Genomic DNA, 56,711 nt, shown 5'->3' with positions numbered 1-56,711 from the left:
TGTGCTGCGTGGTGCCCAAGAGGGATTCCACGCCCGGCAGCTGCGTCAGGTCCGGGACAGAGGTCGACTCGTCCACGGCCAGCTTGATCTCCACCTCGAGGTGGCGCTCGGCTTTGGCTTTCTCACCCATAGTTACCCTCCTAATTCGTTGGTTCACCACAACCATAGTCACGGCTGGGTTATGTAGCTGCTGCTTCGCCAGTCGACGCCGCGGGTCGGGCGGCGGTGAGTCGCTTCGGTGAGTGGGGGAGGAAGTTTGAGCGAGCGCTCGTGCATCTCGACGATGCGGCGCACGCACTCTTCCTCGTCGGTCTTGATGAGGTGCGTGGTCAGGCGCACCACCTCGTAGTTCTGCGAGCGAAGCCAGTTCTCGCGCTCAAGCTGGTCAATCGCAGTTTGTTTTGGGTTGTCGTCGAGTTTGACCTGGCCGTCGATCTCTATGATGACCTGGCCCCAGAGTAGGTCGGCGCGCGCAAACTGGCCTATCCACATCTGCTCCTGGACGACGATGTCGCGCTCCTGGAGGAAGAGGCGCACAAGCGTTTCGTACGGCGACTCGGAAAGGGTGGAGCTCCACTCCAGCGCTTGGCGAGCGTCATCGATCCCCATCTTCCCGCTCATCCTGTCAATGGTTGTCTCGAGCTTTGCCTTGATTTGGTTGCGCTCCTTTTTGGTTTGCGCGGTGGTGAAGAGCGAATCCATGGCGACGACGCCAGCGCGCACCCCGTGTAGCCGCGCGATATCGACGGCCGTTCGCACGGTAGTGGTGAGACGCAGCGTGTCCTCGGTGCCTTTGGGATTGAACTCGTACAGGTCTATCTCTGGGATGCTCATCCGCACATACTCGACACCGGTTGGCCAGGACTTTTTGCCCCGTGGACGGCTCTTCGGGTTCGCAAGATAGACCGGTGTTTCCGCCGCCCCTGAGACTGGCATCGTCCACATGTTGTGCACCGCCGCGGCCGAGCGCAGTACTAGCGCGGATGTGGGGGAGCCTGCGCCCATCGCGTACGCGCGGAGAAACTCCGCTTCGTGGCGCTTCAGCGCCTCCCAGTCAGATAGGGCGATGAATTTGTTTCTGGAAAGTTTCTTGCACGGTTGCTTATCAGCGTCGCCAGGGCGGACCAACAGGTTGATCAGCGCAGCCTTGTCCATATTTCCCATTTCCCATTTCCCCCGAAATAGTTCCCCACTTGTGTTTCCCCGAGTGTGTTCCCCCGAGTGCGTTCCCCTGCGAGGTCGATGCGTATCGGCTCTCTCCGGTGGCAGATTAACCCACTTGCGGGCTGGGCGCTCGGCAATGGGCGGGTTTGAGCGTCTAGGGGGCGTTTGACGGAGGGCGTCCGGCGGATGGCGTCTAGCGGATGGCGTCCGGCGGATGGCGGATATGCCCCTTTTTGGCCGTACTTCCGCCATCCTTCATCCGCCCCCCTGGGATGGAAGCGGGTGGCGGGGCAGCCGGAGTCGACGCCGGAGCCAGCTGAAGCCGCTGCCCATGTCCCCGGAGCCGCGTGGCGAAATCGCTTGGGGCCGGTCTTCACCGTGCAGGGGGGCGTCTGGAGGAGGGCGTCTAGCGGATGGCGGATATGCCCCTTCTTGGCGGTACTTCCGCCATCCTTCATCCGCCCCCCTGGGATGGAAGCGGGTGGCGGGGCAGCCGGAGCCGACGCCCGAGCCAGCTGAAGCCGCTGCCCATGTCCCCGGAGCCGCGTGGCGAAATCGCTTGGGGCCGGTCTTCACCGTGCAAGGGGGCGTCTAGCGGAGGGCGTCCGGCGGATGGCGGATATGCCCCTTCTTGGCCGTACTTCCGCCATCCTTCATCCGCCCCCCGCGCCAGCGCGCCAGAAGCGGGCAAAGCGACCCGCTCGAAAGCTAAACTGCCCCCTATGAGCTCTCAGACCGATAACGTGCTGCGACTGGTGGAACAGCAGGACATTGCGTTCATCCGACTCTGGTTCACGGACATCTTCGGAAGTCTGAAAACAGTGATGATGTCGCCGGCGGAACTGGAGAGCGCCTTCGAGGAGGGCGTGGGGTTCGACGGTAGCTCGATTGAGGGCTTCTCCCGCATCTCAGAGTCGGACACGCTGCTGCGGCCGGACCCGAGTACGTACCAGCCGCTGCCGTTCGATGAGAACGCCGGCCTGCAAACGGCCCGTATGTTTTGCGACATCACGATGCCGGACGGCGACCCGCTGTACGCGGACCCGCGGCAAGTGCTGCGCCGCCAGATGAACGCCGCCCGCGAGATGGGCTTCGAGTTCTTCGCCAGCCCCGAAATTGAGTTCTACGTGGTCAAACCTGACGGTGAGGGGATCACACCCGCGGACAAAGGTGGGTACTTTGACCAGGCGAAGCGTAATGAGGCGCCGAAGTTGCGTCGTCAAGCAATTTCTGCCCTTGAATACATGGGTATCACCACGGAGTTCTCCCACCACGAGGCCAGCCCGGGGCAGCAGGAGATCGACCTGCGGCACACGGACGCGCTGACAATGGCGGACAACATCGTGACGTTTAAGTACATCGTGAAGACGGTGGCGGAGTCGAACGGCGTGCACGCGACGTTCATGCCGAAGCCGTTCCCGGACCTGGACGGCTCAGCGATGCACACGCACTTTTCCCTGTTCGAGGGGGAGACGAACGCGTTCCACGACCCGGACGATGAGATCAGCATGTCCAAGGTGGGCCGCCAGTTCATCGCCGGCATCATCGAGCACGCGAACGAGATCTCCGCGGTGACCAACCAGTGGGTGAACTCGTACAAGCGCCTGCAGTTCGGCTCCGAGGCGCCGACGGCCGCGACGTGGGGCATTTCCAACCGTTCCGCGATGGTGCGCGTGCCCACGTACCGCCTGCACAAGGCGGAGTCGCGGCGCATTGAGGTGCGGTCCTTGGACTCCGCGTGCAACCCGTACCTGGCGTTCGCGGCCGTGCTCGCCGCGGGGCTGAAGGGCATCGAAAACGGCTACGAGCTGGACGAACCGGCCCGCGACGACGTGTTCGCGCTGACCCGGCGCGAGCGCCGCGCGATGGGCTACCGCGACCTGCCGAACTCGCTCGACCAGGCGCTGCGGCACCTGGAGAAGTCCGAGTTCATGGCCGAGGTGCTCGGCGAGCAGGTCTTCGAGTTCTTCCTCCGCTCGAAGTGGGACGAATGGCACGACTACACCTCCCAGATCACGCCGTGGGAGATCGACTCCGGGCTGGACCTGTGATCAGCCCCGCAAAGCTCGGCCTCACCAGCCCCCGCGCCGCCGAGGACCTCGAAGAGCTCGGCTTTGACAGCGATGAGCTGCTGTGGACCCTCGCCGGCTCCAGCGACCCGGACTTGGCGCTGAACAACACGCACCGGTTCATGCAGGCGTGCGGCAGCTGGCCGGCCGTGAAGCAGTTGCTTATCGACGACCCCTTATACCGCACCCGCTTTTTCGCCCTGATGGGCGGATCGACGGCGCTGGCGGATCACCTCATCGCCAACCCCGACATCGCCCCCGCGCTGGCGCAGCCGGTGCCGAGCGCGGAGGAGTCGCTCGTGTTCATGCGCGCGGCCGCGAGCGCGGACGGCGCCGACGAGGCCAGCCTGAAAAGCGCCTACCGCACTCTGATCACGCGGGTGGCGGCCGCCGACTTGGCCGGCACGTTTGCCAAGGTGAAAGGCCACGGCGAGGGCGAACACTTGGGCTACCTCGCGGTGACGGAGACGCTGACTTCAATCGCGGACGCGGCGCTGACTGCAGCCCTCGACATGGCGCTCGCGCGCGTCTACGGCGACGAGGAGCCGGACAGCCGTCTCGCGGTGATCGCGATGGGCAAGTGCGGCGCCCGCGAGCTGAACTACATCTCCGACGTCGACGTCATCTTCGTCGCCGAACCCGTCACGCCGAAGATCACGCGCGCGGCCGCCGAGTTCATGAAAGTCGGCTCCGCCGCGTTCTTCGAAGTCGACGCCAACCTGCGCCCCGAAGGCAAGTCCGGGGCGCTGGTGCGCACCGTCGATTCCCACCGCGCGTACTACAAACGATGGGCCGAGACCTGGGAGTTCCAGGCGCTGCTGAAGGCCCGCCCGATGGCCGGCGACATGGAGCTCGGCGAGGCGTACCTCGAGGCGGTGTCGCCGATGGTGTGGGAGGCGTCGCAACGCGAAAGCTTCGTCGAGGACGTCCAAGCGATGCGTCGGCGCGTGCTGGCGAATGTGCCGAAAGATGAGCGCGCCCGCGAGCTCAAACTGGGCAACGGGGGGCTGCGGGATGTGGAGTTCGCCGTCCAGCTCCTCCAGCTCGTGCACGGTCGTATCGATGAAACGCTGCGCACCCCGAACACCATCGACGCGCTCGAGGCGCTCAAAGACGGCGGTTACGTCGGCCGCGACGACGCCAGCCAGCTCATCGAGGCCTACGAGTTCCTCCGCCTGCTCGAGCACCGGCTCCAGCTGCAGCGCTTCCGCCGCACCCACCAGCTGCCGGCGGACGACGACGAGAAGCGCAAGCGGTGGCTCGCGCGCGCGAGCGGGTTCACCCCCAGCAAGGCGAAGACCTCAATCGACGAGATGGAAGCAGAGCTCAAGCGGGTGCGCGGCACCGTCTCGACGCTGCACGAGCGCCTCTTCTACCGCCCGCTGCTTGGCGCCGTTGTGGATCTGAGCGTCGGCGAAGCGGAGCTCAGCGCCGACGCCGTGAAGGCGCGCCTGGCGGCGCTGGGCTACCGCCACCCGGCCCGCGCGTACGACCACCTGACCGCGCTGGTCAAGGGCACCTCTCGCAAAGCGAAGCTGCAAGCAATCTTGCTGCCCACGCTGATGACGTGGCTTGCCGGCACCGCCGACCCCGGCGCGGGCCTTCTGAACTACCGCAAGCTGTCCGAGGCAGCCGAGGACAAGAGCTGGTTTTTGCGCATGCTTCGCGACGAAGGCGTTGTCGGCATGCGGCTCATGAAAATCCTGGGCAACTCGCCGTACACATCCGACCTGATCATCGCCGCGCCGGAAGTGGTGAAGCTGCTCGGAGACGGTTCTAACGGACCGCGCTTGCTCGAGCCAGCGCCGGACCAGGTGTCGAAGGCGATCATCTCCGCGTCGAAGCGCTACCAGGACGACGCGGACAAGGCTGTCAGTGTTGCGCGTTCGCTTCGGCGCGCGGAACTGGCCCGAATCGCCTCCGCCGATCTTTTGCAGATGATGGACGTGCGCCAGGTCTGCTTGGAGCTGACCATCGTGTGGGAGGCGGTGCTGCAGGCGGCGCTGGTCGCCGAGATCCGCTCCGACCTTCAAGAGCGCGGCGTTGACGACGCGCCGGCGCGCATCGCGATCATCGGCATGGGCCGCCTCGGCGGGGCGGAGCTGGGCTACGGCTCCGATGCAGACGTGATGGTCGTCGCCGAGCCGGTCGCTGGCGAGGACGAGTCGGAGGCGCTCGCGTGGGCGTCGCGAATCGTCGACCAGATGCGCACCCGCCTGTCCAAGCCGTCCGGCGACCCGCCGCTCGAGGTCGACCTGGGCCTTCGGCCGGAGGGGCGCTCCGGGGCGGTGGTGCGCACCACCGCCTCCTACGAGCGCTACTACCGCGAGTGGGGCGAAGTCTGGGAAAAGCAGGCGCTGCTGCGCGCCACCACCGTCGCCGGCGACGAGGAGGTGGGGCTGAAGTTCCTCCACATGATCGACGAGTTCCGCTACCCGGCCGGCGGCGCGAACAAGAGCGATGTGCGCGAGATCCGCCGCATCAAGGCGCGCGTGGACAACGAGCGCCTGCCGCGCGGGGCTGACCGCTCCGTGCACACCAAGCTGGGCCGCGGCGCGCTCGCGGACGTGGAGTGGACCGTCCAGCTTTTAACCATGATGCACGCCCACGAGCACGCCGAGCTGCACACCACGTCCACCCTGGCCGCGCTGGACTACCTCGCCGAGTTAGACGATCCGGACGTGATCAGCGGTTCCGACGCGCGCGTTCTGCGCAGCGCGTGGCTCACCGCCACCCGCGCGCGCAACGCGCTCGTGCTCGTCGCCGGCAAGCGCACCGACCAGCTGCCCGCGCCGGGCCCGCACCTGGCCCAGGTTGCCGGCTCCGCCGGCTACGACCCGGACAACCAGCAGGAGTTTCTCGAGGACTACCTGCGCATCACTCGCCGGGCCCACGGCGTGGTGGAGGGAGTGTTCTGGGGTGAGGCGCCTTCGCTTGAGTTCGAGTAGAAGTGGGGTATGGCAGTGAACATGAGTATTGACCTCGACAACGCGACCTTCGCCGACCTCGTGGCGCTTGTGGACGCGGCGCGCGTTGCCGGCGTGGCCGACGCCGCGCCGGTGAAACTCGACGGCGCGGCGCTTTCGATCGAGGTAGACACCTCGGCGCGCGCAAGCCAGGCCAAGCCGGCGCGCACCAGCGCCCCCGCGGAGTCCGCGGACACGTCCCACCGCCCGCTGCCGCAGTTGGGCGACGCGGCGATTCGCTCGGTGGTGGATATCCTCACGGGGAGGCAGGAACCGCCGCGTCGGTAAGCAGTGCCAAGGTAAGCTAGACACCCGTGGATTACATCTCGACGCGCGATACGCAGGCGACTAGGCAGACCTTCACCGACATCCTGCTGGGTGGCTTAAGCCCCGACGGCGGGCTTTACATGCCTGCTGTGTACCCGCAGATCACGGATGAGACGCTCACGCAGTGGCGCGAGCTGCTGGCGTCGTCTGGCTACGCTGCGCTGGCCGCCGAGGTGGTCAAGCTTTTTGCCGACGACATCCCGCCGGCGAAGGTCGAGGAGCTCACGGCGAACGCCTACACCACCGAGGGCGGCAAGTTCGCCGATGAAGAGATCGTGCCGGTGACCAAGCTGGGCGACGAGCTCTACATCGCGCACCTCTCCGAGGGCCCCACCGCCGCGTTCAAGGATATGGCGATGCAGCTTTTGGGCGAGCTGTTCGAGTTCGAGCTCGGCCGCCGCGGCGAAGAGATCAACATCTTGGGCGCCACCTCCGGCGACACCGGTTCCTCAGCCGAGTACGCGATGCGCGGTCGCGACAACATCCGCGTTTTCATGCTCACCCCGGCGGGCCGCATGACGCCGTTCCAGCAGGCGCAGATGTTCGGTCTCGACGACCCGAACATCTTCAACATCGCGCTCGACGGCGTCTTCGACGACTGCCAGGACGTGGTCAAGGAGGTCAGCGCTGACGCCGGCTTCAAGTCGAAGTACTCCATCGGCGCGGTGAACTCCATCAACTGGGCGCGCCTGATGGCCCAGATCGTCTACTACATTTCGAGTTACCTCAAGGTCACGGAGTCGAACGACGAGAAGGTGAGCTTCTGCGTGCCCACCGGCAACTTCGGCGACGTGTGCGCGGGCCACATTGCCAAGCAAATGGGCCTGCCGATTGACAAGCTCATCGTCGCAACCAACGAGAACGACGTGCTGCACGAGTTTTTCCAAACGGGCCAGTACCGCCCGCGCTCCGCGGCGGAGACGCACGCGACCTCCTCGCCGTCGATGGACATCTCCAAGGCGAGCAACTTCGAGCGGATGCTTTTCGACGCAACGTTGCGCGACCCCAGCCTCACCGCCGAGTACTTCGGCACCAAGGTCAAAGAGGGCGGATTCGACGTGAGTGAGGAGGTCCTCGAGCGCATCCGAAACGAATACGGGTTCCTCTCCGGCACGTCGACGCACGCGGACCGACTCGCCACGATCAAGGCAGTGAAGGACGAGTACGGGGTGCTGGTGGATCCGCATACGGCGGATGGGGTGGGCGTCGCTAAGCAACATGCCCTTGACACGCCAATCATTGTTCTTGAGACCGCCCTGCCGGTGAAGTTCGCCGACACGATCGTGGAGGCGGTCGGGGCCGCACCCGAGGTCCCGGAGCGGTTTGCGGAGATTATGAACGCGGGCCGGCACGTGGCTGACCTGCCGAACGACGTGGACGCGGTGAAGCAGTTCATCGCAGACGCGATCGAGAACACCGAGGTCTAAGGAGCGAAAGCCGTGGCGCAGGAGCAATTTGCCGGACCGGATTACTTCACCGAGTTCGACCCCGAGAAGTTCATCCGCGACTTGAAGATCCAGGCCGCGGAGACCGACGCCGCCGCCTCGGACAAGGCGGCGGACGAGGCGGGCGAGTAGCACGTACTCGAACGAGCCGAACGGCTACGACGCGGCGAAGAAGTACCAAACCGCGGACGGGCCGCAGTGGACGTATCCGGACAAGACGTGGCCCGAAGCCGCGCCCGCCGGTGCGCCGCCGACGCGCCGCAAAGGCCTGGGCGCATTCTGGGTTTTCGCCGTCGTCGCGGTGTTGATGCTGGTCGCCGCTGTGACCTGGATGGGGGTCACCATGTCGCAGGCGCCGACCGGCACAGTGGCTGAGCGTCAAGCGCAAGAAGAGGTGCGCACCCCGCCAAGCGAGGCGCCGGCAGGTGCGCCAGCGGGTGCGCCTGCGGGTGATGCGGTGCCGGGCAACCGGATCCTCGTTCCCGAGTACGCGCTGTGGGCGCCGGGAACAAAGATCCAGACCACAGACCACTATCCGCAGCCGGGGGAGAGCTTCACCGCGCAGGCCTGCACCGTTGCGTTTTCTTTCTCCGACACGTCCGGCCGGAATTTCGCCGTCACCGCCAGCCACTGCGGCAAGGTGGGCGACTTGGTGTGGCCGACGAACGCCGAGTACGCCACCGACTACCAGGTCGAGGCGGGCAGGTTTGTGTACTCCGGCCTGTTTGCTGAGGACGGCGACGGTGTGGACGTGGGCATTATCGAGATCACCGACCCGCAGCGGTTTATGGATGTCATCGGCGCGCCAATCCCGACCGGCATCGGCGAGGACATCCCGGAGCTCGGCCGTGTGTGCAAGACCGGCAGCACCACCGGCTACACGTGCGGGCCGTTCTTGGAGACGCAGCGCGTGCAGATCACCGACACCGACGTCGACATCCCGCGCTCCACGTTCGGCGATATTGCAGAGGTGTGTGTCTCGCCGGGCGACTCAGGCGGCCCAGTGTTCAGCGAGGTGAACGGGCGCGCCGTGATCGTTGGCGTGGTGTCCGGCACCGAGGCCGGCCGCTCCGACGAGGAATGCTTCGAGGGCATGGAGAACCCGAAGCGGATGAGCTACTCCAACGTCGAGCAGGTTATGAGTGCGATTCACGCCGCGGTTCCTGATCCGGCGTGGGTGAGCCAGTCGTGGTAGCCGAGGGCGCGGTGCTGAGCATGTACGCGGTCGGCTGCGGCGTGGTGGTGCGCTCGGCGGTCTCGTCGACCGCGGTGAACCGCGGGCCGCGGGCCACGCGGACGCCCACGTCCTTCACATCGTCGCGCACGTACGCTTCGTTCGGCGTGTAGGCGGTGAACCGCAGCTGGTTGAACCCGGCGGGGCGCTCGGTTTTGTCCCACTGCTTATCCAGCTGCTCGAGCTTGGCGTCAGACGCGAGGTTCAACCAGTTTATCCCGATTTCTTTGCCGTCTTTGCCGTAGTAATCCACGAACGCGATTGAATCCGCGTCTTCTTCAAGCGCGTAGCTGGTGAACTCCGTTAACGGTTCGAGGTCCGGCGAGGCGAAACAGTAACCGAGAATTTCCATGCGGAAGTTGTCGGGGGTGGTCAGCACCACGGTGTCCAGGCAGTTTTGCTGCATGAGGCGGGAGAGGTGGCCGGTGAACTCGGCGAGGTTCGCCACCGCGAAGTCCGTAATCTCTCCGCGTAGCATCACGCCGGTGTCCGTCACGCCTGTCTCGACGTCGGTGATCAGGTAGCTGCGGATGCTTTCGCGGACGTTGTCCTCGTCGCGCGGTGCCGGGTTCCACGGTTGCATCGGTTCCTGCTCTTTCGCGGCGGCCGACGTGAGCGGCCCGGTGCCCGAGCCGGACTCGTAGCTTGCGAACATCGCTACCGCGACCACCACGGCGATGAGCAGCGCCCCGTACCCGACCACAAACACCGGACCGGGCAGCCGGGCGATCAAGCTGCGCTTGGGCGCTGCGGGTGCGGTGCCAGGCGCGGTCTCCGCGGGCAGCTCCGGTTCGCTCGTTGGGGTGTGCAGGGTGCTCATGATGCATGGAAGTCTACACTCGAACACCACACGCACCCGGCGCAGGAAGGACCAGGAAGGACGCAGCATGCCAATCCCAGAATTCATCGCGGCGACGCGGGAGAAGATCGGCACCGACCTCATGTGGCTGCCCAGCGTTGCGGCCGTCGTTTTGCGCGACTCCACGGACAATTCCGCCTGGGCCGTGCCGGAGGTGCTGCTGGTCAAGCGCACCGACAACGGCGAGTGGACACCGGTGACCGGCATCGCCGACCCGGGCGAAGAGGCCCACGAAGCGGCCGTGCGCGAGGTGCGCGAGGAGACCGGTGTGGAGGTCGTCCCAGCGGCGATCTTGGGCGTCGGCGCGGTCGGCCCCGTCACCCACAGCAACGGCGATAAAGCCAGCTACATGTCCATTCAGCTGCGCATGGAGCCGGTGGACCCGGCCGCGGCACCAGTTGTCGGCGATGACGAATCCACCGACGTCGGGTGGTTCCCGATCTCCACCATGCCGGTCACGGACCCGAAGTGGCGCTTGGTCATCGGCGACGCCGCCGCCCAGCGCAAGCACCCCGCCGGTTTCGCACCGCGGATGGGTTTCACTAAACGATGAGGCTCGGCGTCGACGTCTCCGAGCACCAGCGCGAATTCGACTTCACCGGCTTCGACTTCGCCATCCTGCGCACGACCGACGGAACTTACCGCGACCACGCCTTCGCCGCGCACCTGGCCAACGCGCGGGCGGCCAGGGTCGAGGTCGCCGCGTACCACTATTTGAGGGCTCCGGGGGAGGGGGAGGGCGTCGACAAGCAAATCAGCGCAGCGCTTGAGGTGATGGGGGACGCGCGCCTGCCTGTCTGGATCGACGTCGAATCGCCCGCGGGGCTCACGCTCGCAGACGTCAGCGCAGCCCACCGCGCCTTGACCACCGCGGGGGTTGCGGTCGAGGGGATCTACACCACCGCACGGTACTGGCGGGGGCACATGTTGCTTGCCGACGCCCACGCCTTCGGCAAACTCTGGCTTGCCCACTGGGGCACCAACCCCACAACCGACCCGTTTCGAGACCAGCTGCCGTCTTCATCCGACTGGCCGAAGAAGCTCGGCATGCCCGAGCCCGCGGTCTGGCAATTCACCTCGCGAGGACGCGTCGGCGGCGTCGAGGTGGATCTGAATCTCGCGCGGTAGCTCTGGGTTACTGTCGGCCTACTTCACCGTGATAGTGAACTCGATGTCCTCGCCGGTCGCCGGGTTAGTCAGGTGCGCGCCCGTCGTGCCGCTGCCCACGGCGTGAAACCCCGGGTTCGTTTCCGTGTTCCCGTCTTTCGATCCCGGCACGAACGTAGCCACTGTCTCGTCGTCCACCCCGCCGCTCGTCCACGCCGAGGCGTCCTGGTCGTAGCCGACCGGGATCACCAGCGGTTGGCGCTTCGTGATCTCCACGTCAGCTCCGTGAAGGTTATCCAGCGTGACAAACGTCGGCGCCTCAAGCGCGGTCTGTCCGGCGCTGCCCGCCCCGCCGCCGCAGGCGCCCGTGCTTAGTGCGAGGGCGACCACCGCGGCCGCGCCTATTTTGGAGTGCTTCACTGCCCTAATGCCCCTGGCCCCACTGGCCCTGCTGGCCCTGCTGGTTCGGGTACTGCTGACCCCACTGCTGTGGCGCCGGTTGGGCCGGTGCGCCCGGGTTCGCGTACGGGTTCTGCGGAGCAGCGATCTTCTTGCCGCGGCCGGTGGCGAGGAGGTAAATGGAGATCGCCAGGCCAGCCAGCGCCGCGACCAGCCAGATGAACCAGCCCAGACCCATGTGCATGCCGAAGTTGGTGTCGATCTCGGCGAAGGAGACGATCACAATCACCAGCTGCGCCGCGGAGGCGACGATGCCTAGAATCGCGCCCGGGCGGATGCGTCCGAGGAACATCAGAACGCACGTAGCGGCAAGAAGGAGCAGGACGGCGACGGTGGAAACCACCATGCCGCTGTCGTAACCGAGCTCGGCGGGGATGTACTCGGTGGCCATCGATCCGAGCCCGGTGCCCTCGTATGAGAAGGCGCCCCACCAGTTCCAGCTCACGCCGGCGGAGCCGATGCCCTCGAGGCCGGCCGCCCACGTCACCACGGTGAAGAAGCTGCCGACAAAAGTAAGCAGCGTCAGGCCGAGGTACGCCCACGCGGGCCACCCGAGATCTAGGTTGCGCTTCGCTGCAGGCGCCTGCTGCGGCTGCTGCGGGTGCTGGAAGTTTACGCCCCACTGTGGCTGCCCCGGCTGACCCGGTTGCCCGCCGCCATTCCAGGCTGTGGAACCGCCGAATTGGGGGTTGCTGTAGTTGTTTCCGCTGGGACCGGGGCCGTGCGGGCCACCGAAGTTGGGCGAGGTCATGGCTACCTTTCGCGGGGCGCAGTTGCTGTAGTCAGCGCGGACAGGAACGAAAGTGAGTCTAACCCAGCTGTGTGTCACACGCTTTGGCCGAAGAGCGACCCAACGATGAACGTCGCCGCCAAGGCGAGCGATCCACCGATGACGATTCGCATAACGCTGCGACCCATCTTCGCGTTGCCGAGCTTGGCGCTGAGCGCACCCGTGAGCGCGAGCGAAACCAAGGTCAGCGCAAAGATTGCGCCAATCCGCCACGAGGCGGGGGCGAGCATCGCCGCGCCGAAAGGCAGCATTGCCCCCAGCAGGAACGCGAAGAACGAAGCGACTCCTGCCGACCACGGGTTCACCCGCTCGTGGGCTTCCACGCCCATTGTTTCCTCGGAGTCTCTTTGCGACGACACCGACACATACTCACCAAGCGCCATCGACACCGCACCGCCGACTACCGCCGCCAGGCCCGCCGTGGCGATCGCCTTCGTGTCGTTCGTGGCGCCTGCGACACCGACGAGCACCGCCGCGGTGGAGACAATGCCGTCGTTCGCGCCCAGCACCGCGGCGCGGAGGCGGTTGAGCTTCTCGCCGACGCTCGCAGTGCCGGATGGCGCCGACTGTCGAGTTTCCATGCCGCACATTGTGACGGCCAACGCGACCCCGAGCAAGCAAGCCGAGGGTAACTTTGCGCAGGGTAAGGTACCTTTTTCTAGCCTTACCTAACTAACTCGCGGCACCCGTTTTCCGCTCTTCCAGCACCCAGGTGACGAACCGGCTCGAGCACAGCGTCCAGTGGATAATCAGCAGGACCGGGATGCTCAGCGCGACCGCATCAAGCCACTTAGAACCGTTGACCAGCGCCACTTGGTGGCCGCCCATGCTCACCGTTCCCGGCGGGAACGTGCACGACCACCACGCGGGGGAGTAGTCCACCCAGCGCGCCACGTTCGGGTAGAACGTGATCATCGCGTAGATCGCAAGCGGAATCGCCAGGATGAGCGCCACATAGCCGTAGTAGATGGAAACGCGGCCCGGGAATAAAATCTGCAGCGCGGTGGTGGATTGCCCGATAACGCCCAGAGGCACCCACGCTGTCGCAGACTTCGGACCCGACAAATCGACCCTGCCGTGCCAAGCAGCCCAGTACACGCGGATAAACGTTGGCACTGCGGTGAGCAGCGACATGAAGAACAGTGTCGTGCCCATCACGTGATAGATGTGGCCGTAGTCGCGCGAGAGCCACCCAGCAACCGAGGCTGAGATCATCGGCCCGACAAGTGGCAGACCCCACGTGAATTTCGGGTCGCCCTCAAAGCGCGTCAGCTGGATCACCCACGTGATAACGGTGACTGGAGCGCCAATCCAAAAACCAACGAGGCGGTACACGCTGTTGTCCGTCAACCCGGACAGCGCCGCACCAAGCGCCAAGATGCCGATGAAGTACATTGACCACTCCGCAACGGTGGCGCGCTCGAACGACGGCTCCCGGTATCTCAAAAACCCAACTGTTAGCGCCACCATGATGGCGCAGGAGATGACGGCGAACACCCCGGCCGCCACCATCATGTCTTCCTCGACCAACAGACGGGCAACGATGGAGGTACCCATGAGGCTGCCGCCCCACGCAGGACCCGGCGCAGGCAATCCGCGAAAACGTTCAGTCACGGCGAATATGGTAGTTTCTTTTGCTTCACGACGCCCCTTCAACCCCTCAACCCACCTCCACACCACCCGCCCACACGCGCCCGCAGAGTGCAAGTCACCCAAAGGGCGTCCGTAGGAGGGCGGATATACGTTCAAGAACCCGCACTTCCGCCCTCCGGCTGACGCCCTCCTACGGACGCCCTTTGGAGTGTGGGGCAACGTGGCGAGTCTAGGTCGTCCTAATCGATCACTAATCGCATGAAGCGGGCGAAGGCCTCCGCTTGATCTTGAAACTGATCGAGGTTTGGGTCGCGAACCTGCAGATATTCGATGTCTTTAAGCTGGTTGCCGCCACGTCGGTTCTGTGCTGGTTCCATGCCCTCGATAAGCAGCGCCTCGAACGCGTCGATGAGCTGTTTCACCATAACCGTCGGGTCGCTTTCGTAGCCGAGCAACGGTTCAAGCCTTGATGCGTTCGGGTCCACTGACTTCAGACCAAACCACGAGAACCGATCCCAGCGGGACTTCAAGCGGTCGCGCGTGTGGTCGCCGATCCTGTCGCTAAGTCGCCCGTCTTTCGCTTGTCCCACGTAGATCGGCTTCTCGCCGTTGTACAGAATGTAGATACCGGGCTGATCACCAAAATCGATCTCCGGTGCCCTGTCGTTCGATCTGCCCAGCATTCGGGTAGCGGTGCGCGAGCTGCCCTGGCTCGCTTTCCAAATTACGTCGGATCGGCTCCAGAAGATCCCGAATGAGCGGATGATACGGTCGCTGTTCTCTTTGGCGATCTCGCGCGAGACCTCCGCGTCTTCCGCAATGGCAGTGTTCGTCGACGGGGTGTTGTAGAACTCCTCTAGACGCACTGCGGCCGCAGCCTCGTCCGTAAGGCGGTACTTACTATCCTGGTCCTGCTCTACCTCAGCCTTGAGCTGAATACGCAGCGCGTTGTTGACCGCTTGCACCGGGTTGGAAATCTGGCTGCTGCGTAGGTTCCACTCGCTAATGCGGTCGGAGATTGCGGTGGTGCTCATCGGGCCGCCGCTCACCTTCAGCACGTAACGCACGGCGTCTTTCCAACTCAACCCAGTGGGGTGAGAAACGACATCATTGTCGACGTCGGCGCTTTCGCTGCCAGGTCGCTCAGCACTGTGCCGGGTTTCCGCATTCTCAGCGCTTTCGTTTGGGTGGTTCCCTGGGGAAGAACTGACGACTTCTTCATGCATAACCCGATAATAGGCTCGTCAACTCGACGGCGCTCGGCGTCTGAGCCGCGTTGCGAGCGGCCCAGCCACGCCGACACGCCGAGCTCCGCGCGTTTTAGCAGTCGAAGTACATCTCGAACTCGAGCGGCGTCGGGCGCAGGCGCGCCGGGGCGATCTCGTTGTCGTACTTGAGGCGCACGTAGGTCTCGATCAGGTCGTCGGTGAAGACGTCGCCTTCGGTCAGGAAGTCGTGGTCCGCTTCCAGAGCCGCGAGGGATGCCTCGAGGGACGTCGGTGCCTGCGGGATTTCCTTGGCCTCTTCCGGCGGCAGCTCGTAAAGGTCCTTGTCCACCGGGGCGTGCGGCTCGATGCGGTTCTTCACGCCGTCGAGACCAGCCATCATCATCGCGGCGAAGCCGAAGTACGGGTTGCCCGACGGATCCGGAGCGCGGAACTCGATGCGCTTGGCCTTCGGGTTCGTACCGGTGATCGGGATGCGGATGGCTGCGGAGCGGTTGCGCTGCGAGTAGACGAGGTTGATCGGGGCCTCGAAGCCCGGTACCAGGCGGTGGTAGGAGTTGAGCGTCGGGTTCGTGAACGCCAGCACGGCGCCGGCGTGCTCGAGGATGCCGCCGATGTACCAGCGGGCGATGTCGGAAAGACCGCCGTAGCCGGACTCGTCGTAAAACAGTGGCTCGCCGTCCTTCCACAGCGACTGGTGGGCGTGCATGCCGGAGCCGTTGTCACCGGCGAGCGGTTTCGGCATAAACGTGGCGGTTTTGCCGAACTGCAGGGCGGTGTTCTTCACGATGTACTTGAAGTCCTGCAGGTCATCTGCGGCGTGCAGCAGCGTGTTGAAGCGGTAGTTGATCTCCTGCTGGCCACCGTTACCCACTTCGCGGTGGAAGCGCTCAACCGTGAAGCCGGAGCGGGCCAGGTTGTGCACCATCGCGTCGCGCACCTCGACCGTCTTGTCGTGCGGCGCGACGGGGAAGTAGCCGCCCTTCTCGCGGTTCTTGTAGCCCAAGTTCGGGCCGCCGTCGATGTCGGTCTCTTTGCCGCGGTTCCACCAGCCTTCCTCGGCATCGATCTCGAAGAAGGAGCGGTGGGGTTCGACCTCGTAGCGGATGGAGTCGAAGAGGTAGAACTCCGCTTCCGCGCCGAAGCTGCAGGTGTCGGCGATGCCGGTGGAGGCGAGGTACTGCTCTGCCTTGCGGGCGACGTTGCGCGGGTCGCGGCTGAACGGCTCGTGGGTGAACGGGTCGTTGACGAAGAACTTGAGGTTCAGCGTCTTCGTGGAGCGGAACAGGTCTAGCTTGGCCGTCGCCAAGTCCGGCATAAGCACCATGTCGGATTCCTCGATGGTGGTAAAGCCGCGGATGGAGGAGCCGTCGAACGCCAGGCCTTCTTCCATCTCTTCCTCACCGAACTCGGACGCCGGAATAGAGAAGTGGTGTTCAATACCCGGTACGTCGGTGAACCTCACATCAATGAATTCCACGTCTTCGTCGGTGATGAATTTCTGTACGTCGTCGATGGACTCGAAGGCCACGTGCCTCTCCTTAGAACGAAAATTGAACGTCACCGATTCTATCGGAATCGATGCAGCCAGCTACGCTACATCGCATGGCTGAAAAGAGGGGAAGCTGGCGCGAAGGACCGGAAATTCCGAACCAATTCAGCGGGGAGCCCGGTCTGCCGGAGTACCCGGGCGAATTCTTTGGTATGCCCAGAACTGGTCCTGGATCGCAGGCGTCTGTCGCGCGCCGCATGGCAGCTGTGTTGATTGACTGGCTTCTCTGCCTCGCTGTTGCGACGCTTCTGACCGCGAACACCGACCGCCTCGGCGACACGGCGACGCTGACCTACCTGATCTGGGTCGCGATGGGCATCCTCACTGGCTGGCTGTTTGCGCGCACCCCCGGCATGGCGCTGCTGCGCATGGGCGTGGCTCGCGTAGACGCGGAAGCACCGGTGGGCTTTTGGCGGGCCGCGGTGCGCACGATCTTGACCGGGTTCATTTTGCCCGCCGCGATGGTGGACGCGGACGGCCGCGGCATGCACGACCGGGCAACGAACACCACCGTCATCAACGGTTAATCGGCACTGCCTCCCCGTCGAGGGGCTTGTGAAAGTCGATGTGCCGGTTGAAAGCCCAAGCCTGGTCAGTCAGCATCCGGGCGATAGTCAGCCCTGCGGCGATGAACAAGACGGTGAGGGCAACGTCGGTAAACGCGTAGAGCGCGTCCGGCGTGTTGCCCTGCGCGAACCCGTGCACAGCCGTGTAGATCGTGGTTCCCGGAATCATCACCACAGACGCCGGGATGGTCACGGTCACACGCGGGATGGTGGCGAGGCGACCGAGCTGGGAACCGAAGAGGCCGATGAACAGCGCCGCGACGAAGGCCGCCAAAAACGGCGCGATGTCCTGTGTCAGCAGGGCGAGGCGGCCCAAGTTCGCCATGAAACCGACGGACGCGGCGATGAGCGCCATGCGGCGCGAGGAGTTGAACAGCAGCGCGAAGCACCCGACGGCCACGAAGGAGGCGATGCCCCCCGAGACGAAGTACTCCAAACTCGGCTCGCGCGACGCGGGCACCGGCTGCGGGGTGCCGGAGAGCATCGCCACCACGACGACGGTGAGCATGATGACGGTGATGATCTCGAGGGCGAAAAACAGCCGGGGGATGCCTGAGGTGAAGTCGAAGCGGGCCAGATCCACGAACGACGAGAAGAGCGGAAAACCGGGGATGAGAAAGAGCACTGCGGCGATGAATCCGGCGGAAAGATCCGTCGCGGTGGGCGCAAAATGCGCCAAGATGAGGTAGAGCACCGAGGTGGTAAACGCGCTGCATCCGATGACCCCGAGGACGTTCAAGTGCGTGTGGTGCAACTTCACACGCACGTAGTGGCCGACGGCGGCGGCGATAAACACGAGGCACGCCGCGTCGTAGCCGAACTGGTTAATCACGGCGAACCCGGCGCACGCGAGCCCGGCGGCGATCATGGCTAACCACAGGGGCCAGCGGGGGGTGGGGATGCGCTCGATGTCATCGAGGGCAGCGTTGATCTCCTGCGCCGAGTGCGGGCTCTGCATCATGGAGTGGGCTACAGTCTCGAGTGCCTCGATGCGGCTGGCGTTAACACCCGGCAGCGGAACGTCGGCTACCACGGTGCGGAAATCCGCTCCGTGGTGGAAGGTAGCGCTGATGGAGTTGAACCCGACGAGCACGTCCGCTTCGTCGAACCCGAGCGAGCGCGCGCAGCGTTTCATGCCGCGGATCACCCGGTAACCGGACGCACCTGCGGCGAGCAGCATCATGCCGAATCGAAGCGTCGTGTTTGCTTCGGCGGCGAAATCTGTCTGGTCAGCCACGGGCGCGGTGGGGGAGGAGGCGCTACTTGCCGCCCTGGCGCTGCTGCATGCGGCGCATCTTGCGGTTCATGCCCGCCATGTTCTGCGCCTGCCGTGGCATCGGACCGCCGGGCAGGCCCGGCATGTTGCCGCCGCGGGTTCGGTTGTCCATGGCCTCAAGCTTTGCCGACATCCCGTAGACCTGGTCCTTCTGGTAGTTCTTCGGCAGCTTCAGAAGGTGCTTCTGCAGGTCGCGGACGCGTACCTGGCCTTCGCCCTCACCGGCGTAGACCTCGTAGACCGGCACGCCGGCGAGCAGGCGTTCAGTGCGCTTGTGCTCCTTGTTCATGAGTTGCTTGAGGCGCTTCGGATCGCCTTCGCCGACGAGCACGACACCCGGGTTGCCCACGACTCGGTGGACTGTGTCCATCTGCGGGGTCGCCTGAACGGCGGTCTTCGTCAGCCACACGATGCCCATGGTGTTGCGCATGTTCTCCAGCGTCCATCCCGCGGCGCCGGGGGTATCGCCCACCTCGTCGTACATCGAGCCTTCGAGGCGGCGGGAGAAGATGAACATCGCCAAAACCGCGCCCGCGAGCAGGCCCAGCACCAGCATGAACCACTGGCCGTTGAAAAGCAGGCCGATGAGGAAGAACAGCAGACCCAACCCGAGAACAGAGGCCACCATAAGCGGGATGAGCTTCTTGTCGCGCTTGCGCTGCAGGGAAAACGCCTGGCGGATCTGGCCGCGGGTGGCCTTCCCCTTCTCGCGCTTCGCTTGTCGCTGCTCCTTCTTGGCAGCCTTCTGCGCCGCCTTCGCTGCTGACTTCTGGGCTTGTGCCTTCGCGTCCTTGGCCATGGGAAATACTCTAGGTCACAGCGCGCCGGCTGCCAAAGCTAACGAGTGGTAACCGGGTGGTCGGCGCTCTCGCCGTACTTTGCCAGCAGGGTGGAGGCCTCTTGGGCAGTATCGCCTTGCGACGTCTGCGCCAAGTGCTTCAGGTTTTCCGGGAGTTCGAGACCGCGGTGCTCCATCGCCTCGACGTAAAGCTTGCCTGCGCGGTAGGAGGAGCGGACCAGCGGGCCAGACATGACGGCGCCGAAGCCCATCTCGTACGCGGCGTCGCGGTACTCGATGAACTCTTCCGGCTTCACCCAGCGCTCGATCGGGTGGTACATCGGGCCCGGGCGCAGGTACTGGGTGATCGTGATGATGTCGGTGCCGGCGTCGACGAGGTCGTGGAGGGCCTCCATGACCTCGTCCTGGGTCTCGCCCATGCCGAGGATCAGGTTCGACTTGGTGATGAGTCCGAAATCGCGGGCCTGGCGGATCACATCGAGCGAGCGCTCGTAGCGGAAGGCCGGACGGATGCGCTTGAAAATGCGCGGCACAGTTTCCACGTTGTGGGCGAACACCTCGGGGCGAGCCTCAAAGACCTCGGCCAAAAGATCCGGCTTGCCGGAGAAGTCCGGGGTCAGGTTCTCCACGCCGGTGTGCGGGTTGAGTTCGTGGATTTTGCGCACCACCTCGGCGTAGAGCCACGCGCCCTCGTCCTCGAGGTCGTCGCGGGTCACACCGGTGATGGTGGAGTAGTTCAGGTTCATCTCGCGGACCGACTCGGCCACGCGCTGCGGCTCCTCACGGTCGAGCGGCTCCGGCTTCGCGGAGTTGATCTGGCAGAAGTCGCAGCGGCGGGAGCAGTTCGCCCCGCCGATCAGGAACGTGGCCTCGCGGGACTCCCAGCACTCGTGGATGTTGGGGCAGCCTGCCTCCTGGCACACGGTGTGCAGGGACGCACCCTTGACCTTTTGCTTCATGTCCTCGTACTCGGGACCTGTTTTCACCGCGTTGCGGATCCACCGCGGTTTCGACTCGATTGGGGTCTGCGCATTTCGCTTCTCAATGCGCAACATCTTGCGGCCTTCAGGTGCAACAGTCACACCTTCACCGTAGTGGATGTGTCAAGCGACACGTCAGGGACGGCGCTTGCGCAGGCCCTTGGACGGATCGGGGGCGGAGCCGAAGGAATGGTCTGCGACGACGAGCTCGCCGCTTAGGGCGCGCAGGAGGGCGTCGATAAGCAACTGCTCCATGTCGCTTGGGGTGACGTCGCGGCCGAGCTCCAAGCTCATCGTGGTCACATCGGCGTCGTCGATGCCGCAGGCGACGATGTGGGAGTAGTGCTCGAGGGTGTTGTTGCAGTTGAGGCTGAGCCCGTGCATGGTCACGCCGCGGGTGATGCGGATGCCAAGAGCCGCGACCTTGCGGTCGCGCGTGGAGGCGGACGGGTCGGCCGCGCGGGTTTGAGCGGGCACCCACACGCCGGAGCGGCCGTCAATGCGCCCGGCGGTTTCCACTCCTGCGATGCGAACCGCCTCAATCAGCGCCTCTTCGAGGCGGCGGACGTAGTCGACGACGTCCACCGGCTCGGCGAGTTTGATAATCGGGTAGACCACCAGCTGGCCCTCGCCGTGCCAGGTGATGCGGCCGCCGCGGTCGACGGCGACCACGGGGACCGGGTAGGACTCGTCTGGCATGTCCTCCGGCTGGGTGCGTTTGCCGGCCGTGAACGTGCTCGGGTGCTCGAGCACTAAGATGGTGTCGCCGATCTCGCCGGCTGCCCGCTTCGCCGCGAGTTCCGCCTGCATGTCCCACGCCTGTTGGTAGTCCACGACACCCAAGTTGCGCACGTCAACTGGGTCCGCGGAGGCGCGGATGGACTTGTCGGCGGGGAAGAACGGGTCGCGGGGAGCGGTCATGATGTTTTGCGAGAGCCTTACGCCTCGATGCCGTTCGCTTCGGCGTACTCGCCGGCGCTGAGCAGCGGGCCGACCTCCTCAACCTCGACCTCGAAGAGCCAGCCGGCGCCGAACGGGTCGTTGTTGATCGCCTCGTAGGCGCCGTCGATGTCCTCGTTCACCGCGGTGACAGTGCCGGTGACTGGGGAGTAGAGGTCGGAGACGCTCTTCGTGGACTCGATCTCGCCGCAGGTCTCGCCCGCAGTCACGGTGTCGCCGACGGCCGGCAGCTCAGCGAAGACAACCTCGCCCAGGCGGTCAGCTGCCACGTTGGTGATGCCCACGCGGACCTTCTGGCCGACAGCGGTGTCCGGGGTCGCGTTGATCCACTCGTGGTCCTCGGAGTAGAAGTAGTCCTGGTTCAGTGCCATGGTGCGTTACGCGTCCTTTCGCTTGTAAAACGGGGTTGCAGTAATGGTAAACGGGTAGCGGCGCCCGCGGATGTCAATCTCTACGTCAGTTCCGATCTCCGCGTGTGCGGGATCGAGGTGCGCCAGCGCCACCGGGTGGCCCAGGGTAGGCGAGGGCTGGCCGGAGGTGACCACGCCGATCTTGTCGTCCGAGCCGGGCAGGAAAATCTCCGCGCCCTCGCGGGCTGCGCGGCGCGCGGTAGAAGTCAGGCCCGCGATGACTATCGACGGCTCGCGGCCCGTGAGGGCTTGCTTGCCCACGAAGTCCGCCTCCTTCTTCGCGTACGCGCGTCCCATCCCCGCCTCGACGGGGGTGATTCCGGTGGTCAGCTCGTGGCCGTAGAGGGGCATTGATGCTTCAAGACGCAGCGAATCACGCGCAGCCAACCCACACGGGGTGCCGTGGTCAATCACGGCGTCCCACACCTTCTGGGCGTCATCGAACATGCAGAACAGCTCGAAGCCGTCCTCGCCGGTGTAGCCCGTGCGGGCGACGAAGACCTCGATGTCCTCGCCGCCGGAGCGAAGCGTGTTCCATGCTCCGGAATAGTAGGAGAGGTTCGACGGGTCGTCGGCAAGCAACTGCCCCAACACCTCGAGCGAACCTGGACCCTGGACCGCAACGAGCGCCACGGTCTGCGAATCGTTGCGCAGCTCGACGTTGAAGTCGCCCTTGCGCGCCTGGAACGCTTCCCACACTGTGTCGGTGTTGGCAGCGTTGGGCACGACCATGAAGTGGTGCTCGCCGAAGCGGTAGGTGATCAGGTCGTCCAGGATGCCGCCGTCCTCGCCAACGATCATGGAGTACTTCGCCTTGCCCTCCTTGAGCGAGGAGAAGTTGGAGATCAGCGCGTAGTCCAAAAACGCGGCGGCGTCGGGGCCCATCACGTCGATCTCGCCCATGTGGGAGAGGTCGAAAATACCGACGCCGGTTCGCACGGCGCGGTGTTCCTCCAGCTCGGAGCCGTACTTCAGCGGCATCGTCCAGCCGCCGAAGTCGGTGAACTGGGCGCCGAGCGCCTCGTGTGTTTGGTGAAGTGGGGTCTGTGGCATGGGTGCTCCTTCGCTTATCTAGTACTTCGCGTTCTTCTCTGAGATCTCGACGTCGACGTCCTCGACTACTTCGGGGGTGATGTCGAACGCCTCCGGCGGCGGGCAGGCGCACTGCAGGTTGCGGTCGCCGAACGCCTCGTCAATGCGGCGCACCGGCGGGAAGTACTTGCGGTGCACAAGCGTGTCGACGGGGTAGGCCGCTTGCTCGCGGGTGAACTCGTACGGCCACTCGTTGCGGATCACGCTCTGCGCGGTGAACGGCGCGTTGTGGACGACGGAGGACTCGTAGTCCACGCGGCCGTCGATAATCTCCTGAATCTCGGCGCGGATGGAGCGCATCGCCTCGATGAAGCGGTCCAACTCCTCCAAGTCCTCCGACTCGGTCGGCTCCACCATAAGCGTGCCCGCCACGGGGAAAGCCAGCGTGGGGGCGTGGAAGCCGTAGTCGATCAGGCGCTTGGCCACATCGGCCGCGGTCACGCCGGACTGCTCGGTGATGCCGCGCAAGTCCAGGATGCACTCGTGGCCCACCAGCTCCTCGTTGCCGGTGTAGAGAATCGGGAACGAGTCGCGCAGCGAACGCGCGATGTAGTTGGCGTTCAGCACAGCGTGCTCGGTTGCTGCGCGCAGCCCGGCAGCGCCCGACATCGCGATGTAGGACCAGGAGATCGGCAGCACACCCGCCGAGCCGTACAGCGTGGAGGCTACCGGCACGCCTTCGCGAATGTCGATCTCGCCCGCGGCCTGCTCGAGCGGCACGTTCGGGTTCGACGGCAGGAAGGGAATCAAGTGCTCCGCCACGCCGATCGGGCCCACACCCGGGCCGCCGCCGCCGTGCGGGATGGTGAAGGTCTTGTGCAGGTTGAGGTGGCTCACGTCGCCGCCGAAGTCGCCCGGCCGGGCGATGCCGGTCAGCGCGTTCATGTTCGCGCCGTCGATGTAGACCTGGCCGCCCGCCGCGTGCACCTTCTCGCACACCGTGCGCACATCGGTCTCGTACACGCCGTGCGTGGAGGGGTAAGTGAGCATGATCGCGGCGACGTGATCGGCGTGCTTGGCCAGCTTCTCGTCCAGGTCCGCGATGTCGATCGATCCGTCGTCGGCGGTTTTCACCACCACTACGCGCAGGTTCGCCAGGGTGGCAGACGCCGCGTTGGTGCCGTGGGCGGAAGCCGGGATCAGGCAGATATCGCGCTCCGTGTCACCGTTTGCCACGTGGTAGCGGCGGATGGCCAGAAGGCCCGCCAGCTCGCCGGTCGCGCCCGAGTTCGGCTGTACCGACACCTCGGCGTAGCCGGTGACCTCAACTAGCCAGGAGCGGATCTCCTCAATCAGCTCGCGCCAGCCCTCGGTGTACTCGTCCGGGGTGAACGGGTGCACGTTGGCGAACCCCGGCCAGGTGATCGCCTCGAGCCCCGCGGTGGGGTTGAGCTTCATGGTGCAGGAGCCCAGCGGGATCATGGTGCGGTCCAGCGCGAGGTCCTTGTCGCCGAGCTCCCGGATGTAGCGCATCATCTGCGTCTCGGAGTGGATGCGGTTGAACGTCTCGTGGGTGAGGAAATCGGTGGTGCGGGCAAGCTCCTCCGGAATGCGGCTGTCGCCGGTCGCCCCGGCAGACGCGCCGAAGCCCTCGAGCAATGTGGCAACATCGGCGTCCGTGGTGTCCTCGCCGAAGGAAACACCCACGGTCTGCGCATCGATGGCGCGCACCAAGTAGCCGGCTTGAGCAAGCTTGCCGACGCACCCTTCAACATCCCCAACTTCAACCGCCACAGTGTCGAAGAACTCGGAGTGCTTGACCTTCACACCCGCCTTCTCAAGCGCCGCAGCAAAATCGGTCGCGCGCTGGTGCACTGCGCGGGCGATCTCGGTCAGCCCTTGCGGGCCGTGGTAGACGGCGTACATCGACGCCGTGACCGCGAGCAGCGCCTGCGCGGTGCAGATGTTGGAGGTGGCGCGCTCGCGGCGGATGTGCTGCTCACGCGTCTGCAGGGCGAGGCGGTAGGCGGGGTAGCCTTCGGCGTCCTTGGACACGCCGACAAGACGGCCCGGCAGCTGGCGCTGCAGCTTCTCTTTGACTGCCATGTATGCCGCGTGCGGGCCGCCGTAGAACAACGGCACACCGAAGCGCTGGGTAGTGCCGATGGCGATATCGGCGCCGAGCTCACCCGGCGATTCAAGCAGCGTCAGCGCGAGGATGTCGGCGTCGATTGCGACGAGACCGCCGCGCTCGTGAATCGCCTCGATGACGGGGCGGGGATCAGCGATGTCGCCCTCGGTACCCGGGTACGCGAACACAGCGCCGACCAAGTCTTCGCCGACAACGCTTTGGGTAAGGTCGGTGACCTCCACCTCCAGATCGATGGCGCGGGCGCGCTCCGCGGCGACGTTGACCACTTGGGGGTGCAGGCGCGAATCCAGTAGCACGCGGCGGCCCTTCTTCACCACCCGCGACATCAGGCCGACTGCCTCCGCTGCGGCGGAAGCCTCGTCGAGCAACGAGGCGTTCGCGATGTCGAGACCGGTGAGGTCCTGCACCATTGTCTGGAAGTTCAACAGCGCCTCAAGGCGGCCTTGGGAGATTTCAGCTTGGTACGGGGTGTAAGCGGTGTACCAGCCAGCGTCCTCCACCACGCCGCGGCGGATCACCGGCGGGGTGAGTGTGGAGTTGAACCCCTGGCCGTGGAAGGCGCGCAGGACGCGGTTCTTATCCGCGAGCTCACGCAACCGGGCCTGCGCCTCGTACTCCGTCAAGGCTTCCGGCAAGTCGAGCGCGCCGTCCATCAAGATCCCGCCTGGCACCGCAGCCGCAATCAGCGCATCGATGCTCTCGTACCCCAAAATGTCGAGCATTTTCTGCCGCTCGTCCTGGTTTGGGCCGACATGACGGGAGATGTAATCCAACTGAAGCTCCTTATCCATAGAGGCGAGTGACCACGGATCAGTGTAACGCTTCAGCTCGGTCACCAAGCGGCATTTGCGCACGAAAAACCCGGCGCCGGAAGCATCCGGCGCCGGGTTAACCGGCTACAAGTGGGGGGTTAGAGGCCCAAGTCGTCCTCGAAGTTGCCCGCCTCGATGCGGTCCTTGATCGTGGTGACGAAACGTCCTGCATCTGCACCGTCGATCAACTGGTGATCGTAGGTGAACGGCAGGTAGCACATCTGGCGGATTGCGATCGAGTCGATGCCGTCCTCGGTCACGATGACCGGGCGCTTCTCAATCGCGGCGGTGCCCAGGATGCCGGCCTGCGGCGGGGTGAGCACCGGGGTATCCAGCAGGGCGCCCTCGGAACCGATGTTGGTCACCGTGAAGGTTGCGCCGGAAAGGTCGTCCGGGCGCAGCTTCTTGTTGCGCGCGCGCTCAGCCAGGTCGGCGATCGCCTTGGCAATGTCCGCTAGGTTCATGTCCTGAACCTTCTTAATCACCGGCACAAGCAGGCCCTGCGGGGTGTCCACGGCGATGCCGATGTTGACGTCCTCGTGGTAGGTGATCGTCTTCTCGTCCGCGTTGTAGGACGCGTTGACGTTCGGGTGGGAAACGAGCGCCTCAGCGGTGGCCTTGATAAAGAACGCCAGGTAAGTGATGTTCGCGCCGTGCTTGTCCACGAAGGCCGGCTTGACCTTCTTGCGCAGCTCGGCGACGCGGGTGACGTCGACTTCTTGCACGTGGGTCAGCTGGGCAGTGGTCTGCAGCGACTCGACCATCTTCGCGGCGGTGATCTCGCGGATGCGGTTGACCTTCTGGGTGGTGCCGATCAGCTCCTGCTTCGCCGGGTCCACGGACTTGGTGGACCAGTTGGCGCGCTCGCCCTTCGGCGCCTGGCTCTCGGTCTTGGCCTCAGTGGCGTCTGCAGCCTTGCCGCCCTCAGCGCCGGTGCCCTCAGCGGCTGCGAGCACGTCCTGCTTGCGGATGCGGCCACCAACGCCGGTGCCCTCGATGGAGTTCAGGTCAACGCCGTGCTTCTCGGCCAGCTTGCGCACCAGCGGGGTGACGTACGGTACCTTGTCGCCGCGGTTCTCCAGCTTCTCGGAAGCGTTGGAACCCGGCTTGGTGTCGTCCTCGGACTTCTTGGCGTCCTTCTCGGAACGCTCGTTCGCTGCGGAGCCCTTCTCAGCCTTCGGCTCCTCAGCTTCCTCGGTCTCCTTCTCCTTCGGAGCCTCTTCCTTCTTCGGCTCCTCAGCCTCTTCCGCCTCGTCGGCAGTGTCAGCGTCGTCTGCGGCGGCCGCCTCAGCGTCGCCGATCACCACGATTGCCTGGCCGACCTCGACGGTGTCGTCCTCTTCGGCGAGGATCTCGAGGATGGTGCCCTCGACCGGGGACGGGATCTCGGTGTCGACCTTATCGGTGGAGACCTCGAGCAGCGGCTCATCAACCTCGACCATGTCGCCGACCGACTTCAGCCAGGTGGTGATGGTGCCCTCGGTGACAGACTCGCCGAGCTCCGGCATCTCGACGGTGGTGGACTCGCCGGAGCCCTTCTTGTTCTTGGAGGAGGACTTCTCCTCGGACTTCTTCGGGGCGTCCTCTGGGTTGGTGCCCTCACCCTCAGCGGAGTTGGACTCGGTGACTTCCTCGTCCTCGTCGGCGACGTTGTCCTCGCCGCGGTTCTCTTCGTCGTCGCTGTCGTCCTCGTCGCCGGACGCAGCTGCATCGGCGTCGCCAATGCGGGCGATAACGTCGCCAACCTCGACGGTGTCGTCCTCTTCAGCGAGGATTTCGATGAGCGTGCCGGCAACCGGGGATGGGATCTCGGTGTCGACCTTGTCGGTGGAGACCTCGAGCAGCGGCTCGTCGACCTCGACGGTGTCGCCGACTTCCTTCAGCCATGTGGTGATCGTGCCCTCGGTGACGGATTCGCCGAGCTCAGGCATCTCAACGTCGGTGGCGGAAGCGGAGGAGGAACCCTTGGCGGACTTCTCCACCTTCTTCTTGGTGTCCTCGTCGGTGTCCTCGACCTTCTTGGACTCCTCAGCGTCAGCCTTTTCCTCAGCGTCTGCGGTGTCCTCGTCGTCCGAGGAGGAGGAAGCGGCCTCTTCGCCTTCCTCGCCGATAATGACGATCACGTCGCCAACCTCGACGGTGTCGTCTTCCTCAGCCTTGATCTCAAGGATGACGCCTGCGACAGGGGACGGAATTTCGGTGTCGACCTTGTCGGTGGAGACCTCGAGCAGCGGCTCGTCGACCTCGACGGTGTCGCCGACTTCCTTCAGCCAGGTGGTGATCGTGCCTTCGGTTACCGACTCGCCCAGCTCGGGCATCTCAACTGAGTGCGCCATGTTTTCTCAAGTCTCCTCATCAAAATTGATTGGTTATACGTCCCCCGAGAATACCCGCTAACGCTCGCGCCCGTTGTTTGAATACGGGGCTGAAGTAATATGTCTGCCGTGTTCAATCTCTTCGGCAAAGGCAAACGGAATTCGCAGTTCGCCCCTCCGCGCGCCCCAGGGGAGACCATCCGCGATGACGATGCCGCTTACCTGCGCCAATGGGTGCAGGGTCGGGTGTTTGTTGAGGGGTTCGTGGAGCCAGAGACGATGGTCAACGAGATGTCGGTCGTGCTGGTGGACGAGAAGGGCAACTACACCCGCCGGCGTATCGGGGGACCGAAGGGCATCGATGCGGTTCGGTCGCAGTTGGGCATTGCGCTTTACGACGTTGAGGAGACCGGGTACCCGGACCGCATGCGCAAACGCATCGAGCAAGAGCGCATCCTGCGCAAGCGAGCCGAGCAGAAGGAACGCCGCGCCAAGTTCGAGCGCGGCGAAAACCCGTACGAGTAGAAGCTCTTTACGCTTCGGCGAGCTGGGTCAGCGTCGCCACAATTGTGCGCACCGGCGCACCCGTCGCCCGCGCCGGCGTGTAGCCGTAGGCCTTGCCGCCGTTCCAGGCGGGCCCGGCGATGTCGATGTGTACCCACTGGGTGCCTTCCGGCACGAAGCGCGAAAGGTAGAGGCCCGCGAACAGCATGCCGCCGGTTCGCGCGTTGTGCGTGTTGCGGATGTCGGCGACCGGGGATTTGAGCTCGTCGTTCTGCTCCTCGAGCAACGGCATCGCCCAGGCCGGCTCGCCGACCTCGCGGCCGGTCGCGGCGACGCTGTCGCGGAACTCGTCGGTGCCCATCACACCCGCAGTGCGGGTGCCCAGCGCCACCAGCTGCGCGCCGGTCAGAGTCGCGGTTTCAATGAGGTAGTCGGGTTGTCCTTCGCCGGTGTCCTCGCAGGCACGGGCGATGGCGTCGGCAAGCACGAGGCGGCCCTCGGCGTCGGTGTTGAGCACCTCGGAGGTGGTACCGCCGTAGTGGGTGATCACGTCGCCCGGGCGCGTTGCCGAGCCGGACGGCATGTTCTCCGCCAGCGGCAGCCACGCGTCCACCGCGACCGGCAGGTTCAGGCGAGCCGCCGCGATCACGGCGCCGAGCTGCGCCGCGGAGCCGCCCATGTCCGAAATCATCTCCTCCATCTTTGCGGCGGGCTTGAGCGAAATGCCGCCTGTGTCGAAGGTGATGCCTTTACCGACCAGGGCAACACGCTTCTGCGCGCCCTCCGGGCGCCACCCAACGTGCACCAAGTGGGGAGCGTTTGCGGAGCCAGCCCCAACCGCGAGGATGCCCCCGAAGCCCTGGGCGCGCAGCTCGTCAACGCCGAAGTCCTCGACTTCAAGCCCAAACGGCGCGGCCGCGTGCTTGATCGCGTCCGCGTAGGCGGCTGGAGCGAGGAAGTTGCCGGGGGTGTTGACCAGGTCGCGCGCGAGGTTAACCGAGTCGGCGATGATTGCGGCGCGCTCAAACTCGGCGCGGTGCTCCGCGTCGCCCACGACTGTGATGGCGGGGGAGCCTTCCTCAGCGTCGTCCTCGTCTTTCGACTTCAGCCCCTGGTAGGCGTAGGAGCCGAGAAGAAGGCCCTCAGCAACGGCGGCGACACCGAACTCGCAGGAGGCTGCCGCCACTGCGCCTGCCTTGAGCGAGCGCGCCGCGGCACCGTACGCGCGGCGCACGGCTTCGTCGGTGATGTCTTTGCCGAGGCCGGTGGTGAGGTACACGCGGCCGTCGACAAGCAGCCGCACCGTTTCCCCCGCACTGCCGGTGGCGCCGACAGCTGAAAGAGCCTCGAGCAGGCCTCCAGCCGCGAAGCGGGTGACCGGGACCTCGAGCCCGTCCTCGCCCCGGGAGACGGGCACGATCAGCGTCGCGTTTTCGGGGGCGGTGTCGGAGAAATCCACCGTCGCGGACGCGCCGCGAGCGGGGAGCAAAGTGTTGATAGCCATGCTCCGAGCCTACATATGGCTCTCGGCGCTACCGAGTAGGGTGAAACCATGGCAGCAACGGAATTCAACGTAACCCGCAACGAGCACCCGGCGTCCGACGAGGAGCGCCGCGAGATCCTCGCCGACCCGGCGTTCGGCCAGAAGTTCACCGACCACATGGTCTCCATCGAATGGACCGAGGGGGAAGGCTGGCACAACGCGCAGGTGCGCCCGTTCGGACCGATTGAGCTGGGCCCGGCCACCAGCGTTGTGCACTACGGGCAAGCGATCTTCGAGGGCTTGAAGGCGTACCGCCACGAAGACGGCACTATCACCACGTTCCGCCCCGACCAGAACGCCGCGCGCTTCCAGCACTCGGCGCACCGCCTGGCTATGCCGGAGCTGCCCGAGGAGCTGTTCATCGAGTCGCTGCGCCAGCTGGTGGAGATCGACCAGGACTGGGTCCCCGAAGCCGGCGGCGAGGCGGCGCTGTACCTGCGCCCGTTCATGATTTCCACCGAGGAGACCCTCGGTGTGAAGCCGAGCAGCTCCTACACGTACTACGTCATCGCCTCGCCGGCCGGCGCCTACTTCAAGGGCGGCGTGAAGCCGGTGAGTGTGTGGATCTCCGAGGAGTATGTCCGCGCGGCTCCCGGCGGCACCGGCGACGCGAAGTTCGCCGGCAACTACGCGGCCAGCCTGCTCGCTCAGAAGGAAGCGGAGCAGAAAGGCTGCGACCAAGTTGTGTGGCTGGACGCGATCGAGCGCAAGTACATCGAGGAAATGGGCGGCATGAACCTCATGTTCGTTGAGAAGCTCGCCGACGAGGTCAAGCTGGTCACCCCGGCGCTGTCCGGCTCGCTGCTCGCAGGCATCACCCGCAAGTCGTTGCTGCAGGTCGCCGAGGATCTCGGTTACGCCACCGAGGAGCGCCGCATCACCGTGGACGAGTGGCGCGACGGTGCAGAGAGCGGCCGCTTCAGTGAGACCCTGGCCTGCGGCACGGCGGCCGTGATCACGCCGGTCGGGCGTGTGCTGTCGGCTGAGGGCGAGTTCACTGTGAACGGCAACGAGGCCGGACCGGTGTCGATGGAGCTGCGCGAGCGTCTGCGCGGCATCCAAAACGGCGCCGTGGAAGACACCCACGGCTGGAACTACCGCCTGGTGTAGCCGCTAGCTGGCCAGGTCCGCCACGAGTTCCGCGGCCAGGTTGATCGTCGGTAGCGCTGCGAGCGCTCCGACGCCTTGGCCTGCGGTGGCGTCGAGCGCCAAAACGGGGGTAAGGCCCAGCGCTTGGGCGCTGCCCACGTGGCAGGGTTCCGGGGTGACCTGGCCTGCGATAAGCCACTGGCGCGTGCCAGGGGCCATGCGCTCGGCGGTGAGGGCGGCGGTGGTGGTCAACGCTCCGTCGATAAGCAGCGGCGTCCTACGCGCGGCCGACTGCGCGATGAGCCCCACGAGGAACGCGACGTCGGGGCCGCCGATCTCCGCGATGACGCGCGCTTCATCGTCTCGGAAGGTGCGGACGCGGAACATGGCGTCGCGGATCGCTTCGACCTTGACTTTCCACACCTCGTCGTTGATGCCGGAGCCGCGGCCGATGGCGCTGACCGGCTCGGTGCGGGTGAATACGCCGTACAGCGCTGCGGCCACCGTGGTGCTGGCCACCCCGATGTCGCCTGGGACGATGAGGTCTGTGCCCGCGTCGATTTCCTGGTCGGCGACCGCGATGCCAGCTTCGAACGCAGCTTCGCACGCCTCGGGGGTCATAGCGGGCTCGACGTCGATGAATCCGGTGGGGGAGTCCAGGTAGTCCGTGATGAGGCGTACACCCGCGCCCGCGAGGCGCGCCGCCGCGTTGACCGCGCCGCCGCCCGCCTCTATCTCTTCGACCTGCGCGCGGGCCGCGTCCGTGGTCCACGCGGACACCCCCCGCTGAGCAACGCCGTGATTGCCTGCGACAACCACAGCACGCGCGCGGCCGAACGGCTGCGGCTGCGGTGAGTCCTGCACGCCGGCGACCCACGCGCCGATGGACCCGAGCCTGCCGAGCGCGCGGCCGGCGGTTGAGGAGTCGAGCATGTCGATCACCTCGCGCCGCAGCGACTCGTTGGGGGAGGCAACGGGCGGAAACGTCACGGACACGGTCGCACTCCTACACCTTGGCGCCGACGGCGACCTGCGGCTTGGGCGATCGCCAGCTGCGCGGCTGGGAAGCGCGGCTGAACGCGTACATGCCGAGGCCGAAGCCGGTGTCGGTGGTGTCTGGGAAACGCTTGCGTACCGCAGCATTGGCGCGACGACCGATGATGAACATCTCAATCAGGATGGTGAGAATGAACAGCATCGCCACCACACTCAACACCGCTGCGACGCGGGGCAAGAACGTACCGAAGAACATGACCGCGAGCAGCACCATCGCGAACGGGAACGCGTAGTTGTTGAAGAAGCGGCGGGCATCGACCCAGTCGCGCACGTAGCGGCGCACCTCGCCTTGGTCGCGCTGCTGCAGGTAGCGCTCGTCGCCAGCGTCGATGCGCTCCTGAATTTTGCGGTTGCTTTCGCGCCGCTCGTCGCGCTCAGTCTTCTTGTACGCCTTCCACTCGTCCTTGCTCATGGTCTTCTTGAGCTCTTTGCGCTGCTGCCGCGCCTGCTCCGGAGTCTTGGCGTTCGGGTCGCGCACCACGCCGCGCTTGACCTCCTGGTCGTGGCGCTTCGGCGTCGGGCGGCCCTTCGGCGGCGTGTAGCCCTTCGGAAGCTCAGGGGCATCACGCTTGTCGACGCCCCCCTCAACCACCCCAGCCCCCTTCTTCGGCTCACTTGCCGACGGGAGCTCCACCTTGGTCGACCCGGATGTGGTCTGTTCGGATTTCTGCCAGGGTTTTTTCACGCCCTCAAGGCTACAAGGCGACCTCAACAGATGGAATATCGCCCGCCTTCGTCCGGTTGCATGGCTTGGATCTTTCCGACGATCTACCAGACGTGGAGTAAGGTGGGGCCGAACTCCACGACAGCTAAGTGAGGAGAACCTAATGACTGCACCTACGTCCGCAACCGGCGTTATCTTGACCGAGGCAGCAGCAGCGAAGGCCAAGGCGCTGCTCGACCAGGAGGGCCGCGACGACCTCTCCCTGCGCATCGCTGTGCAGCCCGGCGGCTGCGCGGGCCTGCGCTACCAGCTTTACTTCGACGACCGCGAGCTCGACGGCGACAAGGCCGACGTCGTGGGCGGCGTGCGCCTCGTTGTCGACCGCATGAGCGTGCCGTACCTGATGGGCGCGACCATCGATTTCGCCGACACGATCGAGCAGCAGGGCTTCACTATCGACAACCCGAACGCCGGTAGCGCCTGCGCCTGCGGCGACTCGTTTAACTAAACGCGATAGCGACGAAACACAGAAAAGCCCGAGCATTGCGCTCGGGCTTTTCTGTGTCTCTTTACAGCTTCACCGGGTAGTCCTTGTGCTCGATCTGCGGATCGATGCGCTCTTCCACAAAGATGCCGTGCCAGACCATGAACGCGAGCACCGTCCACAAGCGCCTGGAGTGGTCGGACACGCCGTCGCGGTGCTCCTTCAGCATCTCCAGCACCTGCGGCTTGTTGAAGATGTCGTCGGTTTCGGACTCGTTGATCGTGTCCTGCGCCCAGCCGTAGAGCTCGTCGCCGGCCAGCCAGTGGCGCATCGGCACTGGGAAGCCGAGCTTCTTGCGGTGCAGCACGTGCGGCGGCACGATCTGCTCCATCGCCTTGCGCAGCGCGTACTTGGTGGTGCCGCCGGCGATCTTCTGGTCGAACGGAATGGTTTGCGCCACCTCGAAGACCTCTTTATCCAGGAACGGCACGCGCAGCTCAAGGGAGTTCGCCATGTTCATCTTGTCGGCCTTGACCAAGATGTCGCCGCGCATCCAGGTGAACAGGTCGAGGTTCTGCATCCGCGCCACAGGGTCCATGCTTGTCGACGCCGCGTAAATCGGCGCCGTCACCTCCCTGTGGTCCCACTCGCGCTTCGCCCACGGCAGCACACGTTCCAGCTGCGCGAAGTTGAACGAGCGCGCGTTGCCGTAGTAGCGGTCCTCGATCGGGGTGGTGCCGCGCTCAAGCAGGCTCTTGCCCTTGACACCTTCCGGCAGGACCCGGCTGAGGCGGTTGAGCCCCCTTGCCAGCGGCGAGGGGAGCTTCTCAAACGGCGCGAGCGACAACGGCTCCTTGTAGATGGTGTAGCCACCGAAGAGTTCGTCGGCGCCCTCGCCGGAGAGCACGACTTTGACGTGCTTGCGCGCCTCCTGGGCGACGAAGAACAGCGGGACGAGGGAGGGGTCCGCGACCGGGTCGTCGAGGTACCACATGATCTTCGGGATCGCGTCCGCGTACTCTTCGGGGGAGACGATCTTCACGATGTGCTCCACACCGATCGCAGCGGCGGACTCCGCCGCCACGTCGACCTCGGAGTAGCCCTCGCGCTCGAAGCCGGTGGTGAAGGTGAGCAGGTTCGGGTTGTGGCGCTTCGCCAGCGCCGCGATCGCGGTGGAGTCGATGCCGCCGGAGAGGAAAGATCCCACGGTGACGTCGGCACGCATGTGCTTCTCCACACTGTCCTCCAGCGCGCGCGCGATGCGGTCGTAGAGGTCCTGCTCTTTGCCCTTTACCACCGGCTGCGGAGTGAAGTGCGGTTTGAAGTAGCGCTCGGACACGACCTCGCCGCCGGGCGTCAGCGAAACCGTGCAGCCGGACTCGACGCGCCGGATCTCAGTGTGCAAGCTCTCCGGCTCCGGCACGTACTGCAGGTCGACGTAGTGTTCGATAGCTCGGCGGTCAAGCTCCAGGCCGAGACCAATATGCTCAGCCATGTCCAGGATCGACTTCTTCTCCGAGGCGAACACCGTACCGGCCGCCGTGGTGGCGTAGTACAGCGGCTTGATGCCGAACTGGTCGCGCGCAGCAAACATCGTGTTCGTCTCCGTGTCCCAAATGACGAAGGCGAACATGCCGCGCAGGTGGTTGACCACATCCGCGCCCCAGTGGTGGTAACCCACGACGATGGGCTCGCCGTCGCCGGAGGTGGCGAACGTGTAGCCCTCCTTCGTCAGCTCGTCGCGCAGCTCGAGGTAGTTGTAGATCTCGCCGTTAAACGTCAGCGCGTAGCGATCCGGGTTGCCCTCCGGTCCCCAGCGCAGCGGTTGGTGCGAGTGCTCAATGTCGATAATTGCCAAGCGATTGAACCCGAACACGGCGTTCTCGTCGTGCCAGGTGCCCGCCGCGTCGGGGCCGCGGTGGTACATGCAGGGGAGCGCTTGCTCGACGGATTGGGCGTAGCGTTGGGCATCCGCACCCGCGGTGAGCATTGCTAACAGGCCACACATGTCGGTATGAATCCTCTCCTATATATAAGGTGCGCGTCGACGCTGAAACGAAAGCGGCCGACGCGCCGAATTGCTCCCTCAAGAATAGAGTCGCCCGGCCGCGTCTCGTGCATCGCGTGAGCGCTGGGCGCGTCGCCGCTGCGTCCACCTTTTGCCGTGCCCCGAAAGGGGGCCAACTTTCGGAGGAACTACCCCAGGGTGGCCGCAGCGCCACTTGCGGATCAAGCGTGGGGGAGGGGATAAATCCAAGTTCAGGCCCAGATTTCCTTGCCGGGCGATCGCAAACTCTGCAACGCGGAAGCAAACGTCGCGGGGGAACTGTTGAATTCCAACGGCGTATTCCATTTGAACTATTCTGACTGGGTAGGAATGTTCAGGTATTTCCATGGGCATTCATGGTTAAGAGTGTGGACAGGAAGGCAAACACACGTGGAAAAGCAAACGAACCGCAGCTTTGCCAAGAAGGCTGGCGTCGCGGCTTCGCTCATTTTCGGGGGGCTCGCGCTTACGGGCTGCGAGGTCGCTCCTCCGGAAGCGATGTCCCGCGTACTCGGTATGGGCTGGCCGGATCCGGTCACCCCGGAGGGCGTGCAGTTGCACAACTTCTGGGTCTGGGTCTGGCTCGCGGCGTGGATCATCGGCATCATCATGTGGGGCCTGTTCCTCGTGGCGATCTTCGCGTGGAACAACAAGAAGCGCGAGAAGCAGGGCGCCTCGGAGTTTCCGAAGCAGCTGCAGTACAACGTGCCACTCGAGCTCGGCCTGACGATTGTGCCGATCGTCATCGTGATGGTGCTGTTCTTCTTCACCGTCCAGGCGCAGACGCGCACCACGGCCCTGAACAAGGACCCGAAGGTTGCGGTCGACGTCACCGCGTACCAGTGGAACTGGAAGTTTGGCTACGCAGAGATCGACGGCGAGTTCACTGCAAACGGTCAGCAGTACGACGGCCGCGACGAGGAGCGCCAGGCAATCGCCGACGCGACCAAGTACGACCCGGAGGACATGCACAACGCGAACCCGATTCACGGGACCTCCGCCGGCGACATCTCCTACCTGAACTTCAACGAGATCGAAACCCTCGGCACCACTGAAGAGGTTCCGGTTCTCGTGCTGCCGACCGAGACCGCGATCGAGTTCCGCCTCGCGTCCGGCGACGTGAACCACGCGTTCTGGGTTCCGGAGTTCCTGTTCAAGCGCGACGTGTACGCGCACCCGGAGAACAACCAGCAGCAGCGCGCGTTCCAGATTGAGCGCATCGACCGCGAGGGCGCGTTCGTCGGCCGCTGCGCTGAGATGTGCGGTACCTACCACGCAATGATGAACTTCGAGGTTCGCGCTGTGAGCCCGGAGAAGTTCCGCGACTACGTTGCCTTCCGCACCGCTAACCCTCAGGCGCCGAACTCCGAAGCGCTCGAGGCGATCGGCGAGGCCCCGTACGCAACCTCCACCCGCCCGTTCGTGTCTGACCGCACCGGCACCCGCGACGGCGAGAACACCACCGACCCGAACGCGAACGTTTAGAAAGAAGGAACGACAATGGGAACTGGCGCAAGAGTTTTCTACGCAATCGGCACCTTCTTGGCCCTGATGGCGGTGTTCTACATTCTCGCCACCTCGTGGGTCGGCGAGGACGCGTGGCTCTACGGCATCGAGTGGATCGGTGCTGTCGCCTTGGTGCTTGCCACGGCTATGTCCTTCATGCTCGGCGTCTACTTGGACTTCACCGAGCGCCGCATGGACATCGTCCCGGAGGACTGGGAAGAGGCGGAGATCGAGGACGGCGCTGGCGTGCTCGGCTTCTTCTCCCCGAGCTCCATCTGGCCGTTCGCGATGTCCGGCGCGGTCTTCTTCCTGGGCCTCGGTATCGCCTTCTACCAGCTGTGGCTGATCGCCTTCGGTGCGGTCTTCCTGATCTGGACCACCACGCAGCTGAACCTGCAGTACGGTATCCCGCGCGAGAAGCACTAAGCTTTTCGACGGCACCGTGACCCGCCGGCCCGCCTCCGCCGACGGACACACCCCGTCACCTCCCCGCAACAATGCGGGAGGTGGCGGGGTTTTGCTGTCTGTGCCCGTTGGCGCCGCGGGGGTCAACCGAAAGTTGGGGGCAGCGCGCGCACGGCGCGACTGAGGTGTGAGTTTGGTCACGTTTGGGAACTGGCGGGGGCGTCGATAAGCAGCGAAGAGCCTTCGCGCCGGATGCTTGGACCCGGGAATTCTCCGCGGCTCGCGGAAGCGCCGCCAACTGACCTGCAGCGATAGCGGTCGGAAACGGGGTAAGAAAAGTTCCCGTTAGTTTCGAAAAATTTCGCAAGCACCGCGGCGGCGCCGAAAGTGGCAGGTTGTGCCCCTCTACCCAGAAAACTTTCGGGGGTATACGAGGTGACTTTACGGGCGCGAGGGGGGATAATCACACCCGTGACGACCGCAATTTCTAACCAAGGTATGGCGACACCGCAAGATCGCGTCGCAGCGCTGAACCGACCAAACATCGTCAGCGTTGGCACGATTGCGTTCCTCGCCCAAGAGTTGATGTTCTTCGCCGGCTTGTTCGCGATGTACTTCGTGTCGCGAGCGAACGGCCTGACCGCAGGTGACTGGGACAACCAGACCGCGCACCTCAATGTTCTCTTTGGCACGATCATTACGGTCGTGCTGCTGACGTCCTCTGTGACTTCGCAGATGGGCGTTTTCGCCGCTGAGCGGGGAGACGTGTTCGGGCTGCGCAAGTGGTTCGGCGTGACCATTCTGCTCGGCGTGATCTTCTTGGGTCTCGTCGCGTTCGAGTGGTCCGAGATGATCCACGCCGGCGTGACCATTCAGGCCAGCGTCTACGGCTCGATGTTCTACATCATCACCGGCTTCCACATGGCGCACGTGACCGCCGGCATCATCGCGTTCGTTGTGGTGATGCTGCGCGTGGCCAAGTCGAAGTTCACCCCGGCGCAGGCAACGGCCGCCATGGCGACGTCCTACTACTGGCACTTCGTTGACGTCATCTGGGTTGGCGTGTTCATCACGCTGTACATCGTCCAGTAACACCGGCTGATCCGGAACTGAATCTGAAACTTTTCTATTAAGGAAACAAGATGGAAAACACACCTAAAAAGATGCGCAGCCGTCGCAAGACGCAGCGCACCGTCGCCGGTGCCGCAGCGCTTACCTTGGGTCTGACCGGTGCAGGTTTCCTCGCCTCCGCTCTCGCGCCGAACGCTCAGGTCGCCAACGCCCAGCGCGACGAGCAGGCGATGATCCAGGAAGGCAAGGACATCTACGACGTTGCTTGCATCACCTGCCACGGCGCGAACCTGCAGGGCGTTGAGGACCGCGGCCCGTCCCTGATCGGTACCGGCGAAGGCGCCGTGTACTTCCAGGTGAACTCCGGCCGAATGCCGATGATGTCCAACGACGCGCAGGCAGAGCGTAAGCGCCCGCGCTACACCGAGTCCCAGGCTCTCGCTCTGGCCGCGTACGTCGCAGCCAACGGCGGCGGCCCGGCGCTGGTGTACAACGAAGACGGCTCTATTGCGATGGAGGAGCTGCGCGGCAAGAACTACGACGGCCAGATCCAGGCTGCCGATGTCGCGCGCGGCGGCGAGCTGTTCCGGCTGAACTGCGCGTCCTGCCACAGCTTTACCGGCCGCGGCGGCGCACTTTCTTCCGGTAAGTACGCGCCCGTGCTGGATCCCGCCAATGAGCAGGAGATCTACCAGGCGATGCTGACCGGCCCGCAGAACATGCCGAAGTTCTCCGACCGCCAGCTGTCCGCTGACGAGAAGAAGGACATCATCGCCTTCATCAAGTCCTCCAAGGAAACCCCGAGCCCGGGCGGCTGGAGCCTCGGCGGTCTCGGCCCGGTCTCTGAGGGTATGGCGATGTGGATGATCGGTGTGACCCTCGTGGCCGCCGCTGCTATTTGGATTGGATCCCGTTCATGAGTGAAGTGAAGAAGAATTACACGACAGAAGAGCTCGACCGCATGAACAATGCGGAGCTCGCCGCACTCGGCACCGAGCTCGACGACGTTACCGTCGCCTACCGCAAGGAGCGCTTCCCGGTCGAGGGTGATCCCCACGAGAAGGCAGCTGCCGCCGGCGTCATCACTTGGCTGGTTGTCTCGGTCATCGCCGCGCTCGCCTTCCTTGGCATTTACCTGTTCTGGCCGTGGGAGCCGAAGTTCCACGGTGACGAGGGCTTGTGGACGTACACCCTGTACACCCCGCTTCTCGGCCTGACCGCGATGCTGAGCTTTGGCGCTCTGGGTATCGCCGTCATCCAGTACGTGAAGAAGTTCATCCCGGAAGAGATTTCGGTGCAGCGCCGCCACGACGGCCGCTCCTCCGAGCTCGACCGCCGTACTACCACAGCGCTTTTGAACGACGCTTGGGAGACCTCGACACTGGGGCGCCGCTCCGCGATAAAGGGCCTCCTCGGCACCGCTGCTGTGCTCTCCGGTTTGGTCGTCATTGCTCCGCTCGGTGGTTTGATCAAGAACCCGTGGCGTCCGCGCCACGAGCTTGACTACCACGGCGACGGCACTCTGTGGACTCACGGCTGGACCATCCAGGACAAGGGCGTGAAGGTTTACCTCGGCCGCGACACCGGCGCGATCGCTGAGCGCCACTCCGGCGTCACCGGCGAGCACTACACCACCGCCGGCGTGTCCCGACTCGTCCGCATGCGCCCGGAGGACCTGGCGGCTGCTGCCATGGAGACCGTGTTCCCGCTTTACGAAGAGGACGTCAACGACGGCAACCTCTACGATCCGAAGCGCGACGTCTACGAGCACCACATGCACTCCATCCACGGTCCGCGCAACGCGGTCATGCTGATTCGCCTGCGCTCGCAGGACGCCAAGCGCGTCATCGAGCGCGAGGGTCAGGAGGACTTCCACTACGGCGACTACTACGCCTACTCGAAGATTTGTACCCACATTGGTTGCCCGACCTCGCTGTACGAGGCGCAGACCAACCGAATCCTGTGTCCTTGCCACCAGTCGCAGTTCGACGCGCTGCAGCACGGTAAGCCGATCTTCGGCCCCGCCGCCCGCGCGCTTCCGCAGCTGCCGGTGTCAATTGACGAAGAAGGTTACCTCATCGCCAACGGCAACTTCATCGAACCCGTTGGCCCGGCATTCTGGGAGCGTCAATCCTAATGAGCACGAGACTCGCAAAAGCCGCGGACAACGCTGATTCGCGCTACTCGGGCGCAGGCTTCCTCCGCCCGCAGCTGAACAAAGTATTCCCGAGCCACTGGTCGTTCATGCTGGGTGAAATGGCGCTGTACAGCTTCATCATCCTGCTTCTTACCGGTGTGTACTTGGCACTGTTTTTCGACCCGTCGATCACCAAGGTGATTTACGACGGTGCGTACCTGCCTCTCAACGGCGTCGAGATGTCTCGCGCCTACGCCACCGCGCTGGACCTCTCCTTCGACGTCCGCGGCGGCCTGTTCGTTCGTCAGATGCACCACTGGGCCGCGCTGATGTTCATGATGTCCATGTTCGCCCACATGATGCGCATCTTCTTCACCGGCGCATTCCGCCGCCCGCGCGAGGCGAACTGGGTTATCGGTGTCACCCTGATCCTGCTCGGCATGATCGAGGGCTTCATGGGCTACTCGCTGCCGGACGACCTGCTCTCCGGCGTCGGCCTGCGAATCATGTCCGCGATTATTCTGTCCGTGCCTATCATCGGCACCTGGATCCACTGGGCCATCTTCGGCGGCGACTTCCCGTCCGACCTGATGCTGGACCGCTTCTACATCCTGCACGTGCTTGTGCTGCCGGGCATCATCCTCGCGCTGATCGCCGGCCACCTGCTCATGGTCTGGTTCCAGAAGCACACCCAGTTCCCGGGCCCGGGCCGCACCGAGAACAACGTCATCGGCATCCGCATCCTCCCGGTCTTCGCAGTGAAGGCTATCGGCTTCATGCTGATCGTCTTCGCAGTCCTCGCGGGCATGGCGGGCCTAACCTCGATCAACGCGATCTGGAACCTTGGCCCCTACAACCCGTCGCAGGTTTCTGCTGGTTCCCAGCCGGACGTCTACATGCTCTGGACTGACGGTGCCGCCCGTGTCATGCCGGCGTGGGAGCTCTACCTCGGCCGCTACACCATTCCGGGCGCCTTCTGGGTCGCCCTGATGGCGCTGGTCATGGTGATCGTCTTGCTGACCTACCCGTTCATTGAAAAGAAGGTCACCGGCGACGATGCTCACCACAACCTGCTGCAGCGACCACGCGACGTTCCGGCCCGCACGGGTCTGGGTGTCATGGGCATCGTGTTCTTCATGCTGCTGACCATCTCCGGCGGTAACGACCACGTGGCGCACTTCTTCCAGATCTCGCTGAACGCGATGACCTGGTTCGGCCGCATCGGTCTGATTGTCCTGCCGCCGCTGGCGTACTTCATCACCTACCGCATCTGCGTTGGCCTCCAGCGCTCCGACCGCGAGGTCCTGGAGCACGGTATCGAGACCGGTGTGATCAAGAAGCTGCCGAACGGCGCCTTCGTCGAGATCCACCAGCCGCTCGGCCCGGTGGACGAGCACGGTCACCCGGTGCCGCTCGAGTACGCAGGCGCTCCGGTGCCGAAGCAGCTCAACCAGCTCGGTTTCGCGGACGCCGAGACGATCGGCGCCTTCTCCCCGGCTGAGATCGGTGTTACCGAGCGCGTGCGCGACGTTGCGGACGAGTACCACCACGAGGAGATTGAGACCCTGCGCCGTCTCGAGGAGACGAAGCACCTCACCGATCGTGACGCAACTCCGCGCGACTAGGCTTTCCTAGTCCAGCGACAAGCCCCTTCCTTCGCGGGAGGGGCTTTCGTTATGTCACAAAACGGTTAAGAGATGGAGATCACGCCGGAGGACGATTTCGGTGCCAGTCTCAACCACCGTGGCGGGGGACTGGGCGCGAGCATCTGAGTGTGTCCAGGTAGCGGCCATTTTTAGACCGCGTCCGTATCGCCCGGTGGTGAAGTGGCCACATGCCGCGCACCCCGAATTGGGGTAACTTTGTCTTGTAACGAAAAGATAACGGCGTGGGAAATGGACATCGCTGTTGCCGTTTTGTAATCTTCTCGAGACATTGCGATAACGAACGTTGACGCAAGGTACGAAACAACAACATATGACGCCGAGTCCCACTCGCTCGAGGTGCAACACCGCAGCGGAGAGAAAGAGGGGAGCCGGGGGCCCATACGGAAACGGTCGATACCGTTTCGCCCCTGGGGTGAATGGCCGCGAGGACGGCGCGATGGTAATCGCGCTGCGGAGCGCGCTAGGGCTGTCTCGAGCCCAACCCGTCAGCTAACCCGGTAGGCGCAGAGATTGATATGGAGAACACTTTCGTGGCTAAGCACCGTCGCCAGGACAACAACACCGCTGCACGCACCGTCGCAGCAGCAACCGCCGTCGTTGCAGGCGCAACCATGATGGCCCCGACCGCTGAGGCGGCCGAGGTTCGCGTTCCGAACACCCCGATCGCAGTTGAGGTTCCTGGCATCGAGTCCGTTCCGGGCATCGCCGCTATCCCGGGCATCGAGCAGTGGGTTCCCTCTCTCGCAGGCCAGACCTCGAACGCTGACGTCAACGCAGCTGTCCAGGCTGCCCGCGCCCTGCCGGGTGTCGCCAACGTCCCGAGCTTCAACAACTTCCTGAACAACGTCGAGGCGCAGCAGGCTCCCGCACCGGCAGCTGCCCAGGCTCAGGCTTACGCCGCGCCGGCCCCGGCGCCTGCAGTGAACAAGGGTCAGCAGATCGCTGACATTGCACGCTCCAAGGTTGGCGCTCCGTACGTCTACGGCGCTGCCGGCCCGAACGCGTTCGACTGCTCCGGCTTCACCTCCTGGGTCTACTCCCAGGCAGGTATCTCCATCCCGCGCACCTCCCAGGCGCAGGCTGCAGCCGGCTACCGCGTTCCGCTTGACCAGTTGCAGCCGGGCGACATTGTCGCCTACTACGGCGGCGCTTCCCACGTGGCGATCTACGTCGGCAACGGCCAGATCATCGACGCGTTGAACTCTGGCATTCCGGTGGGCTACCGCTCGCTGCACATGATGCCGGTTCACTCCGCTTTCCGCTTCTACTAGAGTAGCTTTCCCGCTGACGCGGGCACGATAGGCCTAGCCCACTGGGGCTGGGCCTTTCACTTTTGCCGCCCCGCGCGTAGTTTCCCGTTTGTCCCACCCTTCTCTGCTATCACTGCAGTTCACCAGGTTTTCTTGGGTGCCGAAGGCGGGTTGGCGGGGGTTGCGGCCAGCGCTATAGTGGTAACGGTTTTGTAAAGGCGCAGTAACAACGGGAGTTATGGGCGTGGGAAAGCATTCGCGGCGCAGGGCGGTTTCGGGCCTCCGGTACACGGCAGCAATTGCGGCTGCAGCGGCTGTTTGGGCACCGGTAGTGAGCCCGCCTGCGGGCGCGGATGAGGTGGACGACCTCATCGCGGAGCTCGACTCCATCTCGCACGACGCGACCGCCAAGGTCGAGGAGATCAAGAAGCTGGAGGACGAGATCGCGGCGGCGCAGCACCGCGTCGACGATCTGAACCACCAGGCGGACCTTGCGCGCGGCGACGTGGAGCGCGCTAGCGGCGCTCGCCAGGGGTTCCAGCAGAACGTCAACGGGATTGCCCAGTCGCGCTACCGCAACACGCAGTCGGAGCTCCTCCTCAACACGCTTGAGTCCGGTAGCCCGCAGGCTGCAATTGACCGCGCGGCATACTTGGGAGCGCTGTCGCGTAACGCTGGCCGCACGATCGACAACCTCAACGCTGCGAGCCGCGACGCGTCCGAGCGGTCCGACGCCGCTAACCGCGCCGCCGATGAGGCCCGCCGCCAGCGCGAGGAACTAGATAAGAAGCGCAGTGTGCTCGAGCGTGAGCGCGAGGACTTGGACAAGCGGGTGCACGACATCGAGGCTCGCGTTGACGGGCTTGCGCCTGAAGCCCGCGCCCGATGGGTGAACAAAGACAATCCGGTCGACACCGCAGGGATGGTGCTCTCCGGCACTGGCACCGGCGTGGTCTCCGCGGCGCTGGCACAGCTGGGCAAACCCTACGGCTGGGGAGCGACCGGCCCGAACCAGTTCGACTGCTCGGGGCTGATGGTGTACGCGTACGCCCAGAACGGTGTTGCCATTCCGCGCACCTCACAGGCGCAGCTTGCCGGCGGCACACCGGTGTCCCTGGGCGACCTGCAGCCGGGCGACATTATCGGCTACTTCCCGGGCACCACACACGTGGGCATGTACATCGGAGACGGCATGATTGTTCACTCCTCCGACTACGGGATTCCAATTCAGGTGGTGCCGTACAACTCGATGCCGATCACTGGGGCGGTGCGCTACTAGCCGGCCGATGACAACGCTTCTGGTCACGAACGATTTCCCGCCCACCGTGGGCGGGATTCAATCGTATCTGCGCGACTTCGCCGCTGAGGTGGTCGCCCGCGAGGGCGCGGACTCGATCGTCGTGTTCGCCTCCACGCAAGACGCCCGTGAGGCCGCCGCCTTCGACGCCGAGCAGCCGTACACCGTTGTCCGCTGGCCACGCAACGTCATGCTGCCCACGCCAGCGACAGCGCGCCGGATGAGCGAGTTGATCGCCGACTACGGCATCGACACGGTCTGGTTCGGTGCGGCGGCGCCGCTCGGGCTTCTGGGCGCGGCGGCGAAAAGGGCGGGCGCGCGCCGCGTTGTCGCTACGACCCACGGCCACGAAGTGGGGTGGTCGATGCTGCCGGGGGCTCGGCAGGCGCTGCGCCGCATCGGCAACAGCGCCGACGTGGTGACGTACATCTCCGAATACACTTTGAGGAGGCTGCGGCCGGCGTTCGGTGCGGGGCCTGAGTATGTGGCGCTGCCGTCGGGGGTGGATGTGGGGTATTTTCGCCCCGTCGACAAGCAAAGGCGCAGTGCTACCCGCGATCTTTTGGGGGTAGGCGAAGCGCCGCTTGTGGTGTGCGCCTCGCGCCTGGTGGCCCGGAAGGGTCAAGACCAGCTGATTCGCGCGCTGCCGACGGTGCGCGAGCGGGTGCCGGGTGCGCAGCTGGTCATTGTCGGCGACGGACCGTACCGCGGCAGACTTCAGCGCATGGCGCGTGGGGTCGACGGGGTGCACTTCACGGGCAAGGTCGAGCGCGATCTGCTGCGCGACATTGTCGCCTCAGCGGACGTCTTTGCCATGCCCGCGCGCACCCGCGGCGGCGGGCTCGACGTCGAGGGCTTGGGTATTGTCTACCTCGAAGCGCAGGCCTGCGAGGTGCCGGTCATCGCAGGCACCTCTGGCGGCGCACCCGAGACGGTCACGCCGGAAACCGGTGTGGTGGTCGGGGGGAGGGACACAGCAGGGCTGGCGGACGCGTTGAGCAGGTTGCTTGATCACGCCCCCTCAAACCGCATGGGCTCCGCCGGCCGCGCCCACGTCGCTTCGAACTACTCGTGGTCGGTGCTGGGCGATCGCCTCGTCGACGCGCTCCGTGCGTAATGTGTTCTGCTATGACCCTGCCATCCACGCCGTCACCTTCGCCATTGACCGTAGGCTTCGATATCGGCGGCACGAATATGCGCGCCGCGGTGGTCGACGCGGACGGCACTGTTGTGCACGTGCGCTCCACAGAAACACCTCACGCGGCGGACGACTTAGACCGCGCGATCGTGGAGACGGTCGAGAATCTGCGGGCCGACTACCCGGTCGAGGCAGTGGGCCTGGCCATTGCGGGTTTCCTCGACCCGGAGTGCGAGATTGTCCGGTTTGCTCCGCACTTGCCGTGGCGCGACGACCGGCCGGTGCGCACGGAGCTTGAGGACGCGATCGGGCTGCCGGTGCGGCTTGAGCACGACGCGAACGCCGCCGCCTGGGGCGAGTACCGGTACGGGGCGGCGCGCGACGCCGAGACGTGGGTGTTCTTCGCCGTGGGCACGGGCATCGGAGCCACCTTGATGCACCGCGGGGAGATCTACCGCGGCTCTTTCGGCACCGCGCCGGAGTTCGGGCACATCACCGTCGTCCCCGGCGGGCGCGTGTGCTCGTGCGGCAAGAAGGGCTGCCTCGAGCGCTACGCCTCCGGCACGTCACTGATCGACTGCGCGATTGAGAAAGCCACCCACGGTGCGTTCACCGACTGCGCGCTCTACCGCAAGGTGGTGGACAAGCGAGCGGACGGTCACGACGTGATGGAGGCTGCGCGCCGCGGAGACAAGTTAGGTGTGGCCGCCCTCGACAGCTTCGCCACCTGGCTAGGCAGGGGACTTTCCATCGTCGCCGACGTGTTGGACCCCGCGCTGATCGTGCTCGGCGGGGGAGTCAGTGCCGACGCAGACCTCTATTTAGACCAGGCCCGCGCGGAGATGGCGGCGAACATGGTGGGCTCCGGCTACCGGCCCGTGCCCGAGGTGCTGCGGGCGGAGCTGGGACCCCAGGCAGGTATGATCGGCGTAGCTGATTTGGCCCGCACCCTGCTGGCCTAGGGGTCGCGAAAGAAAGGCACAAGGAGCGTTTCCAATGCAGAACAAGTGGTACTCCTTCTTCAAAGCGATCCTCGGCCCGCCGCTTCTGGTGTACAACCGCCCGACGATCACCGGAAGCGAGCACGTGCCGGACGAGGGGCCGGTGATCTTGGTGTCCAACCACCAAGCGGTGATGGATTCCTTCTACCTGCCGTTGATGATGCGCAGGCAAATCCAGTTCCCGGCGAAGAAGGAGTACTTCACCTCTCCGGGGATAAGCGGGCGCATTCAGAAGTTCTTCTTCTCCTCGGTGGGTCAGATCCCGGTGGACCGCTCCAGCTCCACAGCTGGCGACGCGCTGCAGGAAGCCGCGGAGAAGGTGCTTGCTGACGGCGACGTGTTCGGCATCTATCCCGAGGGCACCCGCTCGCCGGACGGTCGCATTTACAAAGGCCGCACCGGCATGGCGCGCATCGCCATGGCCACTGGTGCGCCTGTTGTCTTGGTCGCCATGGTCGGCTCGCGCGACGCGAACCCGATCGGGACGACCGTTCCGCGCCCCGCCAAGGTGAAGATCCACTTGAGCGAGCAGATTGACCCGCACCAGTGGGCCCGCGACAACGGCTACGACCCGCACTCGCGCGAGGTCGCGCGCCCCTTCACCGACTACTGCATGCGCAAGCTGTCCGAGCTGTCCGGCTACCCCTACGTCGACATGTACGCCACCGACGTGAAGAAGTCGCTGGATAAGACGGGCACGTACCCCGAAGGCGCTGAGCCGGGCGGTGACCTGGAAACCGCGCCGGTCGGGAAGGAGGGCACCCGTGGATAGGGATCTGGTTACCCGCATCGCTGCTGTTGTAGTTATCGTTGCGGCCTACCTTGTGGCGTCGCGGCTCGAGTTCCACAACGAGATCGCGGCCCCGCTCGCCGTGGTCGCGGTGGCTGTTGTCATGTTCTGGCCGCGCCGCGGCGAGCATACTCCTTCGACCCGCGCGGAGATCAAGGAAATCCGGGAAGAGCAGAAGCGGTAAGGGCAGTGAAGTACTTCTACGACACTGAGTTCATCGAGGACGGCTCCACTATTGAGTTGATCTCCATCGGCGTCGTGGCCGAGGACGGCAGGGAGTACTACGCCGTCTCCACCGAGTTCGACGCAGCTGCGGCGAACGAGTGGGTGCGCGAGAACGTGCTCGACAAGCTGCCGCCGGCGCACAACCCGGCGTGGAAGTCACTTGGGGTCATCCGCGACGAGCTCTTCGCCTTCCTCACCTCCCGCCCCGAACCTGAGCTGTGGGCGTGGGTCGGCGCCTACGACCACGTCGTTTTCGCCCAGCTTTGGGGCGACATGCAGGGCTTGCCGCGCGAGTTGCCGCGGTACACCCGCGAGCTCAAGCAATACTGGATCATGGCGGGCCGCCCGCGCTTGCCGCGACTGCCAGACGGCAACCACGACGCGCTGGTGGATGCGCGCCACAACCTCAAGAAGTACCGCGCCTGCGCTGAAGCTTTGCCGCTTGACCGCAACGGCAAGGTGTCCACTATGCGGAACAACCATTCCGCCCGATGAATTGTGTGGTAGGAATAGAGCTGTGAGTTGGACAATCGACATCCCCAAAGACGTGCTGCCCGATCTCCCGCCGATGCCGGGGGACCTGAATCAGCGCTGGCTCGACGTGCTGGCCCGCGACGCGAAGCAGCAGCCGTCCTGGGACCAGGACGCGGCGAACGCGGTCCGCAAGATCCTCGAGTCTGTCCCGCCGGTCGTGCTGGCGCCGGAGGTTGAGGAGCTCAAAGCCAAGCTTGCCGACGTCGCGCTGGGCAAAGCCTTCCTCCTCCAGGGAGGCGACTGCGCGGAGACGTTCGAGTCCAACACCGAACCGCACATCCGCGCCAACATCCGCACCCTGCTGCAGATGGCCGCGGTGCTGACCTACGGCGCATCCCTGCCGGTGGTCAAGATCGGCCGCATCGCCGGCCAGTACGCGAAACCGCGTTCTTCCGACCGCGACTCCAACGGTCTTCTGAACTACCGCGGCGACATCGTCAACGGCGTGGAGCCGACCGAGGAGTCCCGCCGCCACGACCCGGCCCGCATGGTCCGCGCGTACGCGAACTCTTCGGCCGCGATGAACTTGGTGCGTGCGCTCGTCTCCTCCGGCACCGCCGACCTGCACCATATCAACGACTGGAACCGCGAGTTCGTCGCCAACTCCCCGGCAGGCGCGCGCTACGAAGCGCTCGGCCGCGAGATTTCGCGCTCGCTCGCGTTCATGGACGCCTGCGGCGTGAACGACGAGAACCTGCGCAGCTCCGAGTTCTACGCCTCCCACGAGGCGCTTTTGGTGGACTACGAGCGCGCGATGCTGCGTCTCGCTGAGAACGAGCGCGGCGAGACCAAGCTCTACGACCTCTCCGCGCACCAGCTGTGGATCGGCGAGCGCACCCGCGGCATCGACGACTTCCACGTCAACTTCGCGGCGCTCATCGACAACCCGGTGGGCATCAAGCTCGGCCCCTCCACCACGCCGGAAGAGGCGGTGGCGTACGCCGACAAGATCGACCCGAACCGCGAGCCGGGCCGGTTGACCATGATCACCCGCATGGGCCACGACAACATCCGCTCGGTGCTGCCGGGCATTGTCAAGGCCGTCGAAGCGTCGGGCCACAAGGTGGTCTGGCAGTCCGACCCGATGCACGGCAACACCTTCACCGCCTCCAACGGGTACAAGACCCGCCACTTCGACAAGATCATCGACGAGGTGCAGGGCTTCTTCGAAGTGCACCGCGAGTTGGGCACCCACCCGGGCGGCATCCACGTTGAGGCGACCGGCGAGAACGTCACTGAGTGCCTCGGCGGCGCGCAGGACATCACCGACGTCGACCTGCCGGGCCGCTACGAGTCTGCTGTTGACCCGCGCCTGAACACCGAACAAGCGCTGGAACTCGCGTTCCTCGTCGCGGAGATGCTCCGCTACTAACGCTTCGGGGTGAACCTAGCCGGCGAGGATCGGCGGGAACATCCCGTACAGCCCGGAGCCGAACCACCAGGCGCCCACGAGCACCGCGGCGAGTGCTGCGATGGAAACGGCGACAAACAGCGCCAGCCCGATGCCACCCCGGTTCGTCACCGGGTTGATGCGCGGGCGTTCCGCAGGCACAGCGCCCGGCGAAGCGGGGGCCTCGAGTTGGGGGCGCGGCGCAGGCTGAGGTTGCCTGCGCGCAGGTGGCGCTGGCTCATACCGCACCTCCTGTGTCTGATCGGGGAAGAGCCGCTGCTGGCTTGCGCGCGGCTCCACCCGCGGCTCCACCTTGCGGGACGGCCCGTTCAGGGTGCCGAAGCTCGTCGGCACGGCCGCGGCGCGGTTCGCCGCGGAGTTGCGCGGCACCGGGACGGTGTAGGCGGGCAGCTGGAGCGCATCAGCGACATCGTCGAGCGCGCCGAGGAACTCGCGGGCGTCGCGGAAGCGGTCTTCCGGGCGGCGCGCGGTGGCTGTGGCTACGAGCTCGTCGAAAAGCTTCGGCACCCCAGCAATCAGCGACGACGGCGCCGCTACGTCGTGGTGGAGGCGAGCGTAGGCGTGGGCGAGCGGGGAGTCGCCGTGGAACGGCGTGCGGCCGGTCAGCAGTTCGAAGAAGACGATGCCGGCGGAGTAGACGTCGGATGCGGCCGTCAGGTGCGTCCCGTCGACTTGCTCGGGGGAGAGGTAGGCCACCGTGCCCACGATCTGGTCGGTGGAGTGCGTCGCGTCGGAGGCGGCGCGCACCAGGCCGAAGTCGGCGAGCTTGACCCGGTGGTCGGCGTTGATTAGCACGTTGTCCGGCTTGATGTCCCGGTGAATCAGGCCCTTCGCGTGCGCCACAGACAGGCCCGTGAGCATGCCGCGCATCACGGAGGCGGCGGCGTGCGCAGGCATGGGGCCGCGCTCGTCGAGAAGCTCGCGCAGCGTGCCCCCGGTAATCAACTCCATGATGAGAAAGATCGTGTCGCCGTCGGCGGAAAAGTCGTAGACGTTGACCAGGTTGGGGTGACTGAGTTGCGCCATTGCCCGTGCTTCGCGCCGGAACCGCTCCGAGAACACCGGGTCGTGCACGTACTGCTCGTGCATCACCTTCGCCGCCACCTCGCGGCCCAGCCTGGTGTCAACGCAGCGGTACACCGTGGCCATCCCGCCGCGCGCGATGGGGCGGTCGATGATGTACCGGCCCTCCAAGGAATCGCCCACTGCCAAACGCATGCAACCAGTATGATCACCCGCCGCGGTGTTGGCCAACAGCGCCCGCGACAAGGGCAGTAGAATGTGGGCTTGTGACTACACCGCAACAGCCAACCCTGGACGAACTGCTGGTAGGCGAGGAGCTCCTCCCGGTTCCTGACGTCGCGGAGATCCTCGGCGTTCCCGTGACGAAGGTCCACGACATCGTCAACTCTGGGAAGCTGGCCGTGTACCGCAAGGACGGCGTGCGCTACATTCCGGCGTCGCTGCTCGGCGACGGCGAGTTGTCCAAGTTTGTCGGCGGGGCTATTACCGTGCTGGCGGACGGCGGCTACGACCCCGACGAGATCCTCCACTTTCTCTACACGCCGGACGATTCCCTCCCGGGCCGGCCGATCGACGCGCTTCACGGCCACGGCGCGCGCGAAGTTATCCGCCGCGCGCAGGCTATGGCGTTTTAGCTTCGGCGCTCGGTCGAGCGGATCGCGAGATCGCGCAGGGTCTTCGCCACCGCGGCGTTGATGTTCGCGGTTTCGAGGTGCGCAAGTCCCGATTCGGTGAGGGAAGCAATCCGCTTTTCGACGGCCTCCACAGCCCCACTTTCCCGAATCACCCCGGCAAGCGCGTCCAACGCCTCTGGGTCGGAAGTCGCGCCGATGCCCTCTCGGAGGGTGCGCGCGGAGGGGTTGCCGGCGGCGTCGAGAAGCGAAAGTGCCTCGGCGTAAAGCACGGTGCGCTTGCCTTCCCGGATGTCGTCGCCGGCGGGCTTGCCGGTGACGGCGGAGTCGCCGAACACGCCGAGAAGATCGTCGCGCAGCTGGAAGGCAATGCCGATGTCGCGGCCGTAGCCGCGGAACGCCTCGATCGTCGCCTCGTCCGCGCCGGCGAGCGCGGCACCCAAGTGAAGCGGGCGTTCAATTGTGTACGCGGCAGTTTTGAAGCGGTTGACTTGGTCTGCCATCTCGACCGACTCGCTGCCCGCTGCCTCGAGAGAAATGTCGAGGATCTGGCCGCCGATGACCTCGGTGCGCATACCGCGCCACGCGCCCTCAGCGCGCGCGAGCGCTTCCGCGGTCACACCGGAGGAGCGCCACATGTCCTCGGCCCAAGCGAGTGCGAGGTCGCCGATCAAAATGGCGGTGTTCTGGCCGAACAAGGCTGCGTCGCCAAGCAGCTGCTCCTTGTTGTGCTCCGCCTCAATTGCCCGGTGTACCGTTGGGTTGCCGCGGCGGGTGTCGGAGGCGTCAATGATGTCGTCGTGGATGAGGGCGCAGGCCTGGATGAGTTCGAGCGAGCTGACCGCGCGCATCACCGCTTCCGGGTCCTCGGCTGCGCGCTCGATGCCGCCGCCGCCGACGAATCCGGCCCAGCCGTAAAGCGGGCGGATGCGTTTGCCGCCGCCGAGAACGAAGCGCTCGAGGTGGAGCACTGCGCTTTGCACCGGCGCGCCTAAGCGGCCGATCTCCGCCGAGCGCTCAGCGAAGAATCGTTGCAGCTGGTGGCCGACTTCTTCTGGCACCCGTGACAAATCAAGCGCGTTTGCGTCCACGTGCGAACTCCTTGCAGCAATCGTGCGGTGGCTCCCCACCCTACCTGGTTCACGTGCCCCCACTTTTAAAGCGGCAGCGGGCGGCCCAGGATAGCGAACGGCCTGTGGTCGCCGGGGTAGCGGTAGCCGCGCGCGATATCTGTAAAGCCGAAGCGGCGGTACAGGTGGAAGGCGTGGTTGGCCTCGTTATCCACCTCAGGCGTCGAAAGCAGCGCCCACTCGGCGGAGGCGTTGCGAAGAAGCTCCTGAAGCAGAGCTGCGCCGATGCCCGCGCCCTGCCGGCCGGGAGCCACGTGGACCTCAGTGACCTCGAAGTAGCTGTCAAGGATCGCTCGGTGCTGCTCGGTCAGCTGGCCGGAACCGCGCATGGCGCGCACGAGCTGGCGGTCCCACCACCGCTCCCTGCTGCCGAGGAACCCGTACGCGACGCCGACCACCTCGTCCCCGTCAACCGCGGCAACCGCGGTGAATCCGGGCCAGGTCACCTCGTCTTTCCACACGCGGATTCGCTGGTCGCGGATTTGCGGGTTGTACTCCATTGCGGCGAGGTAGATGTCCACGAGCTGGGGGACAAGCAGGGTGAACTCCCCAGGAGTTAAGCGGCGGATTTCAACTGGCACACCACTACCTAACCACGCGGGAGTATGCCGGCGGGTGGTTTTCGATGCCCGCTAATCGAACGCGTGTTCTAATGTCGGCGGTGTGGTGTCGAACGCGTGTTTTACAGTGAGCGCAATCGTTGTAAACACCACTGGAAGAGAAGGGGAAACACAATGCAAAGCGTCATTTCCGCCACCACGTCCCGAGCCTACGGTGCCCCCGCGAAGGTCTCGCGCCGCGACGCGTTCCTCGCCTCGGCGGAGTCTCTTCTTGTTGCGGCGCACGAGGAATTTGAAGACGGCCGGGCAGACCTGGCCATGGAAAGCGCCTACCGGGCGGCGCTTCGGGTCGCCGGTGCCGTTGTCGCCGATTCGGAAGCGCTGCGGAAAAGGAAACGGTTGCCCACTAGCGCGTGGGAGAAGCTGGCGCTTGTCGGCGATAGCGGGAAACTCTGGGCTGCCCGATTCCGCTCCTACTCCCGCCTCCGGGGCCGGGTTGTATCTGGGCTGGAGATGCACCCAGATCCCGCGATTGTCGTTCGGCTGCTCGCCGACGCGGAAGAGTTCTACCACGAGATCCACCCTGGGGAGGCGCCGCTCGCGGCAGCGTAGTGGGTGCGGGGAACAAAACGGCTACGATGTCCGTTGGTTAAGAAATATCGTTCCCGTCAACGTGGAGAGAAATTTCAGTGTCCCTTTCTGAGCAAGAACAGCGCGCGCTCCGCGAGATCGAGCAGTCCCTCTTTGCTGAGGACCCAAAGTTCGCCAGCAGCGTCGCGCACAACGCTGGATTCAGCGAGACCCCGCGGAGGGGGCGTCTCACAATGCGCAGCGTTGCGCTGATTGTGCTGGGGATCGTCCTCTTGCTCGGCGGCGTCGCACTCGCGTCCGCCAGCATGTGGGCAGTTGTCATCAGCATCGTCGGTTTCGGCGTCATGATGCTCGGTGGCGTGATGGCGCTGCGCACCCCGGCCACCACTCCTTCTGCGGGCCCACGCATTAGCGCGAGTGCGCCGAAGCAGCGATCGGCCCGAAGCGTGAGTATGGAAGAGAACTTCCGCCGCCGTTTCGAGGATCCGCAAGCCTAAGACGGTCCCGACCTTTGGAAGCGCCCCGTGTGGGGCGCTTTTTCGTCTTTCCGGCGGCTGGAAACCCGGTGATAGCGGGTAACTCCTCGCGCCACCCGTAGCGACCTGCGGAAACGCGGCGTCTGTCCCGAGTTACCCGCTATCACCGCCGTCTCCCACCTTCCCCCACCTACGCGCCCCACTCCTGCCCACCAGGGTGGCGCGCCACCACGCGAGCAGGGCTTTTCGGCCGTCGATGCAATGTTGGGAGTTCACCGGACACGCGAATCCATGTGCATCTTGAGGTCCAATGTGGCAGCTTTACGCTCCTGGGGCACAGAATCTCCACCTTGTCTCCACCGCTACAACCTGCAGTAACACCGAAATAATCGGGCATTTTCGGCTGTGGTGTAGCCATCGTGGGGAGAAGTGGGTTAAAGTGGGGCGCAGCGGAGAAGTGTGGCGCCCATCTGACTACGTGGGTGCGGCACATCGAAGCGGCAGAAAAACTTCACAAGCCGAAGTCAGACGGCGAAAGGAAAGGTAGGTCGCCCGATGTTCCTGGGAACCTACACTCCCAAGCTCGACGACAAGGGGCGCCTGACGCTGCCCGCGAAGTTCCGGGAGGACTTGGCGGACGGGCTAATGGTGACCAAGGGGCAGGACCACTCGCTAGCGGTCTATCCCCGGGAGGAGTTCGCGCAGCGCGCTCGCAAGGCGGCGGCGGCCTCCCGCACGAACCCGAAGGCGCGCGCCTTCATCCGCAACCTGGCTGCCAGCGCGGATGAGCAGACGCTCGACGGTTCTGGTCGCATTACGTTGTCGCCGGCGCACCGCGAGTACGCAAACCTGTCCAAGGAGTGCGTGGTTATCGGCTCGGTTGATTTTCTGGAGATCTGGGACGCGAAGTCCTGGGCCGACTATCAGGAACAGACGGAAGCCGCCTTCTCGGCGGCGGACGACGACGACATTCTCTCCGGTCTGCTGTAAGGACTGACTACCCGCGCAGCAGGCAAACGACTACTGACGGAGAGCGTGTACGGACTCTGTCCGGGGCGTGAGCTTTTCTGGTGTACTTCCCCGACATCAGACCGGCCGCCCCGGGCAGGGCTCTACTCGCTCCCCCTCACCAAGGGAAGCAAGAACTTCAGAGACTTACATCGGACAGGGATTGGGGGTGGCACCCGTGGAATTCACAACTGCAGCGAACCACGGCCACGTCCCTGTCATGCGCGACCGGATGGGGCAGCTGCTCGCCCCTGCGGTTGAGCGCTTCGGCAGCAACGCGGTGATCGTCGACGGCACCTTGGGTGCCGGTGGCCACACCGAGCATTTTCTCACTGTTTTCCCCGGTGCCAGCGTGATCGGCGTCGACCGCGACCCCATCGCGCTCGCGCAGGCGACGGAGCGGCTTGCGCCGTTCGGCGACCGCTTCGTCCCGCTCCAGGCGCGGTTCGACGACATCGCGGGGCCGATCGGGGAGGGGGAGGGCCGCGTTTTCGACACGGTGCGCGAGCACGGTGTCGCGGGCGCCCTGTACGACCTTGGCGTGTCGTCGATGCAGCTGGACCAAGAAGAGCGCGGATTCGCGTACAAAGTTGACGCGCCGCTGGACATGCGCATGGACCCGACGCAGGGCATTACCGCGGCGGACATCCTCAACACCTACTCGCACGGCGACATCGCCCGCATCCTCAAGACGTACGGCGATGAGCGCTTCGCGGGAAAGATCGCCTCTGCGGTGGTGAAGGAGCGCGAGCGCGAGCCGTTCGCGCGAAGCGGCCGCCTCGTGGAGCTTTTGTACGAGACGATTCCGGCGGCGTCGCGGCGCACCGGAGGCCACCCCGCCAAGCGCACCTTTCAAGCGCTGCGCGTCGAGGTCAACCGCGAGCTGGAGGCAGTCGAGAACGCTGTCCCGGTCATCACGGAGCTGCTGGGGCCTGGCGGCCGAGTGGTGTTCATGAGCTACCAGAGCTTGGAAGACAAAATCATCAAAACCGCGTTCGCGGACCTGACAACGTCGAAGACCCCGCCGGGGTTGCCGATGGATCTGCCTGGCACGGCGGCGAAGTTCGCCCCGATCACCAACGGGGCGGAGAAGGCTTCGAAGGACGAAATCGAACTCAACCCCCGCGCTACACCGGTGCGGGTGCGTGGCATTGAAAAACTTTCCGACTTAAGGACAGATTCACCATGGCAGTGATGACTCGCACGGACCAGGCCACTTACGCACCGGCGCCGAAGCGCACCCCGGCCACCCGTCCCGATGTGCGCCCGCACGTCCCGCACCAGAAGTCTCGCGGCGGCCGGTTGGGGTCGCAGCAGGTGGTGTCGGTCCGCGGGCGTCGAGTAGCAACTCCTGCCAAACAGAAAACCGCGCTCGGCAA

Annotated in this window: 57 protein-coding genes and 1 riboswitch (2 of these 58 cut by a window edge); of the genes, 32 read left to right on the top strand and 25 right to left on the bottom strand. The window is 65.0% G+C overall.

Annotated features, from left to right (window positions below; all coding sequences use genetic code 11):
• On the bottom strand, positions 1–130 hold the 5' portion of the coding sequence (locus V6D40_RS08370) for a CYTH and CHAD domain-containing protein (protein ID WP_334289904.1). 1,484 nt of this gene lie to the left of the window's left edge; 130 of the gene's 1,614 nt are visible here — the first part of the coding sequence; the start codon lies at positions 128–130; its stop codon lies beyond the left edge, outside the window.
• Positions 131–168: 38 nt separating this feature from the next.
• On the bottom strand, positions 169–1,164 hold the full coding sequence (locus V6D40_RS08365) for an endonuclease domain-containing protein (RefSeq protein WP_334289903.1): 996 nt from the start codon (positions 1,162–1,164) through the stop codon (positions 169–171).
• 722 nt (positions 1,165–1,886) lie between these two features.
• Between V6D40_RS08365 and V6D40_RS08360 the strand changes: the two genes are divergently transcribed.
• Genes V6D40_RS08360 through V6D40_RS08340 form a run of 5 tightly spaced genes read left to right on the top strand, consistent with a single transcriptional unit; the run spans position 1,887 to position 8,103 of the window.
• Complete coding sequence (locus V6D40_RS08360; protein ID WP_334289902.1) at positions 1,887–3,215, top strand: glutamine synthetase family protein; 1,329 nt, start codon at positions 1,887–1,889, stop codon at positions 3,213–3,215.
• Positions 3,155–6,181, top strand: coding sequence for a bifunctional [glutamine synthetase] adenylyltransferase/[glutamine synthetase]-adenylyl-L-tyrosine phosphorylase (locus V6D40_RS08355; RefSeq protein WP_334289901.1), 3,027 nt, complete (start codon positions 3,155–3,157; stop codon positions 6,179–6,181). The genes V6D40_RS08360 and V6D40_RS08355 overlap by 61 nt, the downstream gene beginning before the upstream one ends.
• A 9-nt stretch (positions 6,182–6,190) precedes the next feature.
• Positions 6,191–6,487, top strand: coding sequence for a hypothetical protein (locus tag V6D40_RS08350; RefSeq protein WP_334289900.1), 297 nt, complete (start codon positions 6,191–6,193; stop codon positions 6,485–6,487).
• Between the two features lie 26 nt (positions 6,488–6,513).
• Positions 6,514–7,953: a threonine synthase gene (thrC, locus tag V6D40_RS08345; RefSeq protein ID WP_334289899.1), complete on the top strand. Its 1,440-nt coding sequence runs from the start codon at positions 6,514–6,516 to the stop codon at positions 7,951–7,953.
• A gap of 12 nt (positions 7,954–7,965) precedes the next feature.
• Positions 7,966–8,103 (top strand): hypothetical protein, encoded by a 138-nt coding sequence (locus tag V6D40_RS08340; protein ID WP_334289898.1) that lies wholly within the window; start codon positions 7,966–7,968, stop codon positions 8,101–8,103.
• A gap of 24 nt (positions 8,104–8,127) precedes the next feature.
• Here V6D40_RS08340 and V6D40_RS08335 read toward each other — a convergent pair whose 3' ends face one another.
• On the bottom strand, positions 8,128–8,316 hold the full coding sequence (locus tag V6D40_RS08335) for a hypothetical protein (protein WP_334289897.1): 189 nt from the start codon (positions 8,314–8,316) through the stop codon (positions 8,128–8,130).
• On the opposite strand from V6D40_RS08335, the gene V6D40_RS08330 reads away from it, so the two are divergent.
• Positions 8,315–9,166 (top strand): S1 family peptidase, encoded by an 852-nt coding sequence (locus V6D40_RS08330; RefSeq protein ID WP_334289896.1) that lies wholly within the window; start codon positions 8,315–8,317, stop codon positions 9,164–9,166. The two genes, V6D40_RS08335 and V6D40_RS08330, sit on opposite strands and share 2 nt — an antisense overlap.
• Here the strand turns inward: V6D40_RS08330 and V6D40_RS08325 are convergent.
• A complete protein-coding gene (locus V6D40_RS08325) occupies positions 9,108–10,025 on the bottom strand; it encodes a hypothetical protein (RefSeq protein ID WP_334289895.1) in 918 nt (305 codons plus the stop codon). The two genes, V6D40_RS08330 and V6D40_RS08325, sit on opposite strands and share 59 nt — an antisense overlap.
• Before the next feature lie 67 nt (positions 10,026–10,092).
• Here V6D40_RS08325 and V6D40_RS08320 point away from each other — a divergent pair, with 67 nt between their 5' ends.
• Together V6D40_RS08320 and V6D40_RS08315 are read left to right on the top strand one after the other, a co-directional pair.
• Positions 10,093–10,617, top strand: coding sequence for an NUDIX hydrolase (locus tag V6D40_RS08320; protein ID WP_334289894.1), 525 nt, complete (start codon positions 10,093–10,095; stop codon positions 10,615–10,617).
• On the top strand, positions 10,614–11,192 hold the full coding sequence (locus V6D40_RS08315; protein WP_334289893.1) for a GH25 family lysozyme: 579 nt from the start codon (positions 10,614–10,616) through the stop codon (positions 11,190–11,192). The genes V6D40_RS08320 and V6D40_RS08315 overlap by 4 nt, the downstream gene beginning before the upstream one ends.
• Positions 11,193–11,210: 18 nt before the next feature.
• Here the strand turns inward: V6D40_RS08315 and V6D40_RS08310 are convergent, their stop codons facing one another.
• From V6D40_RS08310 to glnA, 6 genes are all read right to left on the bottom strand, one after another.
• On the bottom strand, positions 11,211–11,591 hold the full coding sequence (locus V6D40_RS08310; RefSeq protein WP_334289892.1) for a hypothetical protein: 381 nt from the start codon (positions 11,589–11,591) through the stop codon (positions 11,211–11,213).
• Positions 11,592–11,595: 4 nt separating this feature from the next.
• Positions 11,596–12,381 carry a hypothetical protein gene (locus tag V6D40_RS08305; RefSeq protein WP_334289891.1) on the bottom strand — a complete coding sequence of 262 codons (786 nt, stop codon included), beginning with the start codon at positions 12,379–12,381 and terminating at the stop codon, positions 11,596–11,598.
• 74 nt (positions 12,382–12,455) lie between these two features.
• Entirely contained in the window at positions 12,456–13,001 is a 546-nt protein-coding gene (locus tag V6D40_RS08300) for a VIT1/CCC1 transporter family protein (protein ID WP_334289890.1), read from the bottom strand.
• A gap of 91 nt (positions 13,002–13,092) precedes the next feature.
• Positions 13,093–14,034: a TDT family transporter gene (locus V6D40_RS08295; RefSeq protein ID WP_334289889.1), complete on the bottom strand. Its 942-nt coding sequence runs from the start codon at positions 14,032–14,034 to the stop codon at positions 13,093–13,095.
• Positions 14,035–14,252: 218 nt separating this feature from the next.
• Complete coding sequence (locus V6D40_RS08290) at positions 14,253–15,239, bottom strand: GIY-YIG nuclease family protein (protein ID WP_334289888.1); 987 nt, start codon at positions 15,237–15,239, stop codon at positions 14,253–14,255.
• A gap of 94 nt (positions 15,240–15,333) precedes the next feature.
• Positions 15,334–16,770 (bottom strand): type I glutamate--ammonia ligase, encoded by a 1,437-nt coding sequence (gene glnA, locus V6D40_RS08285; RefSeq protein ID WP_334289887.1) that lies wholly within the window; start codon positions 16,768–16,770, stop codon positions 15,334–15,336.
• A gap of 74 nt (positions 16,771–16,844) precedes the next feature.
• Between glnA and V6D40_RS08280 the strand changes: the two genes are divergently transcribed.
• Positions 16,845–17,318 carry an RDD family protein gene (locus tag V6D40_RS08280; protein WP_334289886.1) on the top strand — a complete coding sequence of 158 codons (474 nt, stop codon included), beginning with the start codon at positions 16,845–16,847 and terminating at the stop codon, positions 17,316–17,318.
• Here the strand turns inward: V6D40_RS08280 and V6D40_RS08275 are convergent.
• The 8 genes from V6D40_RS08275 to sucB all read right to left on the bottom strand — a co-directional run bounded on the left by V6D40_RS08275 (position 17,308) and on the right by sucB (position 28,114).
• Entirely contained in the window at positions 17,308–18,594 is a 1,287-nt protein-coding gene (locus V6D40_RS08275) for a threonine/serine ThrE exporter family protein (RefSeq protein WP_334289885.1), read from the bottom strand. The two genes, V6D40_RS08280 and V6D40_RS08275, sit on opposite strands and share 11 nt — an antisense overlap.
• Positions 18,595–18,616: 22 nt before the next feature.
• Positions 18,617–19,432, bottom strand: coding sequence for a DUF4191 domain-containing protein (locus tag V6D40_RS08270; RefSeq protein WP_334289884.1), 816 nt, complete (start codon positions 19,430–19,432; stop codon positions 18,617–18,619).
• A gap of 38 nt (positions 19,433–19,470) precedes the next feature.
• Positions 19,471–20,514 (bottom strand): lipoyl synthase, encoded by a 1,044-nt coding sequence (lipA, locus tag V6D40_RS08265; RefSeq protein WP_334289883.1) that lies wholly within the window; start codon positions 20,512–20,514, stop codon positions 19,471–19,473.
• Between the two features lie 33 nt (positions 20,515–20,547).
• Positions 20,548–21,333, bottom strand: a complete 786-nt coding sequence (gene lipB / locus V6D40_RS08260; RefSeq protein ID WP_334289882.1) for a lipoyl(octanoyl) transferase LipB — start codon at positions 21,331–21,333, stop codon at positions 20,548–20,550.
• Between the two features lie 17 nt (positions 21,334–21,350).
• Positions 21,351–21,743 (bottom strand): glycine cleavage system protein GcvH, encoded by a 393-nt coding sequence (gene gcvH / locus V6D40_RS08255; protein ID WP_334289881.1) that lies wholly within the window; start codon positions 21,741–21,743, stop codon positions 21,351–21,353.
• 6 nt (positions 21,744–21,749) lie between these two features.
• Positions 21,750–22,835, bottom strand: a complete 1,086-nt coding sequence (gene gcvT / locus V6D40_RS08250; RefSeq protein WP_334289880.1) for a glycine cleavage system aminomethyltransferase GcvT — start codon at positions 22,833–22,835, stop codon at positions 21,750–21,752.
• 18 nt (positions 22,836–22,853) lie between these two features.
• Positions 22,854–25,739, bottom strand: a complete 2,886-nt coding sequence (gene gcvP / locus V6D40_RS08245; RefSeq protein WP_334289879.1) for an aminomethyl-transferring glycine dehydrogenase — start codon at positions 25,737–25,739, stop codon at positions 22,854–22,856.
• Between the two features lie 137 nt (positions 25,740–25,876).
• Positions 25,877–28,114: a 2-oxoglutarate dehydrogenase, E2 component, dihydrolipoamide succinyltransferase gene (gene sucB, locus V6D40_RS08240; protein WP_334289878.1), complete on the bottom strand. Its 2,238-nt coding sequence runs from the start codon at positions 28,112–28,114 to the stop codon at positions 25,877–25,879.
• A gap of 108 nt (positions 28,115–28,222) precedes the next feature.
• On the opposite strand from sucB, the gene V6D40_RS08235 reads away from it, so the two are divergent.
• Positions 28,223–28,618: an oxidoreductase gene (locus V6D40_RS08235; protein WP_334289877.1), complete on the top strand. Its 396-nt coding sequence runs from the start codon at positions 28,223–28,225 to the stop codon at positions 28,616–28,618.
• A gap of 7 nt (positions 28,619–28,625) precedes the next feature.
• Here V6D40_RS08235 and V6D40_RS08230 read toward each other — a convergent pair whose 3' ends face one another.
• Positions 28,626–30,101, bottom strand: a complete 1,476-nt coding sequence (locus V6D40_RS08230) for a leucyl aminopeptidase (protein WP_334289876.1) — start codon at positions 30,099–30,101, stop codon at positions 28,626–28,628.
• Between the two features lie 48 nt (positions 30,102–30,149).
• Between V6D40_RS08230 and V6D40_RS08225 the strand changes: the two genes are divergently transcribed.
• Positions 30,150–31,250 carry a branched-chain amino acid aminotransferase gene (locus V6D40_RS08225; RefSeq protein WP_334289875.1) on the top strand — a complete coding sequence of 367 codons (1,101 nt, stop codon included), beginning with the start codon at positions 30,150–30,152 and terminating at the stop codon, positions 31,248–31,250.
• 3 nt (positions 31,251–31,253) lie between these two features.
• Here the strand turns inward: V6D40_RS08225 and V6D40_RS08220 are convergent, their stop codons facing one another.
• Entirely contained in the window at positions 31,254–32,225 is a 972-nt protein-coding gene (locus tag V6D40_RS08220) for a nicotinate-nucleotide--dimethylbenzimidazole phosphoribosyltransferase (RefSeq protein ID WP_334289874.1), read from the bottom strand.
• A gap of 10 nt (positions 32,226–32,235) precedes the next feature.
• A complete protein-coding gene (locus V6D40_RS08215; protein WP_334289873.1) occupies positions 32,236–32,970 on the bottom strand; it encodes a DUF3043 domain-containing protein in 735 nt (244 codons plus the stop codon).
• 142 nt (positions 32,971–33,112) lie between these two features.
• On the opposite strand from V6D40_RS08215, the gene V6D40_RS08210 reads away from it, so the two are divergent.
• Entirely contained in the window at positions 33,113–33,457 is a 345-nt protein-coding gene (locus tag V6D40_RS08210) for a HesB/IscA family protein (RefSeq protein WP_334289872.1), read from the top strand.
• Between the two features lie 61 nt (positions 33,458–33,518).
• On the opposite strand, the gene asnB is transcribed toward V6D40_RS08210, so the two are convergent.
• The gene (gene asnB / locus V6D40_RS08205) at positions 33,519–35,441 is read right to left on the bottom strand and encodes an asparagine synthase (glutamine-hydrolyzing) (RefSeq protein WP_334289871.1); all 1,923 of its coding nucleotides are present in this window, start codon (positions 35,439–35,441) and stop codon (positions 33,519–33,521) included.
• Positions 35,442–35,870: 429 nt separating this feature from the next.
• Between asnB and ctaC the strand changes: the two genes are divergently transcribed.
• The 14 genes from ctaC (at position 35,871) to V6D40_RS08135 (ending at position 49,873) form a co-directional block, all read left to right on the top strand.
• A complete protein-coding gene (gene ctaC, locus V6D40_RS08200) occupies positions 35,871–36,965 on the top strand; it encodes an aa3-type cytochrome oxidase subunit II (RefSeq protein ID WP_334289870.1) in 1,095 nt (364 codons plus the stop codon).
• Between the two features lie 15 nt (positions 36,966–36,980).
• Positions 36,981–37,412 (top strand): aa3-type cytochrome oxidase subunit IV, encoded by a 432-nt coding sequence (ctaF, locus tag V6D40_RS08195; RefSeq protein ID WP_334289869.1) that lies wholly within the window; start codon positions 36,981–36,983, stop codon positions 37,410–37,412.
• 450 nt (positions 37,413–37,862) lie between these two features.
• Positions 37,863–38,483, top strand: coding sequence for an aa3-type cytochrome oxidase subunit III (gene ctaE, locus V6D40_RS08190; RefSeq protein ID WP_334289868.1), 621 nt, complete (start codon positions 37,863–37,865; stop codon positions 38,481–38,483).
• 50 nt (positions 38,484–38,533) lie between these two features.
• Entirely contained in the window at positions 38,534–39,382 is an 849-nt protein-coding gene (gene qcrC, locus V6D40_RS08185) for a cytochrome bc1 complex diheme cytochrome c subunit (protein ID WP_334289867.1), read from the top strand.
• A complete protein-coding gene (gene qcrA / locus V6D40_RS08180; protein WP_334289866.1) occupies positions 39,379–40,599 on the top strand; it encodes a cytochrome bc1 complex Rieske iron-sulfur subunit in 1,221 nt (406 codons plus the stop codon). The genes qcrC and qcrA overlap by 4 nt, the downstream gene beginning before the upstream one ends.
• Entirely contained in the window at positions 40,599–42,224 is a 1,626-nt protein-coding gene (gene qcrB / locus V6D40_RS08175; RefSeq protein WP_334289865.1) for a cytochrome bc1 complex cytochrome b subunit, read from the top strand. The genes qcrA and qcrB overlap by 1 nt, the downstream gene beginning before the upstream one ends.
• 346 nt (positions 42,225–42,570) lie before the next feature.
• Positions 42,571–42,784, top strand: a riboswitch (cyclic di-AMP (ydaO/yuaA leader).
• The gene (locus tag V6D40_RS08170) at positions 42,782–43,537 is read left to right on the top strand and encodes a C40 family peptidase (RefSeq protein WP_442891906.1); all 756 of its coding nucleotides are present in this window, start codon (positions 42,782–42,784) and stop codon (positions 43,535–43,537) included. It overlaps the preceding riboswitch by 3 nt.
• 223 nt (positions 43,538–43,760) lie before the next feature.
• Positions 43,761–44,795: an NlpC/P60 family protein gene (locus V6D40_RS08165; protein WP_442891905.1), complete on the top strand. Its 1,035-nt coding sequence runs from the start codon at positions 43,761–43,763 to the stop codon at positions 44,793–44,795.
• 7 nt (positions 44,796–44,802) lie between these two features.
• Positions 44,803–45,930 carry a glycosyltransferase family 4 protein gene (locus V6D40_RS08160; protein ID WP_334289863.1) on the top strand — a complete coding sequence of 376 codons (1,128 nt, stop codon included), beginning with the start codon at positions 44,803–44,805 and terminating at the stop codon, positions 45,928–45,930.
• An 11-nt stretch (positions 45,931–45,941) separates the two neighbouring features.
• Entirely contained in the window at positions 45,942–46,913 is a 972-nt protein-coding gene (locus V6D40_RS08155) for an ROK family protein (protein WP_334289862.1), read from the top strand.
• Between the two features lie 34 nt (positions 46,914–46,947).
• On the top strand, positions 46,948–47,724 hold the full coding sequence (locus tag V6D40_RS08150) for a lysophospholipid acyltransferase family protein (protein WP_334289861.1): 777 nt from the start codon (positions 46,948–46,950) through the stop codon (positions 47,722–47,724).
• Positions 47,717–47,926 (top strand): hypothetical protein, encoded by a 210-nt coding sequence (locus V6D40_RS08145; RefSeq protein WP_334289860.1) that lies wholly within the window; start codon positions 47,717–47,719, stop codon positions 47,924–47,926. Before V6D40_RS08150 ends, V6D40_RS08145 begins: the two co-directional genes overlap by 8 nt.
• A 5-nt stretch (positions 47,927–47,931) precedes the next feature.
• Entirely contained in the window at positions 47,932–48,462 is a 531-nt protein-coding gene (locus tag V6D40_RS08140) for a polyadenylate-specific 3'-exoribonuclease AS (protein WP_334289859.1), read from the top strand.
• 22 nt (positions 48,463–48,484) lie between these two features.
• On the top strand, positions 48,485–49,873 hold the full coding sequence (locus V6D40_RS08135) for a class II 3-deoxy-7-phosphoheptulonate synthase (RefSeq protein ID WP_334289858.1): 1,389 nt from the start codon (positions 48,485–48,487) through the stop codon (positions 49,871–49,873).
• A 15-nt stretch (positions 49,874–49,888) separates the two neighbouring features.
• On the opposite strand, the gene V6D40_RS08130 is transcribed toward V6D40_RS08135, so the two are convergent.
• On the bottom strand, positions 49,889–51,130 hold the full coding sequence (locus tag V6D40_RS08130) for a protein kinase domain-containing protein (protein ID WP_334289857.1): 1,242 nt from the start codon (positions 51,128–51,130) through the stop codon (positions 49,889–49,891).
• A gap of 71 nt (positions 51,131–51,201) precedes the next feature.
• On the opposite strand from V6D40_RS08130, the gene V6D40_RS08125 reads away from it, so the two are divergent.
• Positions 51,202–51,570: an Rv2175c family DNA-binding protein gene (locus V6D40_RS08125; protein ID WP_334289856.1), complete on the top strand. Its 369-nt coding sequence runs from the start codon at positions 51,202–51,204 to the stop codon at positions 51,568–51,570.
• On the opposite strand, the gene V6D40_RS08120 is transcribed toward V6D40_RS08125, so the two are convergent.
• On the bottom strand, positions 51,567–52,658 hold the full coding sequence (locus V6D40_RS08120; protein ID WP_334289855.1) for a polyprenyl synthetase family protein: 1,092 nt from the start codon (positions 52,656–52,658) through the stop codon (positions 51,567–51,569). The two genes, V6D40_RS08125 and V6D40_RS08120, sit on opposite strands and share 4 nt — an antisense overlap.
• A gap of 65 nt (positions 52,659–52,723) precedes the next feature.
• Positions 52,724–53,278: a GNAT family N-acetyltransferase gene (locus tag V6D40_RS08115; protein WP_334289854.1), complete on the bottom strand. Its 555-nt coding sequence runs from the start codon at positions 53,276–53,278 to the stop codon at positions 52,724–52,726.
• A 153-nt stretch (positions 53,279–53,431) separates the two neighbouring features.
• Here V6D40_RS08115 and V6D40_RS08110 point away from each other — a divergent pair, with 153 nt between their 5' ends.
• From V6D40_RS08110 to V6D40_RS08090, 5 genes are all read left to right on the top strand, one after another.
• A complete protein-coding gene (locus V6D40_RS08110; RefSeq protein WP_334289853.1) occupies positions 53,432–53,869 on the top strand; it encodes an SAV_6107 family HEPN domain-containing protein in 438 nt (145 codons plus the stop codon).
• 77 nt (positions 53,870–53,946) lie between these two features.
• Positions 53,947–54,345, top strand: coding sequence for a DUF3040 domain-containing protein (locus V6D40_RS08105; RefSeq protein WP_334289852.1), 399 nt, complete (start codon positions 53,947–53,949; stop codon positions 54,343–54,345).
• A gap of 534 nt (positions 54,346–54,879) precedes the next feature.
• Positions 54,880–55,314 carry a division/cell wall cluster transcriptional repressor MraZ gene (gene mraZ / locus V6D40_RS08100; protein WP_334289851.1) on the top strand — a complete coding sequence of 145 codons (435 nt, stop codon included), beginning with the start codon at positions 54,880–54,882 and terminating at the stop codon, positions 55,312–55,314.
• Positions 55,315–55,510: 196 nt separating this feature from the next.
• Complete coding sequence (gene rsmH, locus V6D40_RS08095) at positions 55,511–56,527, top strand: 16S rRNA (cytosine(1402)-N(4))-methyltransferase RsmH (RefSeq protein ID WP_334289850.1); 1,017 nt, start codon at positions 55,511–55,513, stop codon at positions 56,525–56,527.
• A protein-coding gene (locus tag V6D40_RS08090) for a hypothetical protein (protein ID WP_334289849.1) crosses the window boundary here: on the top strand, positions 56,527–56,711 show its start. Its footprint extends 478 nt past the window's final position; 185 of the gene's 663 nt are visible here — the first part of the coding sequence; it begins with the start codon at positions 56,527–56,529; its stop codon lies off the right edge, out of view. The genes rsmH and V6D40_RS08090 overlap by 1 nt, the downstream gene beginning before the upstream one ends.

Origin of the sequence: Corynebacterium sp. Marseille-Q4381 (genome assembly GCF_036881695.1) — a bacterium.
Lineage (GTDB): Bacteria > Actinomycetota > Actinomycetes > Mycobacteriales > Mycobacteriaceae > Corynebacterium.
Note: the sequence above shows the minus strand (reverse complement) of the source record. Positions and strands in the feature narration are given on the sequence as shown.

Coding starts and splice junctions, on each gene's coding strand:
- V6D40_RS08365 (WP_334289903.1), bottom strand. CDS start 1,164: ATGGGAAATATGGACAAGGCTGCGCTGATCAACCTGTTGGTCCGCCCT.
- V6D40_RS08360 (WP_334289902.1), top strand. CDS start 1,887: ATGAGCTCTCAGACCGATAACGTGCTGCGACTGGTGGAACAGCAGGAC.
- V6D40_RS08355 (WP_334289901.1), top strand. CDS start 3,155: ATGGCACGACTACACCTCCCAGATCACGCCGTGGGAGATCGACTCCGG.
- V6D40_RS08350 (WP_334289900.1), top strand. CDS start 6,191: ATGGCAGTGAACATGAGTATTGACCTCGACAACGCGACCTTCGCCGAC.
- V6D40_RS08330 (WP_334289896.1), top strand. CDS start 8,315: ATGTCGCAGGCGCCGACCGGCACAGTGGCTGAGCGTCAAGCGCAAGAA.
- V6D40_RS08335 (WP_334289897.1), bottom strand. CDS start 8,316: ATGGTGACCCCCATCCAGGTCACAGCGGCGACCAGCATCAACACCGCG.
- V6D40_RS08325 (WP_334289895.1), bottom strand. CDS start 10,025: ATGAGCACCCTGCACACCCCAACGAGCGAACCGGAGCTGCCCGCGGAG.
- V6D40_RS08320 (WP_334289894.1), top strand. CDS start 10,093: ATGCCAATCCCAGAATTCATCGCGGCGACGCGGGAGAAGATCGGCACC.
- V6D40_RS08315 (WP_334289893.1), top strand. CDS start 10,614: ATGAGGCTCGGCGTCGACGTCTCCGAGCACCAGCGCGAATTCGACTTC.
- V6D40_RS08305 (WP_334289891.1), bottom strand. CDS start 12,381: ATGACCTCGCCCAACTTCGGTGGCCCGCACGGCCCCGGTCCCAGCGGA.
- V6D40_RS08300 (WP_334289890.1), bottom strand. CDS start 13,001: ATGGAAACTCGACAGTCGGCGCCATCCGGCACTGCGAGCGTCGGCGAG.
- V6D40_RS08290 (WP_334289888.1), bottom strand. CDS start 15,239: ATGCATGAAGAAGTCGTCAGTTCTTCCCCAGGGAACCACCCAAACGAA.
- V6D40_RS08280 (WP_334289886.1), top strand. CDS start 16,845: ATGGCTGAAAAGAGGGGAAGCTGGCGCGAAGGACCGGAAATTCCGAAC.
- V6D40_RS08270 (WP_334289884.1), bottom strand. CDS start 19,432: ATGGCCAAGGACGCGAAGGCACAAGCCCAGAAGTCAGCAGCGAAGGCG.
- lipB (WP_334289882.1), bottom strand. CDS start 21,333: ATGACCGCTCCCCGCGACCCGTTCTTCCCCGCCGACAAGTCCATCCGC.
- gcvH (WP_334289881.1), bottom strand. CDS start 21,743: ATGGCACTGAACCAGGACTACTTCTACTCCGAGGACCACGAGTGGATC.
- gcvT (WP_334289880.1), bottom strand. CDS start 22,835: ATGCCACAGACCCCACTTCACCAAACACACGAGGCGCTCGGCGCCCAG.
- sucB (WP_334289878.1), bottom strand. CDS start 28,114: ATGGCGCACTCAGTTGAGATGCCCGAGCTGGGCGAGTCGGTAACCGAA.
- V6D40_RS08230 (WP_334289876.1), bottom strand. CDS start 30,101: ATGGCTATCAACACTTTGCTCCCCGCTCGCGGCGCGTCCGCGACGGTG.
- V6D40_RS08225 (WP_334289875.1), top strand. CDS start 30,150: ATGGCAGCAACGGAATTCAACGTAACCCGCAACGAGCACCCGGCGTCC.
- V6D40_RS08210 (WP_334289872.1), top strand. CDS start 33,113: ATGACTGCACCTACGTCCGCAACCGGCGTTATCTTGACCGAGGCAGCA.
- asnB (WP_334289871.1), bottom strand. CDS start 35,441: ATGTGTGGCCTGTTAGCAATGCTCACCGCGGGTGCGGATGCCCAACGC.
- ctaF (WP_334289869.1), top strand. CDS start 36,981: ATGGGAACTGGCGCAAGAGTTTTCTACGCAATCGGCACCTTCTTGGCC.
- qcrC (WP_334289867.1), top strand. CDS start 38,534: ATGGAAAACACACCTAAAAAGATGCGCAGCCGTCGCAAGACGCAGCGC.
- qcrA (WP_334289866.1), top strand. CDS start 39,379: ATGAGTGAAGTGAAGAAGAATTACACGACAGAAGAGCTCGACCGCATG.
- qcrB (WP_334289865.1), top strand. CDS start 40,599: ATGAGCACGAGACTCGCAAAAGCCGCGGACAACGCTGATTCGCGCTAC.
- V6D40_RS08170 (WP_442891906.1), top strand. CDS start 42,782: ATGGAGAACACTTTCGTGGCTAAGCACCGTCGCCAGGACAACAACACC.
- V6D40_RS08160 (WP_334289863.1), top strand. CDS start 44,803: ATGACAACGCTTCTGGTCACGAACGATTTCCCGCCCACCGTGGGCGGG.
- V6D40_RS08155 (WP_334289862.1), top strand. CDS start 45,942: ATGACCCTGCCATCCACGCCGTCACCTTCGCCATTGACCGTAGGCTTC.
- V6D40_RS08150 (WP_334289861.1), top strand. CDS start 46,948: ATGCAGAACAAGTGGTACTCCTTCTTCAAAGCGATCCTCGGCCCGCCG.
- V6D40_RS08130 (WP_334289857.1), bottom strand. CDS start 51,130: ATGCGTTTGGCAGTGGGCGATTCCTTGGAGGGCCGGTACATCATCGAC.
- V6D40_RS08110 (WP_334289853.1), top strand. CDS start 53,432: ATGCAAAGCGTCATTTCCGCCACCACGTCCCGAGCCTACGGTGCCCCC.
- mraZ (WP_334289851.1), top strand. CDS start 54,880: ATGTTCCTGGGAACCTACACTCCCAAGCTCGACGACAAGGGGCGCCTG.